We start from the raw sequence: 57,671 nt of genomic DNA, 5'->3' as shown, positions 1-57,671 counted from the left end.
GATATTAGTATTATTCGTTTAATTAACTTTATTAGGTTAGGTAATTATTATCGAGAACACAATTTGGAAGCATCCAATCCACTAATTAATAATGTTTTAATCTACATCAATGAACATTATAAAGAAAATCTTACATTAGCTACTATTGCTGAAAAATTTTATGTAAATTCTAGTTATTTATCTCGCGTTTTTTCTGAAACAATGAATATATCCTTAATAAAATATATTAGGAAAGTCAAAATTTATCGTTTAGCTGTAGAGATACTATCTTCTAATAACCACAAAGACATATGGAAATCATATGGTTATAAATCTTATTCAACTTACTTAAAAAACTTCCAGCGTGTTTTTTCTATTTCTCCCGAGGCGTTCATTGATAATCATAAAGGTACTACTGCTAAAAATATAGGGTTCCCTAGTGAACTTTACAGTTATTTAAAAAATCTAGCTAAACACTTTTCAAATAATTAACTACATATATAACAATAGACTGGAGCAAAATATTGTTCCAGTCTATTGCATTATTAACTTACAGAGATCTTAACCGCTTCAGCTTTTAGTTCATTTTGTTCACAACTGATGTCGCAATAACGTGTCCTGTAAAATGTTTATGACTCTATCTTGTTGTAATAACGACATATTTGAAGCAGAAGGTAAACAAATACCATGTTCAAAAATGTATCCCGCATTATCTTGCTCTAATGAAACAAAATCAAAATTTTTAAATAATGGTTGTAAATGCATAGGTTTCCAAACATGTCTTGCTTCTATATTATGTTTTTCAAACATTTGTAATAGCATTTTAACTGTAACATTGCTTTGTCGTGGATCGATTAACAGAGCTGTTAACCAGCGATTAGAAACGGTTGTTGCGATTTCTTCTTGGAAGGTTATTGCAGAAATACATTGCAATTCTTGTTGATATCGTTGAAATATCCTTCTTCGTTGTGCGACTCTTTCGTCGATGACTTCCATTTGTCCAATACCTATACCAGCACTTATATTACTCAAGCGATAATTGTATCCCAATTCACTATGTTGATAATATAAAACATCCTCTTTAGCTTGCGTGGCTAAATATAAAGCATGTGCTATAGCATGTTCATTATTGGATAACAGCATACCTCCACCACTTGTTGTTATAATTTTATTCCCATTGAAAGATAAAATACTATAATTACCTATGTTCCCACTGTGACAATTACTATATATAGAGCCTAGTGATTCAGCTGCATCTTCAATAATTGGCACATCATAATAGTCGCATATATCTAAAATCTCATTATATTTTGCCGGCTGTCCATATAAATTCACTACGATAACAGCTTTAGGCTTTAAACCTTGACGTTCGTATTGATGAAATGCTTTTTGAAGTGCTTGAGGACACATATTCCAAGTTTCAATTTCCGAATCAATAAATACTGGCTTGGCATTTAAATATAATATAGGATTGCAAGTTGCACAAAATGTTAAAGATGGACAAAATACAAAATCATTCTGTTTTACTCCACATTCAATTAGTGCCAAATGTATCGCTGCTGTACCACTACTCACTGCTACGGCAGCATTCCTTCCAACATAATTGCGCACCTTATGTTCAAATTGATTAACGTTATCACCCAATGGTGCTATCCAATTTTGTGCAAAAGCTTTTTTTATATAATATTGCTCTCTCCCACCCATATGTGGTTGTGACAAGTAAATTCTCTCATCATTCATTTGTTATCACCTCTTTGTCGTGCAGGTGAACCTACAACCGTGAGATTACTTTGTATATCATTGATTACTGTCGAACCTGCTCCAACTGTAACTTTATTTCTAATAATGGTATTAGGTACTACTGTTGCGCTAGCTCCCAAAAGACATTCACTGCCAACATGAACATTTCCAGCTAAGGTAGCATTGGGTCCAATATGCGTAAAACTTTGAATGTTATTGTCATGTTCCACACATGCTTTAGTATTGATAATACATTGTTTAGCAATAAATGTATTTGTTTGTATAACAGCATGAGCCATTACTACGCAGCCAGCTTGTATTATTACGTTAGAGCCAATAATGGCAGTTGGGTGAATAATTGTTGCAAAGTATTGATCATCTAACCCCAGTCGATGGTACACTGCTGCTCTTTGTTGATTATCTCCAATAGCAATTACGAAATAATTATCTTTATAACGATCTATGTGTGCAATTGCATCATAAATTAAACCGTCACTTCGTATATATTCTTTTTGAACATCATCTAAATATCCCTTTATATAATAATTATTCAGAGATTTTATTACATCTGTTACTACACTGGCATGACCGCCATTACCTATAATCATTACTGGTTTCATGATGAAGACCCTTTAAATGGCTTTGTTGTTACATGGTTTTGAGCACAAATGTCTTTACGTAATAAAACTTTAATCACTGTTTTAGCAATAATATAGCAATCTAATTTCATTGATTGATGTTTGACATACCATACATCATATTTAAATTTCCGCTCCCATGATAATGAGTTTCTACCACTAATTTGAGCTAAGCCAGTTATGCCAGGCTTCACAAATAAACGTTGTTTTTGTCTGTCATTATATAGAGCTACATAGTCCATTAATAGTGGTCTAGGACCAACAATGCTAATATCTCCTTTTAACACATTTATCAGTTGTGGCAATTCATCTATGCTTGTACTACGTATAAACCTTCCTATTTTCGTCATTCTTTTTTCATCCGGTAATAAGTTATTGTGCTCATCGTACTTATTAGTCATCGTTCTAAATTTATACAATTTAAAAGGCTGTGCATCTTTTCCTGTCCGTAGTTGACAAAAAATGATTGGTCTCCCCATACTTATTTGAATTAAAATAGCCACTATTATTAACAATGGTAAAGCCATAAATAATACACATAAACTAATCACAATATCGAAGTACCTTTTTAACATGATGTGTCACTACTTTCTATAATCTTAAATATTTCTAATTGTTTTGCTACAACATCTAATTCGTTAAATTTTTTATTAACTCTTTGATAACTTGCATCTTGGAACTGTTTTAATTTATGTGGATTAGTAATTAGCTCATTTATTCTTTGAGCAATCATATCACTCGACTGTGTAGGCACTAAATAACCATGTTGTCCGTCTATTATTTCTTCTCTACAACCTCTAATGTCAGTTGCAATTATTGCATTTTTCATAGCCATAGCTTCTAATATTGAGCGAGGCATCCCTTCTCTATATGATGGTAAACAAAAGATATCACTTAAATATAAATAATGATTTACATTGTGAACTAACCCGGTAAAAATAATATTATTTTCATTACGATATTTTTCTAATTGTCTAATTGTCATTTGATCACGTTCACTTTGATGTAGATCACCAATAATTATCAATTTAAGTCTATGATCATTTATTTGCCTAAAAGCAGACAATAACTCTAATATTCCTTTTTCTTTAACTAGTCTACCTATAAAAGTAATCACTATGTCAGATTGAGTGATTTTTAATTTACTTTGCAACTGGGATACGGCCGCAACATCCATTTTGTGATAATTAAACTCCTCACGTAGGTCGATACCATTACTAATATGCACATAATTGTTCTTATGCTTTTTTGATAAAAATCTAGCCTTTTTCGCAACATAGTAATCTTCTTTACTTTGAACAAACAAATAATCTGTACACCATCTGCCAATCCATTTTTCAATATTAAAATACACTTGAAATTTAAAATTTGTCATACTTTCGTGAAAATAAAAACCATGTGCTGTGTAAATTATACATGGTACTTTAGCTATTTTTGCAGCAATTCTACCTAATACTGCAGCAATTGGCGTATGTACATGTACAACATCAGGCCGCAATTTTTTCATTAGCTGTATTAATTTATAGAGTGATATAAAGTTTGTCACTACATTGATATGACGTGGTAAATAAATATTATGAAAATACATATTATCTTGAAAATAGTTTTGAGGTTTTTGAGGAGTATAGCAAGCACAATGAACATCATATTGTTGCTCAATACATGTAGTATTTAGTTGCTTTAATAATTTAGTATGTGTCACTTCTAATGCTGCAATTTGTAATATTTTCACAATTACAACCTCCACAAGTATTGCGTTTTCAGTATATCTTTAACATCAAATATTGACTTGATATCGCACACAATACCTGTTGGTTTAACGAGCTCTAGATAATTAGCTTTGTTATCTATATATATATCATGTCCTACTGCAAAGATGGCAATATCAGCCGGTGTCATAACTGTTTCAGTTAACAATTCAATGTCACACAACGAAAGTGCCAAGGTTTTATCCGCCACAGGATCATGTATTTGTAATGTCATATTATAAGCTTTTAGTTCTTTAATAATTGTGAACACTTGTGAGTTTCTTAAATCTGGACAATTCTCTTTGAATGTAATACCAAATATATTAACTGTTGCACCATGAACAGGAATATTACGTTGAATCATCAATTTTACTAATTGAGCAACAATATATTTCGCCATATTCGAGTTAATACGTCGCCCCGCTAAAATAACTTCAGGATAATAGCCAATCGTCTGAGCTTTATAGGTTAAATAATAAGGATCTACACCTATACAATGTCCTCCAACGAGACCCGGAGAGAATGGTAAAAAATTCCATTTTGTTTTTGCTGCTTTTAATACTTCGACAGTATCAATATGCATTTCTTTACAAATTACGGCTAATTCATTTATTAATGCAATATTAATATCTCTTTGTGTATTTTCTATCACTTTAGCCGCTTCAGCAACTTTAATTGCTGGTGCAACATAAACACCTGCTGTTACTACTTGTTCATAAAGTTGAGCAAGTTCCTTACCAATGTCAGGATTATTTGACGACACTACTTTTTTAACGGTATCAAAAGTATGTTGTTTATCACCTGGATTAATCCTTTCCGGTGAATACCCTACATAAAAGGATTCATTATATTTTAAATTAGATTGCTGTTCTAATATAGGTATACACACTTCTTCTGTTGCACCTGGATATACCGTCGATTCATATACGATGATCATGCCAGGTTGAAGAATTTCACCAATCATTTTACTAGCATGGATTAATGGGGTTAAATCTGGTGTGTTATGATCATCTATTGGTGTAGGTACAGCTACAATTATTACATCAGCTTGTTTTAAGACATCTTTTTTAGTAGTAAAATGAATCGTTGTATCTAGTAATGCTTGTTCCGCCACTTCACAAGTTTGATCATAATTTTGTTTTAATTGTTTTATTCTGTCTTCATCAATATCAAAACCTATTACCTTAAATTTCTGTGCAAATGCAACAGCAACAGGTAATCCAACATAGCCTAAGCCAACTACTGCTATCGTTTTGTCCACGTTCAACATCCTTTACTAATATTATAATACGATAAATACCAATCAATGAATTTATTTACGCCTTCTGTAATAGTCACTGATGGTTTAAAGTTTATTTGTCGATATAAATCATCTACATTAGCAAACGTCTTCGGCACATCACCTGGTTGAAGATCTTTGAAATTTTTTATACATTTTTTTCCTAACTTAGTTTCAATAGCTTCGATAAATTCGAGTATATTAACAGGTTGATTATTACCAATATTATATATTTTATAGGGCGCAAAAGAATCACTAGGATTTGGATGGTAAGGATCCCAATTAGCATTAGGAGCAGGTTTGTGTCCTAATAAACGGTAAATGGCTTCAACAATATCAAACACATAAGTAAAATCTCGAGCCATTTTCCCATAATTATATACATCCACTTCGCCCTCTTCTAAAATACCGCGCGTAAATTTGAATAATGCCATGTCTGGCCTCCCCCATGGACCATAAACAGTAAAAAAACGGAGTCCTGTTGTCGGAATATTATATAATGCACTATAACTATGAGCCATAAGTTCATTACTTTTTTTAGTGGCCGCGTACAAACTTATCGGATGGTCAACAGGATCTGCAGTACTGAATGGCTGTGCTTTATTAGCACCATATACAGAACTCGATGAAGCATATATTAAATGCTCAACATGAAAATAGCGACAACATTCTAAAATATTCAAATAACCAACAATATTAGAATGAATGTAACTGTGTGGCACTTTAATGCTATGCCTCACACCTGCCTGTGCTGCTAAATGAATTACAACATCAGGTTTTTCTTGTAAAAAAACTTTATTAACAGCTTCATAGTCTGCTATATCAATTTGATAGAAAGGAAAATTTTCTCTCCCAATATTGTCTAGGCGGGCATGTTTTAATGACACATCATAATAATTATTTAAATTGTCAATTCCTGCAATTTGAATATTCGCTTGTAGTAATTTACTAGCGACATGTGAACCAATAAAACCAGCTATGCCTGTTATTAATACTTTCATATCACCAATCCTCCAATTTCTTTTTATGTTTCATAGGTATGCCAGCTCCTAACCAACCAGATTGTAAATTTGTAGTCACAACAGTTCCAGCAGCTATTACTGATCTCTGACCAATAGTTACTTTGTATAATATTCTGACCGCACATCCAATCCATACATCATCTTCAATAACAACCTTACCTGCTATAACTTGGTTATACTTAATAGGTATAGATTGGTCTGACCAAGTATGTGTTGATGTCAATATGGAGGTATTGTGAGCAATAGATACATTATTGCCTATCTTAATACCGCCATATCCATCGATGTAACACATATCGTGAATGCTGACATTGTCGCCTATTGTGATATTTTCAATGTTTTTTAAAGTAACACGTTTACCGATATAAACGTTGTGGCCAATTGCTTTACATAAACTTCCTACAATGCAGTATCGTAATGCAATTTGCCATGTGCAATTCGTATTACTATTAAGTTCATACAATAATAAAGATAAGCGTTTAGGTAAAAGTGTTAAAATTGCTGTCATAACTTTTAATATACGTCGAATCATAGTTATCACCGCTTCCTTAATATGAACGCATAATAGCTAATAAACATCGTAAATAACATCGTTACTTTATCTCTATGTCTTAACGCAGTACCATAATTGTATGTACCTAAAGAGAAGATGATAAATACAATATAGATTGCTATTAAAACAATTAAAATATCCTTATTCCTTTCATACATATATGCTTTAAAAGCCAAATATGTGCCTAATAGTATGAATGCTATGTTAACAACACCAATAATGTCTGAAAAATTTCTAATTTCCCACGGTAGTGGTTTTACTAGAAAATAAATGATTTGCTTAGTTTTAGTCTGTATATTTTTTTCTTCATTTATATGAAGGTAATCCGCTCTAGCTTTAAAAGTTGTTGGTTCCAAGTGCTGCTCATTTTTTAAAGTTGAGGTCAGTTTTGAATCCTCATTATAAGTAATCAACACAATAAAACCTAAAATGATAGCTAACACTAAAAAAACTCTTACTATTGCTGAATGAGCTGATAAAAACATAAAATACACTGCTAATATAAGCAATAATCCTAATAAGCCAATATGAAATAAGGAACCTAAACCAATTGCGATAACGCATATAGTTAAATGCCATTTGTTATTTCGACGATGATATAACAATAATGCATAAATAAACAATAAAATAAAAAAGGTAATATAAATTTCTCTTAAAGTAATAATAGTTGAAGTAATGTGAAGTGGATATAAAATATAAATAATGGTTGAAATATTTGCTACATTGGTATTCTTAAATAAATGTACACAAATATGATATAACAGCATTACAGTAAGATTATGGACGGTTATATTTAATAAACCTGGTATCAAAATATGAGGTGTACCAAAAAGGTAAAACAGCGAAATCATTTGTGAGTAAAACGCTGAATTTTGAAAAATCTCTAAGTTCACGCTATATAAATAGTTTATATAAAAGCGTTGCGCCAATTCTTCAAAACGTAAATCATCATTCCCTGACCCTGGTAATGCATAAAAATATTGATGAATAACTAATAATATGACATACATCAACCACTGGATAAGCAAGATGATAATAAATTTCCTATCATATTCCCGATAGAATAACCACAGAAATATAAGCACGTTGATACAGAGTAGCAACAATATATTGCTGTAATTTAACCACATAAAAATGATTAAACAAGCGATTGAACTAATGATGATCCCTACTTCTTTAACTGTCATATGTTACCCCTCTGTATAATCATGATAGATATTATTAATTTTGTAATACTTACCGTAATCCCAAAGATTAAAAATGCAAGTGTTGCCCCATATATTTTGAAATATGGTATTAACACTATCGATGTAATAGCAACTAAACCTACACTGAGTAGTTGAATAAATGTATTGTAAATATATTTTTGATAAGCGTTGATAAATAAATCAAATAAAATACTAGCATATACAAAAATGCTACCAACAATAACATTCATAAATTCCTTTTGTAGATGTACATATGACGAAGTAAACAGTGTTTGAAGTATAACCGATAAATTATTAGTTCCAACCAAAATTAATATTAATTGAGTGGTAAAGAGTAGTCCCAAAATTGTTAATAATACTTTCCATAAATAAGATGTGTCTGATTTTTTCTCAACAACTTTAGGTAAAAAATAATTATATATAGAAAAAAACAAAGTATTACCAGCTGAATAAATGACAAGTAAACTACTAAATATTCCGACATTTTCTATAGTCGAAACAGACTCTAATATATATTTAGGTATGTTGGTATTTAATGATGATAACGCTAGTGTAATTGATAACGGCAATCCTAATTTCAGTAATTTCAAGCTAACTGACCATGATATAGCTCTAAATAAATGTTTTATATTTAGTCGTATAAACATAATCAATATAATCACACTATATAAAAATACGGCCATTGTTAATGAATGAAAATAAACATAACAGATGATTAGTAAAATAAGTTGAATACAAGTCATTGATATTTTATAAAGGCCAATTTCCCCGTATTTTTGTAGTTTAATTAAATATGCAAAATTAATATCTAATGCAGCTTCAGCCAATTTACTAACTGCAACTACAATCAATAAAAGAAATGACGTATGTGTTAAATTCGTAAAAAAAGCTACGATAGCACTATAAAATAGTAGTGTTACGACTAGGCAATAACATCTCAACATGACCATTGTTTGTTTTTCAAGATAATTATCAGTCACTATTAATGTATTAAAGCCAAAAGACATAAACAAAATTAACGGCGCTATAACAGCGATGCCATATGTGTATACACCTAATTCTATACTCGTTCCTAGCTTTATAATTAATAAAATAATGAGCCATTGACTAACGCCAAACAAAATATTACCTAATAAATAACAAGCAAACGATTTATTCAAAATAATGTTCACTTCGCTTAGCAAAATCTATTATGTTAATTTCACCGCTTCTAATTTTAGCTAAACACGGATAGAGTTTTTCAATAGGATACACTGTAGATTTTCCTATATAAATTTGTTCATAGATTTGAGTCGGGTAAATTTCATCATCTTTTAACAATTCTTCAAACAGTTTTTCACCGGGCCTAATTCCTGAAAATTCAATGTTAATATCATTTTCTGTTTTACCACTTAATCGAATTAAGTTTTTTGCTAGTTCGACGATTTTAACTGGTTTACCCATATCCAACACAAATATTTCTCCACCTTTAGCTAATGCTCCAGCTTGTAATACTAATCTAGCTGCTTCAGGTATTGTCATAAAATAACGCGTCATATCTGGATGAGTTACAGTCACAGGTCCCCCTTCAGCTATCTGCTTTTTAAATAAGGGGATAACTGATCCTCTAGAACCCAAGACATTTCCAAATCTTACTGCTACAAATTGAGTAACATGTTGTTCATCATTGAGACTTTGAATAATCATTTCAGCTATACGCTTACTTGCTCCCATTACATTACAAGGATTTACAGCCTTATCTGTAGAAATCAAGACAAACTTCTGTACAGCATGTCGTTTAGCTAATTCCGCAACATTTTTTGTACCAATTACATTATTTTTAAATGCTTCTTCTGTATTTATTTCCATTAATGGTACATGCTTGTGTGCTGCAGCATGATAAATAGCAAAAGGTTTATATTGTTTAATAATATTGTTGATTTGCTTTCTATCTTGTACATCAACAATTATAGGTATAATTTCAATATTGGTATATTGTTGTTTCATCAGTTCTTGATGTATTAAATATATGCTGTTTTCACCATGTCCTAAAATTAATAATTTTCGAGGTTCAAATTGACAAATTTGTCTACATATTTCAGCACCTATCGAACCACCAGCACCTGTAACAAGCACTGTTTTATCTGTAAGTCCTTGCGCGATCTGGTCCATATTTAACTCCACTGGGGAGCGCCCTAATAAATCCTCTACTTCTACACGTTTTAATTGATTCACTTCAAGTTCGCCTGTTAATACATCATTAATATTAGGCATTTTAAATAAAGAAACACCTTTGATATTACAAATTCGATTTAGCTCCCTCACTTTCTTATTTTCAATTGAAGGTATTGCAATAATTATCTTTTTTATACAATATCGTTTTACAAGATCTGGTATATCCGTAGTATAACCTTGCACTTTCACTCGTTCTGTTAACACTATATTTTGCTTATTATAATCATCATCAACAGCTACTACAGGTTCCATAGCCATACTTGGACTGTTCAACATTTGCCTTATTAATAACGACGCACTTTCTCCCGCACCAACAATTAATGTTGGTTTTTTATAAACCGGTGCACCATTTACCTTCTTGCGATATATTCGCCAAAATAACCGTGACCCACCTATCAAAATAATATGTAACATCCACGTTATAAAATACAAACTATAAAAAGGTTGTGACCATGTAATTACAAAAATAATAATTAAAGTTAATAGTATAGACGTTGAAACAGATCGAACAATAAGTAGTACTTCATTAATACTCGCATATTCCCATGCCCTATGATATAAATCAAAAAAATATGCAGTTAGAAAATGACAAACCAGTAAACAGATAGATGTAATAAATAATTTATGCATAGAATTAATTTCATAAAAAGGAGTTAATATAAAGTCTCCTAAAAAGATTGAGCACGTAACAATAATAGAATCAATCATTATAAGGATGAATAATCGTTGTTTTGCATTGATGTGTGTCATTCAATTCACCTCTCTTATCTAAAATAATTTCAAGAAGCGTTTATCAATTTTTAACGGTTGTTTTTTTAATATAGATTCATCTTTAATGATGCACTGTGAGTTTTTTAGCATTTGAGTTATTTCTGAAGCATAGTGTTTTAATTTTGTATTTTGATACAACTGATTATTTTCAAACGGTCTATAACAATAATGGTGAGCGTCAGAAGCAATAAAATGTGTTAAATTATGATCAATTAATTGCAATGCAAATTTTTGTATCTTTTTTCCTAGTTTTCCTATTACAGAAGTAATAGTTAATTGGCTTAAAGCCCCATTTTTAATTAAATAATACAAAGTATCTGACTGCTTTAAAAACACATTATTTCGTTCTGGATGCGCTATTATTGGTATAAATTGCTGAAGTTGTAATTCAAAAAATAATTGTTGTGAATAGTGAGGAATTTCATTAGACGGAAATTCAATAAGTAAGTACTTAGAATAGTTTAAACCAATAATCTGGTTATTTTTAATATCAGTTAAAATCTTATCTGAAATTCTTATTTCTTGGCCTGGATAAATTGGCAAACATATAGATATGACTTCGGGTATTTGCATCACATTATTTATTGATTCTATTACTGTTTCTATAGGGTTATTATACTTAAGGCTTAAGTGGTGAGGCGTAGCTATAATACCTGTTACGCCTTGTTGTTTTGCCTGTCGTAATAATTTTAATGTACCATCAATTGATTGAGGACCATCGTCTATAGCAGGTAATATATGATTGTGCATATCAATCATCTGAATCAGTTCCATAGTAATAGTAATAACTCGATGATTTTGTCACTTTCATTTTATTTAATATGACACCTAATATTTTAGCTCCTGCAGCGTTTAGCAGTTCTTGTGCTTTTTTCACCTCATCACGATCATTTTTTTCAGTATCAATTACTAATACTGCATTTTTTGTATGTTGTACAAATAATTGAGCATCAGTAACCGTATTAACTGGTGGTGTATCAATAATGATGAAATCATAATCTTTAGATACTATGTCATAAATCTGCTTGAACTTATTAGATGCAATCAATTCTGATGGATTAGGTGGTATAGGTCCTGAAGTCAGAACACTTAAATTGTCAATATGTGTAGCTTTTATAGCATCATTAAACGTCGTTTTATTAATTATTAAATTTGATAAACCAGTCAAATTAGATAATTGAAACACATAGTGTTGCGTAGGCTTTCTCATATCACCATCTATAATTAACGTATTATACCCTGCCTGAGCATAAGAAATACCAATATTTGAAGAAACTGTGGATTTGCCTGACAATGCATGTTCCGAAGTGACAAGTATATTTTTATCACTAGTATTTGCAATGGAAAACATAATATTTGATCTTATTGTTCGAAATTTCTCACTGACAATAGATTTAGGATTGTCATGTACAAACAGTGTTGATTGTTCTTTAGTATTACGTTTAAACATTAGTCTCCTCTTTTCTATTTAAAATATTGAATGCTGCCTAACACTGGTAAGTTCATCTGGTCATAAACATCTTGTTCTGACTTTATTCGTTTATCAGTTATCTCTTTAATGAAAATAATAATGCATAATATTAACAATCCACTAGCCCAACCTATAAATAAATTTAAAGGTACGTTTGGCGCAACCTGATGACCTGTTTTAGTTGCACTAGATAACAACGACACATTATCCACCTTCATGATTTTAGGAATTTCCTTTTTAAAAACATTAGCTACTGTATTTGCAAGTTGTTCTGCTACTTCTTTGTCATTATGAAAAATAGAAATATTTAAAACTTGTGTATTCGCTTGATTTGTTACATTTAAAAAGTTCTTTATTTCATCCGCTTCATACTGTCCTTTTAATTCTTTTGCAACTTTACCTAAAATTCTTGGACTTTTAACAATTTCAGAATAAGTATTGATCAATTGAATATTGCTTTGTATATCTTGAACATTTTGATGTGTATTTTCTTTTTGATTTATCAATAACTGGGTTGTTGCTACATATTTGTCTTCAATTAGAAAAAATGTAACTACTATACTTGCCACTAGAGATAATAAAGGCAAGATAATGATAAAGAGCAAATAATTTTTGAAAATTCTTGATATCTCTGTAATATTAATTGCACGCTTCATAAGTCCTCCTACGTTTTAAACCTGAGTATTATTGTTTTAAAACCACTATCATTTACTTCTTATTAATCACCTTCCTTCTAATTTTGTATGGATGGCTTTATATCTTGAGTAATACAAAAGAAAAATGCCATTTAATATTTAAACATAAATAAATGTATTTATATTTAAATACAACGGCATTGTATCATTATTTTATTGTTTGAAATGCACTTCAGTAATTAAAGTAAAATTAAAAGTAAAAAATGTAAAAATCTAAAGGTTGATTAGTCTTAAAAATAATATTAGTAAGTCATGTTCCTTAGAATACTTCAAAATGATTCCCTAAATTTATAAAAAAAGACAACCGCAAACGCGATTGTCTCTAACCCTATAAGTTACTAATGGAGATAAATGGTGTTTCAACACCTATATTTATTATAGCAATATCTGTTATTTCTGTGATTGTTTATTATTTGTTAGTAAAATATGACTTTAATCTAGTAAAACATAAATCTTTTACTGATTAAATTAGAGCTTTATATCTACTTTATTGCTAACTTTGGTTTATATTTTACTAGTTATGACAAGCATAAACTTCTACCATTTCAATTTGTTAATATCTTAAATATAGTTTTTAGACACACTCTAAATAAATTTTAGTACTAACAATAAGGAGAAAATTATGTCATTTAAGAATAAACATTTATCCCCTCATATTGAAAATCAAACTATTAATCGCATGAGATTCAGTTTACTTATAATTAGACTGATGTTAGCAACTTCTTTTTTAGTCCATGGCACATTAAAATTTGTTGATTTACAAGGAACATATAACTTTTTAGGTTCTTTAGGCTTATCACCAACAATGGCCTTGTTGCTCTCATATGGTGAAGTTATCGGTGGTATAGCTTTACTTATCGGATTTTTACCGCCATATGTAAATATTTTCTATATTGGTGTCATGTTAGGCTCAATTTTCACATTAAAACTTTCACGAGGATACGTTAGTGGTTATGAATTTGAAATTATCCATATCATGATGAACATTGCTTTATTAATAGGTTATCGATGGAAAAAATGGTTCCAATTTTATTAATTTGCATATTTCAAAACTTTACCCCTTCTCGTCTGAAGTCCTTATATATTTTAAATTATTAAAAAGCGTTAAACGTATTATACGTTTAACGCCTTTTGATTATTAATTTGATTTATTTTTTCTTCTTCTTACAACCAGTAATAGTGATCCAAATAAGGCTAATACACCTGTGTAAATATAACTATTAATACCATCGTTTCCTGTTTTTGGTAACTCATTTATAGTATTGTTACTATTATTATTTAGATTTTCTGATGACATTGCTTTGCCGTCTTTACTTAATGCTTTAGGAGCAATTACTTCACTTGTTACTGTTGATGATGTTTCTTTATCATCTTTGCTTGATTCTTCTAGTGTTACTTTATTCACATCTTCAATCGACGCTGTTGGTGTCGTTAATTTATTAGTTTTGCCTGATTCTTCTGACGTCACCTCATTACCATCTTCGCTTAGTATTGTTGGTATCGTTTCTTTACTATCTTCACCTGATACTTCCGGCTTCATTTCTTTATCGTCTTCACTTGCTGCTGTTGGTAATACATCACTATTTACATTTGGTACTTTTATACCTGTTAACTTATCTAATCTTTCTTGTAAGTTGACCTGTTTATCTTGTGGTAAGACATTTACTTTTTCTGAGGCAACTTTTTTCGTTGCTTCAGCTTGTTGAGCTAAGTCTATTAAATCTTGATGTTCTTTTGGATTAATAACACCATCTTCGTTAGCTTTTGCTAATGCTGCTTTTGCCACCTTGTCTGCTTGTTCAGCTTCTTCTACAGCTTGAGTTGCATCGGCTGTTGCTTGATCTAAGTCGTTCGCAACACCATTACTATTTTTGTCATTGATTACTGGAACATTAATTCCTGTTAATGCTTCTAATCTTTGTGGTAAGTCTCCTTTTTGACTTTCAGATAGCGCATTTACTTTCGCTTCCGCAGTAGCTTTGGTTGCTTTTGCTTGTTGAGCTAAGTCCATTAATTTATTGACTTCTTCTTGGCTAATTTTTCCATCTTCGTTAGCTTTTGCTAATGCTTCTTTTGCCGCCTTGTCTGCTTGTTCAGCTTCTTCTACAGCTTGCATTGCTTCGGTTTTCGCTTGGTCTACGTCATCTGCAACACCGTTACTGTCTTGGTCATTCATACTTGGGATATCAATGCCTGTTAGTTTATCTAACCTTTGTGGTAAATTACCTTTTTGATTGTCAGCTAATGCGTTCACTTTCATTTCTGCTTTAGCTTTTGTTTCTTTCGCCTTTTTAGCTAAATCCGTTAATTTCTCAACTTCTTTTTGGCTAATCCTTCCATCCTCATTGGCTATAATTAATGCTTCTTTTACAGCTTTGTCCGTTTTTTCAGCTTCTTCTACAGCTTGAGTTGCATCCGTTTTTTCTTGGTCCATATTGTCATCTTGTCCAGGAATTGCATTATTCGTCACGGTAGGTACTACAATACCTGTTAGTTGAGCTAATACTTCGTTAAATGCTGCTTTCTTTTCTTTTAATTGTTTCGGTGTTTCTGGTAATTCTTCGACTAATACTTCTGCTGTCGCTTTTGTTTCTCTCGCTAGTTTAGCTAAATCTGTTAATTTGTTGACTTCTTCTTGGCTAATTTTCCCATCTGTGTTGGCTTTAACTAGTGCTTCTTTCGCTTTTGCATCAGCTTGTTTCGCAGCTTCTACTGCCTTAGTTACATCAATTAACGTACCGTCCAACTCATCTGCCAAGCCGTTGCTTTCTTGGTCATTTATGTTTGGAATATCAATGCCTGTCAATTTGTCTAATCTTTCTGGTAAGTCTCCTTTTTGACTTTCAGGTAAAACATTAACCTTTTCCTCTGCTGTAGTTTTTGTCTCTTTTGCTTTCTTAGATGCTTCTTCTAACTCCTGATATTCTTTCGGATTAATAGCGCCATCTGCTTTGGCTTTAGTTAGTTTATCTTTCGCAACTTTGTCAGCTCGTTCAGCTTCTTCTACAGCTTTCGTTGCATCGGCTCTGGCTTGGTCCATATTGTCTTGTTGTCCTGGTATTACATTATCCGTTACTGTTGGTACTGTAATTCCTGTTAATTGAGCCAATACTTCATTAAATTCTGCTTTCTTTTCTCTTAATTGCTTTGGTGTTTCAGGTAATTCTTCGACTAATACTTCTGCATTTGCTTTTGTTTCTTTTGCTTGATTAGCTAATTCTGTCAATTTGTTGACTTCTTCTTGGCTAATTTTCCCATCCTCTTTAGCTTTTGCTAACGCTTCTTTGGCAGCTTTGTCTACTTGTTTTGCCTTTTCTACTGCCATAGCTACATCAGCTAACGTACCATCTAACTCATCTGCCAAGCCGTTGCTGTCTTGATCATTGACATTTGGTACTTTAATACCTGTTAATTTATCTAATCTTTCTTGTAAATTGTCTTGTTTATCTTTAGGCAATTTATTTACTTTTTCTGATGCTGCCTTTTTCTTTGTTTCTGCTTGATTAGCTTCTTCAGTTAGCTCTTGATGTTCTTTTGGATTAATAGCTCCGTCTTCTACGGCTTTAGCCAACTTTTCCTTCGCCACTTTATCCGCTTTTTCGGCTTCCTCAACAGCTTTCATTGCTTCATCATTCGCTTGATCTAAGTCATCAACAACACCATTACTATCTTGGTCATTTATGTTTGGAACATCAATGCCTGTTAGTACTTCTAATCTTTGTGGTAATTCTCCCTTTTGATTTTCAGGCAATGTTTTTACCTTTGCGTCAGCTGTAGCTTTTGTTTCTTTTGCTTTCTTAGATGCTTCTTCTAACTCCTGATGTTCATTCGGATTAATGACTCCATCTTCATTGGCTTTAGTTAATTTATCCTTCGCAACTTTGTCAGCTCGTTCAGCTTCTACTACTGCTTTCGTTGCTTCATCTTTTGCTTGATCTAAATCATCCGCAACACCATTGCTATCTTTGTCGTTGATTCCTGGAATATCAATGCCGGTTAACTTACTTAACCTTTGTGGTAAGTCTCCTTTTTGACTTTCAGATAAAGCATTTACCTTTGCCTCTGCTGCTGCTTTTGTCTCTTTTGCTTGTTTAGATGCTGCTTCTAATTCTTGATGTTCGTTTGGATTAATAACTCCATCTTTATTGGCATTAGCTAACTTTTCTTTTGCCTCTTTGTCAGCTCGTTCAGCTTCTTCCACAGCTTTTGTTGCTTCATCTTTTGCTTGATCTAAGTCATCAGCCACACCATTACTATCTTTGTCGTTGATATTTGGGACATCAATGCCTGTTAATTTATCTAACCTTTGTGGTAAATCAACCTTTTGATTTTCGGGTAATGCTTTTACTTTATCCTCTGCTGCAACTTTAGTTTCTTTTGCTTTCTTAGATGCTGCTTCTAACTCTTGATGTTCTTTCGGATTAATAACACCATCTTCGTTAGCTTTAGTAAACGCTTCTTTGGCAACCTTGTCTGCTTGTTCAGCTTCTTCTATTGCTTTCGTTGCTTCATCTTTTGCTTTATCTATGTTATCCGCAACACCATTGCTATCTTTGTCGTTGATTCCTGGAATATCAATGCCTGTTAATTTATCTAACCTTTGCGGTAAATCTCCCTTTTGATTTTCAGATAAAGCATTTACTTTCGCCTCTGCTTCTTTTTTCTTTGTATCTGCTTGATTAGACGCAGCTTCTAATTCTTTATGTTCGTTGGGATTAATAACACCATCTTCGTTAGCTTTTGTTAACGCTTCTTTGGCAACCTTGTCTGCTTGTTCAGCTGCTTCTACAGCTTTTGTTGCTTCAGCGTTTGCTTTATCTATGTTATCCGCAATACCGTTACTGTCTTGGTCATTTATATCTGGGACAGCAATGCCTGTTAATACTTCTAATCTTTGTGGTAAGTCTCCTTTTTGACTTTCAGGCAATGCTTTTACCTTTGCCTCTGCTGCAACTTTAGTTTCTTTTGCTTTCTTAGACGCTGCTTCTAATTCTCGATGTTCTTTCGGATTAATAACATCATCTTCATTGGCTTTAGTTAATTTATCTTTCGCTGCTTTGTCTGATTGTTCAGCTGCTTCTATTGCTTTTGTTGCTTCAGCTTTTGATTTATCTAGGTCATCAGCCACACCATTACTATCTTTGTCGTTGATTTCTGGAACAACAATGCCTGTTAATACTTCTAATCTTTGTGGTAAGTCCCCTTTTTGGTTTTCAGATAAAGCATTTACTTTCGCCTCTGCTTCTTTTTTCTTTGTTTCTGCTTGATTAGACGCTGCTTCTAATTCCTGATGTTCTTTTGGATTGATAACGCCATCTTTATTGGCATTAGCTAACTTTTCTTTTGCCTCTTTGTCTGCTCGTTCTGCTTCTTCCACAGCTTTCGTTGCTTCGGATTTTGCTTGATCTAAATCATCTGAGATACCATTACTGTCTTGATCATTAATACTTGGGACTACAATACCTGTTAATTTATCTAACCTTTGTGGCAAATCTCCCTTTTGATTTTCAGATAAAGCATTTACTTTCGCTTCTGCTGCTTTTTTCTTTGTATCTGCTTGATTAGACGCTTCTTCTAATTCTTTATGTTCGTTGAGATTAATAACACCATCTTCGTTAGCTTTTGTTGATTTATCTTTCGCAGCTTGTTCTGCTTGTTCAGCTTCCACTACTGCTTTTGTTGCTTCATCTTTCGCTTGATTATCTACCGGTGGTTGCACTTGCCCCTTAGCTTCTTGTTCTTTGATTTTTTTAATATCACTGTTAACTTTTTGAGCAATAGGCTTCATATTGACAGTTTTTAATTCCAAATTAACTCCGTGCACCGGATTTGGATAGTTTGTGTCACTAATTAATTGAACACCAATTTGATCTTTTGCACTATCAATTTCAGTTGCTGATTTTAGTACTAATTTAAAAGTTGCGGAAGCTCCAGCTTTATTCTTTGGTTCTGTTGTAAAACTATAATAACCTAATTTATCACGATTTAAAGTTTTCGTTGCTTCAGCAAGTCCTTTATGTGGTATATAATCAACTAGAACTTTTTCAATTTTTGAGTTTAGTGAATCATTTACTTTTAATGAAAGTGTTTCAAATCTTTTAACCCCTGACCCAAGTTCTTTAGTCAAATCAAAACTTACAACATATTTTCCACCTCTTTTTTCAGTGCTAACATATCGTAAATCATTGGCTGTAATTTTTTTCACATTGTTGTTTGATATCTCTGTGTAAAAATTCCCTTGTCGGTTATTTATTAAATTTTTCATACTTTCCAATACTTTATTAACGTCATTAACTTGATTTTTAGCAACTTTTCGACCAATCAACTTATTATCAATACTATTTCTAAATAAATTATTCCACGTTTTTTCATTCTTTGGTAAATTTAATTTTCTTGCGATATTACGTAAATAAAATTCTCGTTCTTTTTCTGTAAGATGCTGTTTATGTTTTTCTATTATTTCAATCGCATCTCTTCTAGTAGAATTTGTTGTTATATCATTAAACCCACGCATCGAAGAAAAGTACCTTGCTTGATATGAACTACTTACTGAGCGTGGTGAAAATGTATGACTAGCTGCACGGTTTTGTAAAGGTACTACTGGTATATCCGTGTTACTTGGTGGTAGTTCAGGCAATTGTCTTTTACTTCTTTTTAGAGGTGTTGATTTAATATTGAGCTTTACTTTTTGATTAGGTGCTTCACTTATTTTTTGTGCTTCCTTCACTTCTTGTGTTACTTCTTCGATTGAATTATCGTTGTTTAGTTGTTGTTTTACTTCAGGTGTAAACTCTTGCTCATTTTTTTCACCTGACTTTTGCGTTGCTTTATTTTGTGAAGATACTTCTTTTTTGCCTTTTAACTCATCTATGTTTTGCAGTTCGTTTACTTTTTGCGTTTGCTCATTATCTGATTTTTGCACTTCTTTTTCTTCTAAAGGTGCTTTCCCTTCGTCAGTTGCTTCATCTAAGTTTTGAATTTGGTTGACCTGTGTATTTACTTCTTGCTCAAGTGCTTCATCTGCATTTTGTTCGTTACTTTTTTGTCTAGTTACTTCTTTTTTGTTTTTTGACTCATCTGTACTTTGAACTTTATTTTCTTCTGATGTTACTTCTTGCGCTTCTACTTCATCTAGCTTTTGCGTTTTTTCTTCTTGTGAACTTATTTCTTCAACGTCTGATGGTTCATCAGTTTTTTGAGAAGTATTCACTTCTGCTGGTAGTTCTTGTTCTTGTACTTCATCTGTATTTGTTACGTCATTACCTTGTGAAAGTTCTTCATTTTCTTTTGTTGTTGTTTCATTAGATTTAGGTTCTAACTCTTGTGCTTCTGCAGTACTTGGATTTAAAAATAATAATGTTCCAATTAATATTGATGCTGCGCCAACACTATATTTTCTAATAGAGTATTTCTGAACCTTTTTGTTATTATTCATTAAATAACCTCTTCTCCTTTTATATAAATATGGATTTTAAATGTATATTCATAAAGTCTCCAATAATGAAAATTTTCTTAATAACTATCTTTCTAATCACAAATTGGAAAACTTTATTATTCAAAATATTATTTCAATACAGATCATTATTAAATAGCATTTCGAATATTAGTAAAAAACATAACTTCACAAGTAAAATCTACTTAAATATTGAGAAATTTAACAATTAAAGAAAATGAAAACTAACTTGCAAATAACCTACTTTTAATTAAATGTATAAAAGGTTCAAAATTTGTACTCAATAGTTAATTGACGTAAAAAGGGAGTGGGACAGAAATCTGATTTTGAAAAAATGATTTCGTCGTCCCACCCCGGCAAGGATGACTAGCGTTGAACAAGCTTGGTTTGAAGCGCATTTTCAATGCAGTCAGCTACTGCCAATATGAAAAGAGACTAGGACGAATCAATATTGTCCCAGCCTCAATGATTTTATAAAATTGTATTTATTAATGTAAAAAAATGAAATGTTAAAATATTATAAAATTAAAAACCGCAGATAAATATCTGCGGAGAACTAAATGTTGGTATAACAAACATAGGACTATGGACTATGAGATAAGTCCTGCCCTTAAAATAACATCCATCATTTACTATATCTATGTATTCAATAGTTAAAGTAAAAATTGTATTTCCAGAAGTAAAAATTCGCTATATTTCCCGTTAAAGTGATAGATTTTATAATTTTACTAAACGTTAAATTTCCTATTTCATAGTCTTTAGATGTGCTTTAATTAAAACTTAAAATGTATAATTAAAATTAAAAACCTCCCTTATTAAAATAAGAGAGGTAAAGTAAATTATGCAATACTAAATAAACTTTAAATTATTATAATAGAAAACATAAGGTATAGGCATGAACTACCTATACCAGTATATTAAATTAGATTACAGGATTTTGTAAATGCTTTTAATTATAACAGTAAATATTATATAAATGAAAGTAAAATATTGAGTCTACAGTAATTAGTAGTATATATAAATTTGATAATTGGTACAATTTTTACTAAACGCATCGATTTTTTACTATGATTGATAAACTAGATAAATAACGCTTATTTCTTGATATAATTTAATTAGTCGCTACCAAACGACTAAAATCTTACTTACAACTATAGCAAAAGTAGTACTGCTTTACTTAGCAAGTACTACTTTTTTAATGATTAAAAATCTAATCAAACCACTACTTCCATCATAATATTTTACTTATATTAAGTTAATATTTACTATCCTATAAAAGGTAATACACAATTATATTCATACTGTTATAATGAATTTAGAGTTGCTGCAATGGTAACTTTTATGTACAAGTATAAAGCCAAACAAAGTTTAGCATTGGGCCATATGAATTGGACCGATGCTTTTTTTGATATTAAGGTTAATTTATGACATGAAGGTTTTCTTTTCAAAATAAACTTGCTTTTACATGCCACTTAGATGAACAGTATTCATAAATAAAGAGAGACAACTTCTCTCTTTATTTATGTTTGCGTATATAATATGTAAAGGTTAATTATTAATACTAGCATCGTGAAATATACCATTTTATATTTCATTAAACTTTCATGTATAATATTTAAAACCATAGCGATATGAAAAATTATTAAAAAAATACTACAATCATTAAATTTATTATATTTTATATAGATCAAAAATAATACAGAACTTAAAATTATAATTACACCAAATGTAATTCCTATTACTTTTAATGCTTTTTCAGAAACTTCTTTATTTTTCATTGTTAAAATAAATACTAATGCAAATATTACTAATATCAAAGACGATCCAAACCATGCTTTAGTTACTTCTAGTTTCATAATTACAAAATGGTTTATGGCTAATGAAATATATATTAATAGATATATTATGAACACTAGCGCGTTAATAAAGATTAAGTTATTTTTACCTTTCATTATAAAAATATCCTTCCAATTAATTTAATTTTCTCTATTAAATTAATTGTACATATTAAGCTCTGTATTTCATTTGCGTATGTCATCAAAATCTTTACTATTTTAAATTATGCTATATATAACCATTCATCGAACTCATAATACTAGTTACTTCTCTAAAAGATTCTTCAAAAGCTTTATCCATATTCTTTCTAACCCGCAACATTGTTTCTTCAAGTATCATTACCAACACCCCTTCAAAGTGAATTAATTAAATTCAATTCGATTATATACCACAACAATTGCTGTATCACTTTAAGACTAAAAAAAGTTATTTATTATAAAATTAATTGCGTTATATTAAAATCATATAAATAATTTAATATATTGTTATATAAGGGGTGAGACAATAATGAAATTAGCAGTGTATTCCATAAACATAATTAATTATATATTCATTTCAGCAATGTTTCTATTATCTATTACACCACCCAATTGATATGGAGCTGACAAATTAGATGTCTTTATATCAAATAGTAGTGCGTTATTAATATTTTCTATACTTATGTTTTTTATTTCTAAAAACACTAAGACAATATGGAAAATTAGCATTTTTCTTAATTTAATCAACTTATTTATATTAACTCCACTCATAATGTTCGTGTTATTTTTTGGTATACCATTTACTTAATTACTTAGGAGGTACTAATGAAAAAATTGTTATAACTTTAATGTTAGCTGCTTTATTATTTTCTCAAATATCATTTGAAGGATTAGCTGAAACACAACAATATAAGTGATGAAGAAATTAGAGAATTAGCACAGATTAGCCATTTTCAATTCATATCTATTGTTTCTCAATCGCTATTGTTCCATCAATCATTATTTTTGAAACTCCGCCTAATTTCAATACATTTTCCTTTTTAATATAAACTCTACCATTTCTGTTTATACATTCTCCTTGAGAATTTGAAAATTCTTTTTCCTCTAATAAACCGTATAAATCATTCATTACAGCAACACAACCATTACCACTACCACAAACTGGATCTTCGTCCACACCTTCTTTCGGAGCAAATGAACGAACTTCAAAAGTCGTATCTTTATCTTCTTTGTTTTTACCGAAAATCGTTACACCAGTGGTACCTTCATAAATATATTGTTCCATCAATTTAAAATTAGGTTCAATATTTTTAACAATACTCGCATTTTTTAATTCCAAAGTTAGCCATTCAGCACCGATATTAATATTTTTAGAATGAACTACATCACTTTTTTTGATACCTAAACTATCTATTATTCCATCAAACTGTCGGTCTTGTAACTCACTAATTTTAGGCTCAGGCAAACTAAAATATGTTTTATCTTCCGTAAAATCTATTTTCACCAAACCTACTCCACATTCTTGTACGAGATAATTTTTATTTTTAGGCACTAAACCATTTTGTAAAATAGCAAAAGATGAACCTATAGTTGGGTGACCAGCAAAAGGTAACTCATTGTTGGGAGTAAAAATTCTCAATTTGTAATCTGCATTTTCATCTTCAGGTTTACAAACAAAAGTTGTTTCAGATAAATTAGTCCAACTTGCTATATCTTTCATTTGTTCTGACGTTAAATCATCAGCATCAAAAATTACTGCAACAGGATTACCTTTAAATGCTTCATTTGGAAATACATCAACTTGCTTAAAATTTAAATACTTCATAACCAAACCTCCAAAATTAAATTGAGACTAAAAAAATACATTTACTTATACTTCAATTACTTTCTTTATGTTAATTCTTATAATAATTTATTTAAATGATAACATGAAGAATAAGATAACTAACTATTAATTTCCACAGTAGTATTTAACTTATTGAACATTCATCTAATAAACCTATTAATAATATAATATTCTCGCAGTAACAGGCTTGGTTAATTGTATTACTATCAAAACAAGAAGAAACTCATTTAACAACATACAAAACAAAGGAGCAATATATGGATAATTGGATTAACTTTATTATAATGTCATTACTTATTCTTATAGCGCCTGGACCAAGTTTTTTTGCTGTTATAAAAAATAGCGCTCACGGTGGAATTAAAAGTGGTATTTTTACAACATTTGGTATAGCTAACGCTCATTTAATTTATGCTACTTTGGCAACTCTAGGTATTATATTTATATTCGTAAGTTCCCAAACCGTATTTTTTATAATTAAAATATTAGGTGCAGCGTATATTATTTTTCTTGGCCTTAAAAACATATTAAATGCCCATAAATTTGAATATAATACTATGGAAGTCACGAAAACAACAAATGCGAATTTATTCAAATCATATCAACAAGGATTTATAACTATGATTCTAAATCCAAAAGCAATTCTATTTTATATAAGTATTCTACCTCAATTTATAAATCATCAAAGTAACCAAAATGTACAAGTCGCATTACTTTCAACATTATTTATTATAACTGTAATTACATGATTCAGTTTTTGCACTTTTGTTTTCAATTATATCAAAGCAGTTTTTGAAAAACCTAAATTTAAAATGATATTTAATTATATTGTCGGGACAACACTAATCGCTTATCAATCAAAATATTAACTACAAAGCATTAAAATTGTGATCTTAGTAATTTTATTCTAATTATCTTTTTAACAATGAACTTCATAAAACTTCAACCATCTCGAAATTTATCGAAGAGTCGGCTAATAATATCATATTATGCCGACTTTTGTTCACAAGTTTACTGTAAATGTCCTTGTCTATGACTAATAAATTGTTTCCTTCCATACTATTAAATAAAGCAGCATATCAACATTTTGCTAAATAAGATATAGCGAGGAATATCGAATAAACGGAGAGTGAGGGATTGGCAAATTCATATTATTATTAAATTACATGGCTTTTATTGTCCATATTTTGCCCGCTTTAAAATTTTCTACATTAATCACTCTACTTAATTTCAATTATATCCTTCAAATTAAACTCACTTAATCCATTTCCAAAAAGTATGCGACATTGCAAATGACGTGAAAATAACACGCAAATAAAAAGACCACCTATAGCAAAGGTAGCCTATCTGTACTTATTAAAAAATCTAAATATTGTTCTATTTATAATACTTTATAAACCTCACTATATATAATATATAGGCTATAAATATAAATATATTCATTAATATTACCTGATTACTATTAATATTACCAAACTTGATACTAATCATTGTCCAAAGTGCTATTACTAAAAATAATAATAAACATACCCATATGTTAAAAACTATTTTCATAGTATCACTCCTTAAATATTAGCAGAAAGTTGCTCCTCCAGTTAATCCACCACCTACTGCCCCACCGACTGCTCCAACTACTCCTCCACCTACTGTACCTACTATTGGTAAAGTTACAGTTCCGACTCCAGCACCAGCTAATCCTAACGTAGTACCTCCTGTAACAGCTCCTCCTGCTATACCAGATATACATTTTCCAATGCCTCTATCTTGGTACATATTTTGAGCATATACACCTAAATCACCATTATCTTCAAAATATACTAGAGAAATGTTATTACCATTTCTATCTTTTGCAATTGATGGTAATTTTTCAATATCACCCGTGTTTTCATTTCTTAAAGATGCTATACCGTTTTTATCAATGTCATAAGTAACATTTTGATTCAAATCAATTCTAGCCGTATGGTCATTTACCTTAACGATTTTGCCTGAACTATTTCCTGTGCTGTATGTCTCATTTCTTTCAGCAGCATAAGAGTAATTATCAACTAAATTAGGACTAACTGTTACTCCAGTACTAATTGCTAATGCAATAAACCCTTTTATAAATCTTCGTTTGTAATTTAATGTTTTTGCCATTTTACTCACTTCTGATAGGTATTTGAGATATAAAAACAACTCTATAAATTTATTAAAATAAGTAGTTTAAAAACTTAATGAATTAAGCATCTCTCCAGCATTTTGGGAAACGTTTACAAAAATAATACAAGCTTATATTGTTAAAATCTATAGAAATTTATAATAAGTAAAAATATTACATATATATGTAATAGCCACTTTAAAACAAAACCCTACTTCTATTAGTAGTCAATATCTTTTTAATACTAGTGTGACGTTAAATACAAATAAAGCAGTCACAACCACTTTTAAAGAATTCTTATTGGAAAACAATACGGGGAACTAAACATTACATGCCTTACGACACACGCGTCTATGCAATTGGGTAAAGGTTTCTCTATACAATATGTTAGCAAAAGATTAGGTCATGCAGACATAACGACTACCCTATCCATATACAGTCATTTATTAGAAGAAAGTCAAAAACAAGAAGAAAATAAAACACTGGAAGTCTTACGTAGCATGTGATTCAAAGGTTTCATGTCAACAAACCTTAAATTTTGACATGAGAGTGACATTTTTTATAAAAACTAACCATAAACAAAAACACCGAAACCCTATTGTATCAAGGATTACGGTGCTTCATAAAAGCTCAAAATATGTATTGAACGGAGAGTGAGGGAGTTTATAAACCCCACAAACCCAGTGTTTAAGTCATTTCGTTGGCGTACCGTTGGCGTAAAAAACCACCTTACAAAAAGGTGGTTTATCTTTAAATCGTGATTCTAATTCTTTCAGATTTATTGCCAATGGCCACATCAATTATTGTTTCATTGTGTAATTTTCTTGGATTATGAACATCTAAATAAGCTTTGCCATCCATTGTGATTAAATATGCTTTTGTTTCAGTGAAACCTACACTATCTTCATTATAAATAGATGCTACTAATTCTTGCTTAGAATGGCCATATATATGTTCCGCTTCAATTGGAATTCTTACATATTCACCAACGTTTTCTGATTCATTTGTATTTGGTTTCGCAAAATCAAAGAAACTTTTAACTGTAGAATTTAAATCTATTGAAATTAATTCTGAAGCATTTTTATAGATTAAATACGTATTTCCGTTAATAATTGCTGTACGCTTAAAGTCATCTGTACATGCAATTGCTCGTTGTGAAAAGTAATCTAAATAAGAAAATCTTGTTGCAAGATCATATGGCTGTTGTAAATCAATGTCATCTTGTATAAAATCATTTAATTTTAAACCAAATGTTAATTTAGCTGAAACTTCATACCCGCTTAAAGACGTATCAAAAACAAATTCGCTATTTTTAATATCTGTTAATTCCCAAGTTGTTCTAGTTGTGCGACCTTTAAGTGCTGGTAAATACATATTATCTTCTTTATCTTTGTCATGGTATACCGTTAATTCTTTAGGCAATTGTTTTTTTACATCTTTAGGTAAATTTAATTTAGGTGTTTTTGGTTTACCTTTGATTTTCACATTACTCGTTTCATCATTTGTAATAGTTGCTTCACTTGTAAAAATAATTTCATCTTTATCAAATGATATTTCTTTGATATAACTTCTTGCTGTAACGTCTGATTTAACTTCAGAATATGAAATAGCTAACTGTGGAGAATTTAATTCCAATATCTTATCTAATATTTGGCTTCTTGTGTCTAACCTTGAAATAACTTCATCAGTTACATATTTATCTTTCCATGCTTTAGCATTTTTAAATTCAACTTCTTTAGTTTCATCTTTTTTACTGTGGAAATTTTTTCTAATCGTTCCTAATACTCGTGAATTATACCAATGTGTAATCATCGTTGTTCTATCATCTTCATTTAAGTTTTTAGTAAAGAATTCGGCTAAATTATTTAATTGTTTCCATTTATGTTCTAAATCTTTACCAAAGTTTGCAGATACATTTTGCTCTCTCCAATGATAAATCGGGTAATCTGCTAATATACCAATTTTAGGGTTCTTACTATATACAAGACAAGAATACATAACATCTTCCCACCACATCTTGCTGCCTTCAGAGAAAAATAAGTTATTTTCTATTAAGAAATCTTTTCTATACAATTTAGGTACTGTCATAGGACCCATAGAATTAACGCCATCATTTTGTACATCTATTCTATTTTCTTTATATTCTTTCCAACCCCATGACCAACCTTTAGTTCTAATAACTTTAGGATTGACGACATCTAAATTATTTTCTTCAGCAAATGCGTACATACGCTCTAATGCTTGTGGGAAAATTGAATCATCATCATCACTAAAAAATATGTATTTTGATTTTGCTATTTTTATCCCTTTGTTTCGTGGTCTACTTGACCAACCAGATGGTGTAATTCTATGAACAAAGAAATTATCATGTTTATCTGCCTGTTCTTTCAACCTTTTATATGCTGTGAAATCACTTGAACCATCATCTATAAATATTACATCAAAATCTTCTTTATCCATTGTTTGTTGTTCTAATGAACTTATTAAACGCTCCAATACTTCTTTTTTGTTATTGAAACTAGGTATAACTACGCTTATTTTTTTCACAATAAAACCTCCCCTTACATTAATATAAATATTATCATATTTTCTCACACAAATACACATTCATTTTCGATATATTTTTTCAAAAAACAACCCACCTATTCATTTAGGTGGGCTTTTGCGTATTCGTATAGTTTTTCTGCGGTACCTAATTTTAAATTATCAATATCGCGTTTGCCTGTTCTCAATGTGGACATAACCGTTTGACTCAATCCAGTATCTTTATATATCTGGTAACCTGTTATATCACTGTTAATTAGCTTTATGATCGTTTTCTTGTATTCTGACAAGTTCATCACCTTCGTATCTATAGCCTAATGATTTCATGTGTTTAATTCTTGCAAATTTAATAAATTCGGGTATCAGTAGAATAAATATAACTGCGATTGCTGTTAGGATATAATACATCACTTGAAACCCCCTTTTATAAGATATATAATAAACATGTAAGGAGGAGGCGCAATGCCTCCGGTTAAATTAATCTTTGTTGTTTGGCTTTTGACTTAAATAGTCGATGTGCCATAATCTAAGTTGTTTTAGGACTCCTGGGATAATTAGTACAATTGCGACTTGTACTGGTTGACCTAGGAGTATTTTTATAACCTCATGCAACGGCTCTCACCTCCTTACATGTAGGCTGTAAGGTGTATCTCAACCTTACATATATAATTATACTACACAATACGTAAGTAAACAACTGTTTTCTTTATTTTTACATAAAAAAATAGGGCAAGCACCTGGTACGTGCCTACCCTTGTATATTATGTGGTTAATTTAATTGTAACATATATTATGAGATTGTTCCCCATAATTGCCCCACCGAATGACGTGGAGGAGGCGTGCCATCCCATTTTCTGATTGGGAGATAGTAAAGCGTGTTTTTCCATTCGTATTCAATCCATACGTGGTTATCTTGTAATAAAACGCTAGTATAATCACACCAGCCACCAGGTTGGAAATCATAAGCATATGGACAACTTCTGAATGGTCCAGTTGTTCTAACCATGATTGGCTGGTTACCGTTAGTGAAACGTGATTTTTCTTCCATATACCATGTGCCGTAGCTATTCTTACGCCATGCACCTGCTACTGTTGACTTAGTATTACTACTTGCAGATGTACCTTTAACAACAGTTGCAGTTGGTACTTTATTTTCTTGGTAAGCCCTAATCTGTTTGATGAAATAATCTTTTAACTTCAATCTTGTTGCCTCACTTGGTCTGCCTTGTTTAACTGGGTCAAAGCCAGCGTGCAGTTTATAACTGCGATGCGGACAGGAAGTGTAAGAATACTCATCGTGTAACTTTATTGTATTTCTGTTAGCACGTAAGCCCCATTTATTCAATTTGTCAGCTATAAACTGAAATACTGTTTGTTCGTGTTTTAAAAATTGCTTGTCGCTAGCACTCATTGACTGACACACTTCGATACCGTATGCGTTTGTATTACCATTAACATTAGCAGTGTGCCATGCAACTCTATCTTCTGAAATAGCTTCCCACACATAACCTTCTGTAGCATAAGCGTGTGCAATACCATTCGCTAACCTATCATATCCAGCATTAACTAAAGAATTTTCATACTGTTTACCTGTAGAACTACCAGCATCGTTATGGATTACAACGCATTTAGGTTTATAGCCACGTTTGTTCATTGTGTAGTTAATACGTTGAGTTGAAACAGTGATTTTTGGTTTCTTTTTAGTAGGTGCTTTTTTAGTGGTAGTTGATTTAGTAGCAGATTGTGTAGAAACCTTTTTAGTTTCTTCTGATTTATAATATGGTCTGATAAACCACATTGGGAAATCATAGCCATGAACAATCTTTTGCGCTACTTCTGTTTTTGCCATCCCACCACCAAACCAGTTCTGATCTAGTGATTGAAATTTCATGTAGTTACCATCGTAATTACCATTAGTGACGATAGCAACATGCCCATGCCCACCACCGTAATTTTTGTTAAAGATTACAATGTCACCTGGTTTAGCTTTAAATGAAGGTGTGTTGTTATACACTTTAGCTTCGCCATTAAAATTATTCACATTGGGTATATCAGCTGCGCTTGCACCTTTAAGACCATGACCGAATAATTTGTTATAGTAGACGTTAGCTAAATCAAAGCATTGCCAACCGTACCAACCATCAAAATCCCAACCTTTGCCTTGTAAGGTTTTAATATATGCAATAGCTTCTTTTTCTGTTAGTTTAGCGACCATCTTCATCACTCACTTTCAACATTTCGTCATCATGATACTTACTTTGTCCACGCATTAAAGTTTCGTCGCCTTCGTAATCTGCAACATCGAATTCCACTTCGTCTGTGTCGTCAGTGAACGGTTGCGATGTGTCGTACTCTTCAGGTGTTAATGTGTTTGTGTCTTTCTGGTATTCAACCGGATTAACGTTCTCATCACGTGGTTTTGTATAAGTCTTAGTTATGCCACTGTCTTTCACACCTTTGCTAGTAGGGTCTACGACAACACCTAAACCAACTAGCAATGTAATTACTGCACCAACTAATCCACTTACTTGTTCAATTTGTGCAGACAAGTCAATGCCAAATGCTTCCGTTATTTGCTTAATGAATAAAAAAATAGCACCCACAATTGCTGTGAGTGTTGCTTTGTTTTTAAGTCTTAATATAAAATTCATAGTTTACCTCCATAATAAAAAGCCACCCAAAATTGAGTGACTTAATGATTTATATATATATATATATATGTGTGTAGTAACTAGAAAAAGTACTGTGCTACACCAAAAGCTGCAGCTAAAACTGTACCTACAGTAGTAATGATTGCTATAGTGATTTGCACACTACCTGCCTTTTTTTCTTCCGATGTTTTTATAATTTTATGAATATCTTTTTCATGTGTATCTGTTTGATCCTCAACTTTAGTAACTCGTTTATCGAATTTAATTAAGTTATCATTAATATTTTCTAAACTGTCAATCATCTTACCTTGTTGCATTATTGTTTGTTCACCACGTTGACGATCTAAATCTAATTTTTTATCTAAATTATGAAATAAGTCTTTTAACTCGCCATCTCTTTCATCGATGTATTGGTACATTTTACGTTCCCTGTGATTAAACGTTTCGTGTGTAATATATCTACTTTCTTCTGGCATATATCTCTGCACCACCAACAAAGGCTAACACACCAGTCCACACTGTCAGTATTAAGAAATTAAAAGGTGTTAACCAATTTAGATTGTTATACATGCCAGCGCTTGTCATAATGAAATAAAATACCGAAGATGTTCCACCACCGATAAATGTGAACATGTGGTATTTAGTTGAGTGATCCATTGTAGTCACAAATAAGGCACTAGCAGTGTAAACAATACCAGTTATCATTATTATTAACCCCCATAACCATATAGGCATAATTTGGTGTAATGCTGCATAAAATGGAGAGTCACTTAATACAGTTTCTTGACTGGTAAACCAAAGGACACCACGACCAGTTATGGTTGCACCTAATAATATTGACTGAAGTATTAAAATGATTTCTTTAGTTTCTAACTTATCTACACTCAATATTTTCTTCATTCATTCACCCACTTTCTATATAATTAAAACCCCAAGCCTAAGCTTGAGGTTCCAGGTATTTCTCACCTGTAATTAGTGCGTATTCTTCTTTGTCGATTACTTCCATGTCAGTAAACCATTTGATGTCGTCGTTAGTATAACAACCCCAACCATACATAGTTTTAATATCTTCAAATTTAGGAAATAGTAGTTTCATCATCATTTCCTCCTTTTAAATTTTCTACCTCTTGTGTCAATTGGACAATCTGTTGCGAAAGATTAGCGTTTTGTTGTGTTAATTGTGTAACCATTTTATTACCTTGTACAATTTGTACTTGCATAGATGAAAACATGTGGCGTAACGCTTCATCTGATGTTGGGAATTCAACTGGTGGTACTTGTGGTAATTCTGTCTTTTCTTCTTCGTAATTTGCGTTCAATTTAACTTCTTCATCTTTATATAAAAAGTATCTAGGTTTGAAAGATTCTCGAAACGAATCTGGAACTTGATTATCTTCAATAGTTAAAGTTTTATAACCTTCTCGTTCAATACCTCCGCTCACTGCATAAGCGATAATCTCATTATTCTGGTTGAGCAATATCTGCATATTTACGCACCCCAATTATTTTATTTATTGTAAATCTGTTAGCGTCTGCTCCAGAACCATTTCCAGAGTTAACGCCATGATACGTGTCAGAAGTGATTTTTAATTGTGTTCTGTTCACTTTTTGAATAACACACTCAAACACTGTAGCGTATGCGCCATCCGTACCTATAACGTTAGTTCTATCTATAACAATATCGTTTGATTCTGAGGGGTCTCCCGTTTCTGCGAAATAACCGCCATCGAATTTTCCATAAATATATAGGAATATGAAATTATCTAACGTTTCTGTTAATGGGATTGTAGAACCGACACCATTAGCTGAACCTTCGAATAATGTTTTGTGTAAGTTAAATACTTTCTCATCTGTATAAACCTTAGCGTTGCTTTCTGCTGTGTTGGCTTTAGCTTGTGCACCTGTGATTGTTTCCATCTTATTATAGTCCGGACTAATGATTTCCCATTCGTTCCATTGGTTATAAAATCTCATTAGAAATTCTTGCGATGAATTATAAGGTCTAAACGTTATATGTTTAACCGAGTTATCGTTTCTTTCGTCTACCCTTGTGAAACCTGCTGCCGAGGTTTGACCCATTCCGCTTATTGGTGTTTCTGCCGTGTAATAATTACCGGGTGGTAATGCTCGGTACGCTTCTAAATTTTTCTGTATGTTTTTGTATGCATAAGTCCCGTCATCATTAGAAAATTTATACTTTTGCCAGTTTTGAGCTTCACCCTGTGTAACAACATCGGAACCGATAACCTTTTGTTCGAACTCTGTCATTTTGTTATCGATATAATTTTTATCTTCGACAAACTGTGTAGTGTAATTATCTCCTGTAGTTGTCATTGTATTTAATTTTTCAGTATGATTGCTGTTATACTCCGATAGCTTATCCTCTGATAATGTGTTAAGTTGATTAACACCATCTGTTGCTGCTTGATTAACCATAGATACGTAATCTTGCATGTTCGCAAAATCTTCATTTAACTTCGCCATTGTGTCTGAAACTTCATCACGTAATTGTGCAAATAGTTTTATCTCTTTCAATTTTTCAGAAGCAGGGATTGTGCTTAATAAATCCTCTGCTACTTCAAAACTAAATTTACGTTGCACCACTACTTCTTCACGGTCTTTAGTAGCTACATATACTTGACCTGTTACGCTCTGTGCCACGGTCATAAATTCTGTAGGTATTGTATAACTCACAATGCCATTGAGTTCATCAATTATTTCAAATCCGCCATCTATTACCTCTGTACTATCCACAATGTAATTTGCACCAGATTCGAGCTTAATAAAAACTTCCACATTTTCTTTACTTAAAGATAACGGGAAGTCATTTCGTGTGATTTTAAATTGTAATACCGCTGTACCTTTATCTTGATTCCAAAATTGAACATTTAAATTTGATAAACTTTGATAATTTGCAGTTGTTTCTAAATTTACATTAGCTATTTTATCCATTGCCATAAATCTAACCCCCTATATTGTTTTACCGTCCATTAGTGTCCATGGTGAAGTACGTTCGTACTTAGTATTTGAGAAATATGCAATATACAATTGTACGGTCGAGGTTGTTGTTACACGTGTCAACGTCACTCTAAACACATATGGGCTAATGTTTTCCACTAATGCCGTCATACCTACACCAGTGATTGGTAAGTCTAGTAATTCCTTACTTCTGGTTGCTGTGATATACCAAGTTTTGTCACTGATGATACCCAATTGATTTACGTTGGTAATATGATCTGGTACATATTCAAATGGTCCACCCATAGAACGTGAGCCAATGTGATTCCAATTTGTTGCGTCATTAGAGTCAGAGAATTTATTTATAGAAACAATTCTTGTAAACTGCATAATATCTCGTACAAATGTACTTCTTGTTAACGTTTGTTTCACTTGTCCGGCTTGGTTAGGCGCTGAAACTGTTAACCAATATCCCGCATCTCTCATTTCTTTTGGTAACGGGAAGTCAGTTAACTTTTGAATATCTGCAGTATAAAGGTAATATTCACCTGCTTCGATAATGTCGGATAATTTAGTAAAGTTATGCACAGGTAATGTTTTAGTACGTCCACCAGATTCCATTATTGATTGTGGCACTGCTTGTGCTGTTAGTTTGTCATAAACATCGCGCATAAAAATACCGTGAATCTCGTGTGAACGATAATTCCCGGCACCTAATGTTACACCTATTAATAATGCTTTTTTACCTGTCGGCTCGTCATAATATAACTGCATACCCTCTGCTTCTTGGAAGTTGCCAGGGTAGAGATTTCCACTCTTACCAATATCTGCTTCTTTCTGGTATTTTTGTTTACCTGTTTCTAAGTCGAATACAGTTAAAAAATTAGGATTCTCTACTTTTGAGTCTCCAGTGTACCAATACAATTCACCTTCACCAAAGTCTACACCTTGCATAGGTTGAGAACCATCGCCACCACCTGTTAAGTGTCTAGGTAAGTCGAATTTGTATAGTACGTTGTCAACTCTTGCATCTACATCTTCTAATCGTCTTACTTCAATATAATTTGATGCATTTCTAGCGTCCCATTCGCTCGATGGGTATTGAATACGATATAAAATCAAATTCTCTTGTTGATTAATGACTGGTGTGATATAAGGAAGTTCTGGATGACCTGTAAACACTTCTTCCATGTCATAATCACCATAGGTAATCGTTACATCTGGTCTAAAACTAAAACGCACAATTTTTCCAAATCCTTCATCGTCATTAATATATGAATAGATCCAAAATTTGTCATCTTCCCAGCGATAACCATTATGTGTACCATGTCCACCACCTTCAACATACATCTGTGCCATGAATTGACCATTTGATTTTAATTTAGAAATCTTATAACCGTTTGAATATACTTGTGTCATGTAAATTAGACTTGTTTTGTTATCAATATAAAAACTTTGCATTACTGAGTTGGTCCAGGGCGATAGGTTAGTTAAATATTGCCAGTTTTGCTTAGGTATATCAAACGCAAATTCTTGTGATAATACTTGTTGTTTCGCTTCTTCAACTGAACGTAGTACATTTTCTTTATCTAATTCAAAAGCGGTTGTATCTGATTGTAGACGGTCAAACAATGTAGGATGTGACACACCTTTATTATCTAACCTTGCATCTTTAACTTCTTGTAAGCTGTTTTTACCTTTACTTAAAACTAAATTGTTGTAACGATTGTTTAAAACATTTAATCCACGTTCTACTGTCTTAAATCGTTTATCTGTGATTTGTTGCGAACCGTGTGCATTTAGTTCGTCTGTTTTGTGATAAACAAATTGATTGTAAAATTCATTGCTAAAATTTTCAGTACGCAAAAAATTTGTGTGTAATTGCTGTCTGAAATCATAACCTAAAGTGGTTGTTAAACTTTTTTGTAGTTTGAGCATTTATCATTTCTCCCATCTTTAAAGCATTAATGTTATGTCTATTGGTACCCACTGTGTACTTGTGATTGTAGTAGTGGAATATTGAAGCCTAATCTCTCCTGTAGTCAGTACTGTCCACCTGTTAAAATTGGCAAATCCGTTTGTAGCATGCATAGATTGTGCGTAATCAATAGCAACAGCAACCGAACTGATCATTGTACTTGGCAATGTTCCTATCGTTTGTCCTGCAGTAACATTTTTTACTGCACCTCGTACGCTCAAGAATTTCACACCATTGTTAATTGTGACCATTCTAGCTTTAGGAGTTTGCGTTGTTGAATATGCTTGTACATTTGTAGCAAGAGGAATGTTTATCCAACCCGTATCACTCACTGTAGGCATATTAGCAATTGCATTTTGTAAGTTACTAATTTGAGACTGCAGCGTACTTACATCTGTTTGTACGTTACTCACATCTTCTTTTACTGTTCCTATGTCAAAGTCTGAAATATCGTCAGGTATACCTTCCACACAAGTGGCATGAGTAAATGGGAAGTACACCTCACCTTTAGCATCTAGTAATTGCCTTGCATTAATTTCAGCCATCTGTTAACACACTCCCCATAACATCACTGTAAAAGTCTTGTTGTACATTCTTGTTCACATTCCAATTTCCGTTGGCTATCATGCTATTCGCACGTTTGATTCTTAAGTTAATTTGGTTCTGAATAGATATAATATCTTGTTTAGAGTTGCTAAATTCCACCTCATTAGGTTTTTGTGCTTGAGGATGATATTTAGTGAATTTAACCACTTTCAACTCTGTGTTAAAGCCCAGTGGACGATGAATAAACCGAACTAAACTGTTTTCTTTTATGTCGTCCTCAATGATGTAACGTTTGTCATCTGCTTCACCTAAATAGTTTGTAGACAATTCCACAGTTGGTTCATCATTCATTGCTTCTTTAATTTGTTCTTCTACTTGAGCTACTGTAGTAGCAGAATCAGAATATATTGTAGGTGCTTGTATGTGGCCAAATGCTTCATAATTAGGGCTTTTGTAAGTTGTAGTAGCGTAATAAACATCCGAACCTTTTAACACTGCTGTAAGGTTTAATATTGTCGTTTTTTCAGTACCTATCATCATTTGAGCTGGTTTTTTCTTATAATCTACGCCAGATTGAGCCCCTCTAAATACTGCTTTGAAGGTATGCTCACCTTTATCAAGATTCTTTGCTATTACTAGCGAATCTGTTTTAGACGTTTTACTATATGTGTTAAAGGAATCTAATTTTGCACCATCTAAATAAATATCTACTTTACCACCTTTGGAGCCTCTTTTACGTGTCCAAGTAAGCGTTTCGTTACCCCACTTACAAGTGAATGTTTTACTATAGCTAGCGCCAACCTCTGATGTGTTCCACATGCTTTCTTTAGTAAAGTTACCAGAATACTTTAAGTCTTTAGGTTTAATAGGCGTATAATTCTTAGTTTCTTTTTTAGTTTTTTTCTTGCCATAACCTAAACCTATTGTTTTTAGATCCGTTGTAACCACAGTGGCTGTTAACTCATCAGAATTACCTTTATAAATAATTGGTGTGTTAGCTCTTTGATAAAATGTTTCGGGTTGATAGAAATAAATCATTTTGTTATCTGCAAAATATATATAGTTAAAATATTCAGCGCCCGCTACAATATGTTCCATCCCGTTTTTATTACCTAACTCTTCCACGGGTGCACGATTGTTTGAATCTCCAATAATCTCATAAGTGAACCCTAATGGATTGTTTTTAAACCCAAATTCAATATATTGTTGCATTGTATAGTTAGGTGTTGTTTCTTCTGTCACTTCAGTGTTAAGTTCTTCATCTTCCACATCTTTATCGATATAGTGATTTTGAAACTCCATGAATATATGCTTAGCTATAATTTCATTTGCAATAACTTGACTATCGTATTTGATAGCACTTGATTTAATAACAAAATATTGCCCTTCATATATGATGTAATTTTCATTAGTCAACATATCGAAAATATCTTCACGCCCTACTGTTTTATACGCTGTAAATGTAACTGATCTTTCGTTATTAATTTCATATTCATACTTAAATGAATCAGGGTCATAGTCAGTAAGTATTTCTGCAAAGTTACCAGCTTTATTTTCTATAACAAGTTCTTTTTTCAAAAATACTCACCTACCTATAAATAAAATCAAATTCAAATTCTGCTGAAACGTTCGAAACACCCACACCATCGATTTCTATGTTGTTGAATCCTGGTAATAATTCAATCCATTCATGGTTAGTGTTAGCACCTACTCTTTCATCACCTATAACTGGATGTACACCAATGAAAGTTAACGTTTGATAGCTTTGTAAACTACCGTAATAAATAACAGTCTGACCCGTCATGTGATTGGTCATCTTAAATCCATTAGGAGCATCAGCTTTAATTCTTATAATCAACTTATGTGTTAGAGGGTCGATAGTGTCGAAACTACCATTCCATATTTCAAATCGTTTTGAATTATGTTTGTATTTGATTTCTTTGTCTGAAATCAAACCACCTTCAAATTGCCAATTGTCCGATAAAAAATTAACATCTAAAGTGTTTTTTAAAGATTCGCTATAGCCTTTATATACATTAAAAGAAACCTCGAATTTACCGTTTCTGTCGTACACATCTTCTATGGTGTGACTTTCGCAGTACACAGCGTATTTTTTACCTGGCATATCTGAATGCGTAATATAAAAAGGCTCCCTTCTAAAAAGGAGCCCTCTCATTCTTTGCTTAAATAAGTGGTAATCTTCAGTGTCCACACCTTCATATACAAAGTTTAAAATCAATTTAAAAGGACCAAAGGTATTAGATCCAACTAATACTCCATCACGCCCTTTTACCTCTAATGTGTTTGTTTGAACAGCAACATCTTCTTCTTCATAATCTAAAAAAGTGAGGTTGGGGAGGTCTGTCAGTACTTGTTCAAAATTATCATTGAACATTTTTACTGTTTTATCCAATTTATAATCTACCTCCTAAATTGAAAGTTTTCATTCTTGATTGTTGTCCTAATCGATAGTTTGTATCTTCTGCTATTTTTTCACCGTTTAAAGTCATGTTTTTATTAGCCGTTGTTTGGTTGTAACCTTCATTGTTCCTGCTGGACTGTAGTAAATCTTGCATTGTGTAAAGCATATCTTTTAATATACTGTTTTGCTCTTGTATATCTACATTAGCTTGTGATAACCGTTGTAATTCCATTTGCTCACGTGTAGCCATTTGCTGTTTATCTCTAAGCTGGTCAGCATATCTTGAAATACCGTCATACACAGCTGATTGAGTACGATTGAATATATCGCTCTCTATTACTGATTTAATCGCTGCAATAGATACGTCATTAGGAATGATTTGCTCACCACCACGTAAATTCATAATCTCTCCGCCTTTTTCAAAGACTTGAGCTAATCCACGTGGGGCGTTGTTTGTGCCAGTAGCATAACCTCTACGACTACCAGTTGGTCCCCAACCTGTAGAACCTCTAGCCATTCTGCGTTTCCATGCTGCTAAGTCACTTGACCAGTTCGAGTTATTGAAGAACGCCATAAGTTGGTGATAACCATTTTTGATATTCTTTTTACCTTTAGTAGCATACCCTCTAAATGTTGTTGGAGTATATTGCAATAATCCTTGTGCTTCATTTCCTCCAGAGTTAACGTCTTTTATCTGTTGAGTAACGCCTGCACGTCCACCAGATTCAGTTTGAATAAGTTTAAGAATATCATTTAATTTTGACCCAGATAATTTTACACCTGTGGCTTTGGCAGCTTGTTTAACTTTAGATTTCCATTTACCATTTCCGCCACCACCATCGTTTTGCTTTAACCACTTAATTGGGTCGATTGGTTGGCCATTTTTCTGCACCTCAAAGTGTAAGTGAGGTCCTGACGAACGACCAGAGTTACCAGATACTCCTAAGTAATCACCAGGTTTAACATTCTTACTACCACCGAAAGCGTGTTTACTCATATGACCATAAATAACTTTGAGGTTACCTTTCACAATATCAACCATATTACCAAAGCCACCGTTCCACCCTTTACGAGCTGTGGCTTTACCGTTTAAAACACTGTAAAGTTTGTCATATATATAGTTAAGGTCTACACCCATATGTGGGCCAGCGAAAGGATAACCTGGCGCTCTACCATTCGGACTGAATGGGAAGTTGATTCCTTTGGATAAGTCGATATAACCACCGTCTCCACCTTGTTCTTCCATCCATGATGTGAATGTATCTATAGCAGCTTTTTTAAGCTTGCCGAACATACCTTTCATCATGTCATAAGGTAAACTAGCAGCTTTAGATATGCCGAAACCATCTAAGTTAAGGCCAACACCTTCTAGTACTTTATTAAGTAGTTTGCCTGGTTTTTCTATCCAATCCATGACATCGCCAATCTTGTCTGCCATCCATTTTTTACCTTTTGCTGCAGTTTCAAGAGTTTTATTAACGACTGCCTTACCACCATCAACTACTTTACCGGAAACGACTTTTGCACCGTCTTTAGTTTTATCCCAAGCGTCACCAAATATGTTATCGCCTTTTTTCTGTTTCTTAGGTTTTTTCTTACCTAAAGTGCCACTAGCAAATCTAGGTAATGTACCTCTTGAAAATGCAGGATTGCTGTTACTTAACATAGCGTGTGTTTGAGCACCATTATACACAGTAGATCCTTGCGGTAAAAATGTAGTTGTATCTCTATTAGGTGTGAGTGCCATCTTACCGTTAGGATAACGAATAGCTTCGTGTCTGAATCCACCAGGACCATTACCACGTCCTCTATCCCCAACTGTGGCGAAAGTATCACGTGCTATCTTGCCATTTTTAACAACATTCGTAGTTGTGTTTGTGTGTTCAGTACCCGTGTGGAGTTTGATTTTAGGTAGTTTATCCATACCTAATTTGTCGCCGACCCAGTTAACACCATCGATAAGTTTATTTAGACCTTTTTTAACTGAATCAACCATTCCGTTAATGAAGCCTTTAATTTTATCAATGATACTTGATAAGCCGTCTTTCATCTTATTAAAAGTACCTCTAACCGAATCCCACAAACTAGAAGCAATGCCAGTAACTTTACTCTTAATCGTTTCCCATTTGTCTATGATGCCATTTTTAACTTTTTTGAATATGTTTGAGACTCCGCTTTTTAGGTCGTTAAAAGTATTTTTGACTCCAGTCCATAAACTTTTAGCAAAAGATACGACTTTATTTTTAATCGTGTTCCAAACGCTTATGGCAAATCCTTTAACTTTATTGAAAATGGAGGTAACACTATTTTTTAAAGAGTTAAAATTATTTCTAACACCATTCCATAGTGACTTAGCAAAACTTACGACTCTATTTCTAATTGTTGTCCAAACGCTAATAGCAAAGTTCTTCACTTTGTTAAAGATTGATACTACACTATTTTTAAGCCATGTGAATGCATTCTTAACGCCATTCCACAATGATTTAGCCCTAGCTATTACAGTGTTCTTAATCGTAGTCCACACTTTGATTGCAAAGTTTTTGACTGCATTAAATATTGAAACAACGCTATTTTTCAACCAGTTAAACGCAGCTTTAACACCCGTCCAAAGTGTTTTTGCACGACTAACAACTACATTTTTTATTGTGGTCCATACTTTAATAGCAAAATTCTTAACAGCATTAAATATTGTTATAACTCCATTTTTAAGCCAATTAAATGCTGTTTTCACACCAATCCATAGACCTTTGGCTAAATTAACAACTGTGTTCTTAATTGAAGTCCATATTCTAATAGCGATTGCTTTAGCAGCATTAAATACTGTAGATACTACTGTTCTAACTGTGTTAATATACCATTTAACACCAGCAACCAACGCTTTAACTACGTTTACAACGCCTGTTTTTAATGCGTTCCAAATCCAAAGGGCTGCGGTTTTGATACCATTCCATATTGCAGATAACACTATTTTCAGCGCTTTTATTGGGTTTTGTACTGCAAACTTAATGCCGTTCCACGTTGCTACTGCAGCTGTTTTTAATGTGTTCCACACCCATATAGATGCCGTTTTAATTCCGTTCCATATACCAATAATATAAGGTTTAAGGAACCCAAAAACTGATATAGCAGTGTTTTTAATAGCGTTCCATGCATTGATTACTACATTTCTAAACGTTGAGTTTGTTTTCCAAAGATGTATTATGCCAGCAACTAATAAACCAATAGCTGTAATAACCCAACCAATAGGACCAGTCATGAATCTTATAGCTAAACCTAGCCCTCTTGTTGCTAATGCTGCAGCTTTCGATACGAGAGTCCATGTTTTCGTTGCTACGGTAACTAATTTCGTTTTTATTGCTGCGATTGCGCCAGCATTACCAAACAGTTTCGTTGCACCTGTTGCACCTAGCAAAGCACCTCTAAGTAATAATATTGGTTTTGCAGCTAGAAGTGCTACACCACCGAATGCAGTTAGTAGCCCTAATATCTTTCCTATCATAGGATGTGCGTTCGTCATTGTGGCAGTCCATTTGAAGAAAGCAGCACTTATGCTTAATACTGCAGCACCAACTGGCGCCATTCCTTTAGCTAATCCCCATAATGTGCCGGTAATATTTTTAATTAATGACCATACTTTAGGACCATTCGTTTCTAAATATTGCACAAATTGTCGGAAACCATCAGACTTTTTCAATCCTGCAGACCATTCAGCAAAACCTTTTGTTACACTTTGTATACCTAATAAAACATTATGAGAATGACCACTAAATGCTTGGAATAAACTAATTATGCCACTAAATATATTTCCGAATATACTCCCTACAATAGGTAAGTTAACTTTGGTATACTCTACAAAACCGTTTATTGCTTTAGTTCCTTGAACTGAATTAGCCCAATTGTCAAAACTTTTAGCCATGTTTGCAAATCCTTGAGAAGCCCAACTATAAAGTGGACTCAACTTATTGAACATTGCTGTAGATCCATTCACAAAACTTTGTGTTGCATTAAGCAAGTTTTGGAATATCTTAGGACCTTGTGTATTCAAAATATCAAATGCGCGTTTAGCATTGCCTGAAGTTTTAGCCCAATTCAACATTTTTCCACTAGCTGTTTCTATTTGACTAGCTGTTTTAGTTAAGAAAGGATTTAGTGTAGTTAAAGCATGCCTAGCAGTATTAATACCATTTGTCATCGTGTTGAATATTGACGATTGATTTTGTGCAATTAAACCTTCCCAAGAAGATTTAAGACCACTTAAAGCAGTTTGGTATGCAGAAACTTCTTTAGTTACTCGTAATTGGCCATCTTCTAACATTTTAAGTGCGTACGTCGCTTGACCTGCAAATGCTTTAACTGCTACACCAGCAATCCCGAATGCGCCACCCATACCGATAGCGCCACCAGCTGCTGCAGTCAACATGCCTCCTAAACCAGCACCTAAACTAACTACTGAACCTAATATAGGTACAAGAGCAGAGAAATGTGTAGTCATTACACCACCAACAACACCTTGTGTTAATTCTCCTAAACTACGTAGTGTAGTAGCGATACGGTCCATTTCTCCACGAGCGCCAACCCATGCATTAGTAGCAGTACCCATAAGCCTTTGTTGTCTTTGATACTCTTTTAATTCGTCCGTAGTTTCATCAATACGACCTTGTAATATTTGAAAGGCAATTGCTTCCTTAATTAAGTCATTTCTCAATCCAATTGCTTCTCTACTATTGCCTTGTTGTGCTCGTTCTAATTCTCTTAGATTGCCTTTCAACAAATCTGTATGTGCCTTTTGTTTTTGCATAGTGTGACTTAATTCTGCTAAACGACTTTTATAACCCTGTACACTTTTTTCTGATTGCTTAAAACGCATTTCAGTAAGTTTAGCCTCATTACGTAATTGACCCAAACTATTTTTAACTTGGTCAGTAGAGCGACCTAATAGTTTTTGTTGTGCTTGAGTTTGTTTTAATTCATTTTCATAACCGTTTAACTGATTTTCAGCTTGCTGTACTGCACGACTCGCATTCTGTAACTTTATTTTTTGCTCATCAGTTACATTGTTACTTTGCTTCATTTGTCGTTGCATCTCGTTTAGGGTATTATTACGCTGAGCCAATAACCCCTCTTGTAACTTGATTGCGCGACCTAAATCAGTTTCTTGTTGTGCTAAAGATTCTGCGCTAACTTCATTCTGCTTCATTTCTTTACGTTGGTTGCGTAGAGATTTGTTTATAGCTTTAAGGTTACGCTCAATCGTGGTCTTGGAAGCTTTGAGGGGGTCAACATCCATCGATACCTCTGCACTCAAATTAAAATCCGCCATTCTCTCACCTCCCGTTTTATAGCATTGCCATCATTTCTTCAGGACTTAACGCACCAGATTTAGCAACTTTAGATGCTTTCTTCTTACGTTTCTTAGTCGCAAATATCTTATTGAAATCTTCCATAACAATCTGGTCCACTTCATGTGGCTTATACTGTGCATCCTCGATAAAATGACGGTAAATTTCGTATATATCTTCTACGACTTCGCCGGCTGTTTTGCCTTCGTTGTAGTCGCTTTTTTTGTTTGCTTTCCCGTGTCGTTGTTAGCGAAAATTTTGCTATAAGTGTCAGCGAGAGAGTTTTCAACTTCTAAACCGTCAAACACTTCATCAATCGTAAATTGATTGTCAAAAACTTTAACAAGTAATGCTGCAAATTCGTCATACATTTCAAATGTATCTTCTGATTCTTCCTCTTTTGCTCTTTCGTCTAATTCTTCTGATTTCTTCAAGAAATCTTTGTATTCTTCAGTTTGTTCAAGGTCATCTAGTTCTTGGAAATATTTTTCTTGTTCTTCGTCTGTTTCAGCTTCGCCTAATTTTTCTTCAACTTTTTCAATTTTGTTTAAAATACTTCTGTGTTTTCGGTATAAGTTTTGCATTTCACCAACCACACCAAAGCCTGCTTGTAATTCTTTCTCAAATTCTGCTTGTGCTTTCATAGCACCTAAATTCAATTTATCTTTAGAAAACATTTTGTTCTTACCATCAATTTTTAAAGTTACTTTAGCCATATATAAGCTCCTTATAAATTATTTTTGTATACAAAAATAGGCGACCGGTTAAAGTCGCCTTAAATCAAATTATGCTACTGGTTCTTCTGTAGATCCGCCGCCATCTGGTACAGTCGTCACTGTTCCATGAATAGCGTCATAGAATGCTTGTTCGTCAAATTCTGGATCTGCACTGTGAATACGAGCGAATACTAATTTATCCTCTTCACGTTGCATGAATGAACCTTCCATTTCGATTTGGTCTTGTTGTTCTGGTGAATCTTCCATAGTAGAAGCACTTGTACCAGGAATGTTGAAATTACCTCGAGTTAATCCGTAATAAATATATGAACCATCATTACAACGATACTTCCAAGTTGCCGAAACGTAAGGAGGTACAAGGTCTGATTTGTACATTTCAATACCTTTTTCATTAGGTACTCCAAGTAGTTCATTACGTTCTTCCTTAGTTAGTTCCATTAAGTTAGCTGTTAATGTTGCACCTGTGATACCACTAAATAATGCTAGTTTTTTAACACCATCTGCGTATACTGGTTCATTACCTTGTTCTAATTCTAGTTCGATTTCTTGTAATCCTGGTACATCTGTAATTGGACCAGCTGTTTCTACACCGTTACCAACTTGTTTACGAATTTTAAATCCTTCACATGTAATTGCTACTTTTTTATCTGCCATAGTTTATTACTCCTTTTTAGTTAAAATAATGTTGAAGCTAAGCATTTGGTTATAAAGGTTAAAATCTTCATCCTTGCTTAACTCCCTTTCAAAACAAATGCCATTGATACTTTCGATAATTTCAACCACACGTTCATTTATTGAATGAACATCACTGATTGACTTACCAAAGGTTTCAACGGCAAATAAATAACGATAATGACCACTGCCACCATCGTTTTCTAGTGCATTGCCATTCATGATTTCTGTTAAGCGCATGAATGGTGCTTCTTCTGTTTTCTGATATGATTCGGGTATTTCAAATGTGTATATTAAAGGCTGTTTAGCGCTTGTTTTACGGGCTTCATTCATCATAGATACCAATTGTTCATCTTTACGCAAAACATCCCACATACGCACGATAGGGTGCTTAGTCAACGTCAAATACCTTTTCCATAGCTTGACGGTATATAGCTAGTATTGGCCCTTTTGCTTGTTCGTGAGATTTACGTAAAAAGTGTTGTGGTGGTTGTCCAACTGTACCTCTAACTTTTGTACCAACATCTGGAAAGTGGATATACCAACCAGATTCTTTACGTGATTTACCCATTTGATAACCAACTTCTTTTTTAGGATAAGATTCGTCACGTTGGAAATTAGAAATTTTGGTAACATCTCTCGCATGGTCTGAATGTGTTTGTTTATCAGATACCGGCGTATTCATTTTGAGAATACCCTCATAAGTTTTGGATGCATTAGTAACAGCCCTTTTAGCTTGTTTCTCGCTTTCCCATATCAACTTATTGAGTTTGTCTGAAATATCTTTATCGGAATCTCTACGTTTTGTCATTCAACCACCTCACATTTCAACTGTTGGCGTTCCATGTCTTGAAAGTCCGTTTCAATAGCTACAATTTTGTATTGCTTGCCTTTAAATTCCACAAATAACCCCGAATGTATATCTGCTTTTTGTCGATAACGTATGATAAATACTATCGTTTCACGTCTTGTGTCTAGGTCCTCATTTCTAAATTCTTTAATAGTAGTTTTTGACACTTCACAAAACGGAGTAGCGATAGTAGTAGGTACTTCCTCGTATCCACCTTCATCGTTTATCATATTTTCAACCGAATAAATTTTTATTCTGTGCTTGAGTTTGCCGATTTCCATTTTGCATACTCACCCCTTAACGCTTGTATTAACGCAAGTGATGATTGAGGTGTTTCGACTTTCTCAAATTGCGTTGTAGTAGAACGATTTTCGTAGTGATGTGCAACATGATTGATAACAGCCAAATTAAAAAGGCTTATTACTTCATCGTTGGATGTGTAAAAGCCTTCATCATCTGTTATCGCACCTTTTACTTGTCGCCTTGCAGCAGGTAAATAAAGATACTGTATTTCGTTGTCATCAAAGTCATGATCTACACGTATTGCGTTTTTGATGTTTTCTAACGTAAGTTCATACACACGTATCACCTACTTTTTATCTGTACGTTCTAAAAAAGGACCGTCAAACCCATTTGCTTTTAAAGTACTTTCAACTTCATCAGCACGTTTGACAGTCATTTCTACCTCGTCATTTTTCTTTAATTTTTTGTCTAACTCTAAATCTTTATAAGGTTTAACAACTTTATATTTAGCCATCTATATCCCTCCTATTATGCTGTTGGTTCTGAACCTGTACCTAAGTCGCCAGCCGTACCAGTGTAAGTAATAAAACGACCCGCTTCTTCTACACCTTTTTTAACGTCGAAACGCATGTAAGCTGCTAAGATTTGACCATAGATTTCATTTTCTACCCATTTAACAGATGCTTGTTTGCGGTCTGCAAAGAATACTGCATAGTTTAAATCACCGATAAATGCTTTCTTATCACCTTTAACACCAAATAGTTCATCTTTAATAATGAATACTGGACGACCAAATAAAACTGTTCCAGTTGGGCTTGTAATATCTTGTTTTAATAGGTATTGACCGTTTTTATCTTTCAATGTATCTAAGGCTTGATAGAATGATTGAGATACAACTAATGAAAGATTGTACGCAGGGTCGATCTCTACGTTGATAATTTGTTTAATATCATCTAAGTTTGCAGTGTCAACCGGTGCAAATGTTTTCATTACATCCGCAATGTATTTGTTAGTTGTGTTTACTGCTTGTCGTGCATTATTTCTAGCGATAATGTTTGCTAAGTTAGCTTCTGAATCATCAAGTGCTTCTTGTGACACTGGAATTTGACCACGATAAGTTTTAACTTTGTAATCAATGTCAGTGAATTTAGGAGAAGCAAGCTCTGGGTTCTTAGCTAATTCTTCCACACTTACCATTGTTTCTTGTGCTGGATTTAAAATTGGATGTGATCCAGACGCAGTTGTTACTGGTTGTACGTTAACGAATTTCTTCAAGTCAACGAACGTTTCTGGTAATTCTTCTGGTTGATATTTAATATCTTCCGGAATGATTGGTTGTGCTTCTACTGATGTAACGTTGTCACGTTGCGCACCTTTTGTTTTAACATAATTTAAAAAGGCCTGTGTTTCCTCTGAATATTTATTTTCTTTGTTTTCTAAAATTTGTCTCGCCATAGAACGTTTGCCCCCTAATTTCTTTTTCTTTTCTTCTTCTAATTCTTCTGGTGTTTTTTCTTCAACCGGTGTTTCCGGCTTTTCTTCCGGTTGTTCTTTCTCATCTGCTTTAGGTTCTTTGTCTTGTTCCGGTTGCTCATCTACTTTTTTATCTTCAGTAGGTGGTTCTGCATCCGGCTTTTCATTCTTTTCTTCCGTTTCAGTTTTGTCTTTCGGCGCTTCTGAATCTCCACTAATTTTTTCTTCAGCAGACACAGAGTCCACAATTTCTTTTTGCTCGTTGTAAGCATTTTTAGCTTGTTGGATTTCTTCTTGTAATTTACGAGCAGTTTCAACATCGCCGTTATTAACAGCTTTTTGCGCTTGGTCAATTAAGTCATTAATCGACTTCGCTTGTTCTTGAAGTGTTGCCATATAGGTATTCCTCCCTTGTTTTTGTTAAAAATTGGCATAAAAAATAGCCTACGTATCAATACGTAAACCTTCCAATTCAAGCTCAATTTTCATTTTTTCCAGTTGTTTAAATTTGTCTAATCCTTTAGCTCTTTGGCCAACTGCAACCGTTGTTTCTTGGTATGCTGGTATTGTTACAATACTCACTTCAATCAGTTCATCAATTTTATTGATAGTTTGTACATATTCGCCATCTACTTTTGACCATGTTCTTGCAGTATCATCATTGGGTGGTAATGTAAAAAAGAAACTACACTGGTTCACATTGCCCGCTTTGATATTTTCGTATATATCTTTAGCGTATGATGTGTTAGGTAAGTAACATTTGAAGTACAACCCTTTACTGTCTATTGAAAGTTCTAATGTTTTAGCTTGTGTACGCCCTACAACTTGGTTGAAATCATGATTGATTAAGCATTTAACATCCGATATATCTACTTCGCTTAGTGCATTCGGATTTATAATTTCTTTAAACCCTCCTAAGTCGTCACTCAATGTATCGAAGATAATCGCATAACCTTCCACAACCATTTCTTGTTGTCCAGTATCAATTTGACTGTTCGCCATTCGGTTCACCCCCTTTTTGTAGGGATTCAATATTTTTCTGAACCTTACTATTTTGATACGCTTGTAAGTCTTTTAATAGAATTGTATTCAAGTCAGCTAACGGTTCATCACCACCTTCAACTGGATCTAATCCAAACTCTGCACGCGCTTCGTTTAACATCATAATTTTTTTCTGGAACAATTGCGTAACACGTTCCAACTTAATTTGTGGATCACTGTCAATTAAGCGTGATACGTCGTAATCAAGCGATACTTCATACGGTGCTTGGACAAATAGTTTTTCCTCTATTTCTGCGTTCATCATTGAGAATATCGGATATAAGGTGTTTCTGTAGTACTCAATACCAGAATCTTTAAGTGATGTATTTACTGTTTCAATACCTAATTTAGACATCGGTAATCCAAATGCTTTAGCAACTTGTTGCGTACTAAACTTATAACTATTTAAGAAATTCAGTACCTCTGTAGGTACTTCTAAGCGTTTAAAGTCCATTGTGTCGTCAAGCATGACTAAACCGTTATTATTTTTTAGCTGGCTATTTTCGAAATTTTGTTTGATTAAACCTAATTCTTCATCAGAATAGCGTCCATCTTCATACTTCAATACTGCAGTGGATGTACCACCATTTTTAAAGAAGTCATCTAAGAAACGTTTACTACCCATTGATATTCCTATCTCATTAGCTAACGAGAATAGAGGGCTGTAACCATTAAATCCATCTAAACTAAACATTCTGAAATGAAGTACATCTTCAGTATCAAATTGAACGTGGCCATCTAATTCATCAATGTAATGATATTTAATTTGGTCGTCTTGTTGTTGAATAGATACTGCACTATTTTGCATGTGATATAACTCAACGGGGTCTCCGTTTTCATCACGGACAATTTCTACATAGGAATTACCGTTTAACAACATATTGGCCACAAGAATGTACTTAAAATGCCATGCATCTAAATGTGCATTAGGTCTTTTGTTTAACAGTTTTAAAATCTTCTTGTCTGCATCTAAATAACTATCTTTATCATTAAACTTAATCGTTGTACTGGCTATATCTTTAGAAATAATATCAATAGCTGTGAAAATATCACTGTTTTTTAATGAAGATATACCCGACCATGTTATACCAGCCATGCCACCCGTTTCAGTTAGCATTCTTAATGTTGATTTATCCACAGTTACATCATTGCTACGTTTAAAACCTCTAAAATTAAATACTCCCATTATCTATTTCCACCTCCCTTCTGGAAAGGGTCATCAATTGTTATCGCTAATCCAGTTAGCATTAATCCACCGATAATAAATCCTAAGGGTTCCCACGCTAAATAAGCACCATAAGCGATTGATACAACGCCTATAAGTGCAAATAGGATAACTAATATATCTTTGGTTAATTTCACGCATACACCCCCTTAAATGAACATTGGTAATGCTCGTTTTTTCTCCCATTCATGCTCACTTGCTATTACATAAGCAAATATAGTTGCCATTAGTGGGTCAATCTTTTCTCTGTTAAGTTTTTTCTCAATCATAATTGCATCATTAACGTTTTTAGCGATAGCATTTTTAACTGCCATATCTAACAATGGGTTTTTATGATGTTTAATTTCTTCGTTAATTACTTTTAGTCTAAAATCTATATTAGGATTAGATAATGTTTGTTGTCCTTGCCTAATTTCAATTAACTCATAACGCCAATTCCTTTGCTCAATACCGGGCAAATAAGAATGTATAGCGTATGGATCATAACAAACTGCTTGTATATCAAGATTGTATTTAGCGATATAACTTTCAATAAAATCAAGCACTTGTGTCGGATTAATAATCCCACTCTGTAAGTCAGTGATTGTACAATATCCCTGTTCAGACATATATTGATAATCAATCATATCTCGTTCTATTTTCGATTGGAGGCCACCTTTTGTACCTACGAAAGAATGAGAGGTTACATAGTATTGTTTGTTCTTTTCATCTAAGTGAATGAATGAAACAGCTGTTAAATCTTCTGCTCTTGATAAATCAAGGCCAATGTATGTTTTAGTGTCATGTATATCAAATTCAGTTTCATTCTTTTTCCAGTCTGCAAATTCAAGGTATGCTTCTTCACTTGCAGCACGCCACATGTTGAAGTTTTTTATTAATATTCCGTTTAATCCGCTTCCACTATCTAATGCAGCAGTAACTTCTGGTTGAATATTTTTAGCTAATACTTTTCTTAATGCTGGTATTTCAAATAATGGATTGGATTTAATCCATGTATCTTGGTCATGTATTTCTTCTTCGCTGTCTTGTTCAGCACAATAAACAAAATAATTCTCGTTGGAAGTTACTCCATCTAATATTTTGTCTATATAGATATATTCTTCATACATCGGACCAGTCATATTTTTACCAGCAGTGGAAATGATTATAAGTGTAGGGTTATCAAGTAATACTTGCCCACGTCTTAATGTTTCATACATATTTTTATTCTTAGCTTCATGGTATTCATCTATGATTGCGTAACTAAATTGATAACCTTCTAAGTTGGAAGCATCATTTGAAACAGCTTTTATTTTGCTTCGGTCAACCGTGTTTAATACTTCTTTCTTACTTTCAGTTATTTTGCTCATACTCTTAATTTTAGGAGATATAGCACGCAATGATTGTATTTGTGCCATTGTCATATCATAAGCAATGGTTGCTTGCTCACGACTGTTAGCAGATAAGCCAACTAACCTTTCATTAACTGGGTCATCACCCATGAGTAGTTCGTAGAGAGAAAGACCTGAAATGAGCAATGTTTTTCCATTTTTTCTTGAGAGTGAGAGATATGCTTTCGTATACCTTCTGTAATTTTCATCATCAATCCATCCGTATAACGAACCAGCAATAAACTTTTGAAATTTAGCAAGTTTCATTTGTTTACCAGTTTTTGGGTCGGGAAGCATCTCTAGAAATTGTATTACGTGATTTGCTTTATTTACATCGAATTGATAACCAAGATTAGGATTTTCTAAATCATCTAAATGCCTTTGACATGCTTTTATATTTTTATCGCTCGCTAACATTTCACCATTAACCACTTTTGTTGCGTAGTCGGTTACATGGTCCTTAATTTTTGGCATTTAGCATATCCTCAAAAGGGTCCGCATTTTCTTTGGACTCTTTAGGTTCAAGTATTTTTAATCTTGATTCCACAGTTAAACCTAATTTAGGAGCGATAGAGTTCATTGCGGTTATGCTGTCACGCTGTATTGTGTAATAACTTGATAATTTAGATCCTCTTTCAGTTACAACCACCATTTCTTTTTCTAATTGCTTAGTAGCGTTGACGTAATTACTGTACGTTTGGCAATACATAGACAGTAATGCTAGGTCTAATGCAGCCACTGGCAACTCTCTTATGAGCGGTAATATCCTATTCCACTCTTTTTTAGCGGTTTTGTCTAACCACTCTGGCGCTGTGTCCTTCAATTCAGTTAGTTGACCAAGCGCTTCTTCTGTAGCTTTCTTGGTTTCTTGTGTATTTTTGGTTAATCTACTTTTTTGTTGCGATAATAACTTTCTTTGCGCCACTTTAATCAACTCCTTTCATGAATAAACTTTAATTAAATAGCGTCAGAATAGTATTTAGCCCCACATATTTGAATTTCATTTTCAACAATTGCTACAGCGAAGGGGTCGAGCGATAAATTAAAAAAATTATTTAAGTGGCGGTCAAATCGACCCTCGCCTTTTTCTGTTGCTATACTTCCGGTCTGCGTCTCGGCTTATGATCTATCCGGTTATGACATGCCGTACATACAGTAATCAGATTATCCATATCTAATCTTCGTTTCCAATCATCTTTCAACTCAACAATATGATGGACCATAAGACGTTTATCATTCACAATACCTTGCTTTAAACACTCTTGGCACAAATACTTGTCACGCAATAGCACTCTCTTACGTTTAGAGCGCCACTGTGACGATTGATAGAACTCTGTATACTTACTATCCTTACCATATCGAACGCTTGCATTGTACCTCTTACTGTTCCGTTTGCGTTGCTCTAGCAATTGGTCTTGAGTCATCGTCTTATTACCTAAACGAATCTTTGGTTCTATGAAAGACAAATAAATCAACTTCTTTCATTTAATATTTATAATTAAAATAATTAATTTAGTTTGATAAATAAAAAAAGAAAAGACAAAAAGAAATATAAATATTATTTGTCGAAAAACAAAATCAATTCTTCTTGTCTTAACTTTATCTTTCTAATCAACTTAATATATAATTGTTTGTTTAGATCAATCTCTTAAACTGATTAAACCTTTTAAGTTTGTTGATTAGATTTGATATTGTTAATCACATTCATATAAGTTAATAAGTAAATGTAATTGATCTTATGTTGTGATGAACAATAAAAAGAGAACACACAAGTTAATGTATGTTCTCAATATAATATAGTATTAATAGGTACTGGAACGATTGTTATTTACAAGTACCTTATGATATAAATTAGTTACAGACCATTGTGATATTCTTTATCACGCTTAGAGAAGTAGGTAGGTATAAAGCCACCATTCTTTCTACGTAGTTCCTGTTTGTGTTTCTTCATTTCTACGGTAGCCGTTAATAATTGCCTAACGTTCTGTTCGATATACTTAGTCGGTATTCTTACAACTTCCCAACCATTATCGTTTTCATTAAGGTTGTTAAGTATAACCCCATCACGCTTAGTATCTTTAACCTTTTGAAAATCATGAAGTTTACCGTCAATCTCTAATACAACTTTTAAGCTAGGTATAAGGAAATCTACTTTATGGTTACCTATTGCATATTCTTTTTTAAAGCGAATACGATTTCTAAGTAATTCCATAGCTGTTACCATTTCAGCAGAAGATAAAAATTTATTAGGTTCTTCCAATGCTTTTTCTAACACTGCTTCACTTTCATCAAAGTAATCCCCTAAGTTAGCTTTTTGTTTTTCTAACATTCTTAACGCACGTTCGTGCATCACTTTAATTTTTAGTTCAACATATTTTTCTAAGTTTGATTCCTTTTCATTTTCATACTTGTCAAAGCAATCATCATGAAAGTACCTTTTTTCAAAATACGTTTCCCCAAACCCTCTTTCTTGATAACCTTTAGTTCCACAATACCAACACGTTTTCAGTTTGCCATTTGATTGACTATTCACTTTTACCACTTCTCCCGTCTGTGACTATTAATAGGCTTTGCCTATAATACCATCTTAAATTTTTTTCGCCCGCACATCTACAAAACGGAAAGTGCGGTTAGAAGTTTATCCACCCAATACGCTTAGCCGTCTCTTGCATCACCTTATTACGTATCCTTATTACTGCATACCGGCTTATTATCTTATCGTCACTGCGTTGTTTAGTTAGCTCATGGGCTATATCTTCCCACTCATAAACCAACTCGTCTTTATCCCAATATCTATAATCAATCACTGCCTTCTGTTCTGGTGTAGCATTACGGTACACATCTTCTATAGCCGCAATAGATTCACTTAGATTACGATAGGTCTTATCTTTATGCAGCTTGACTATCTCATTCTCTACTGGACTACTAACGATATTAGATTTGCCTCCACCTATGTTAGTATCTTGTGGTTGATAAAGGACTTCATATCTTCTATAGGCTAGCTGGCCCTTCATTTCATCATATTTAATCCACAACTGTTCTAGTTTAGGTAAATCTTCTTTGCCTAGATTCATACACTACCTCCAGTTATTTAATGCGTTTATTCCATTCATCTTTAATCTTTCGAATCTCCTCATCAGTCAATTCTCTATGTGGTATCTGTCTTTCAAATATAATATGTGTTAAATATGCCACTTCATATTCCAGTGCGTCTATCTTGGTATCTTTGATTGAATTATATATAAGCGAAATAAGAGCTATACAAGCTAATAATATTGACGTGATTACCCACATATGCATTACCTCCATTTATCTATTTCATAATCACATGGTCCATCTATATCATCGTTAGCCTGTAGTTTAATCAGTATTTCATTCGTCACGTACTTGCTTAGTTCGTATAATGCTAGTAGCAATACAATATATAATGTGCGTTTAATATGTTTCATTTACTCACAGCCTTTTCTATAAGTAGTAGATTTTGATAACGCCTTACTAATAGGACCGTTATTAAAACTAGATGGTATTACTTCTAATAATCCTTTAGGTTTCTTTGCCATTTTCTCAGCCTCTTCCTTACTCTCTGCCTCAACCACTTGATACGTTTGATTAGGTTTAGCTGCAGTCACATGTGGATGTACATGACCTATACTATCTTTGAACGTTGTTACTAAATACTGCGTCATTTCCTCAACAACTCCTTAACCTTAGTGAGTATATCTTTAGTATCCTGTTGACCCGTATCCGCCTCTGTCTGATTCTTGCTCAAAACTTTCCACCTCTGTTATTTCTGGTAACGCTACACGTTGCACAACTAACTGTGCTAGTTTCTTACCTTTATCTACTGAAATTGGTCGCTTGCCAATATTATCCACAATAATACCTATACTCTTATGATATGAGTTGTCTATTGTGCCAAGTTGTACTCTCAATTTAGTCTTAGCAGTCACACCACTTCTAGGTCTAACCTGCGCTTCATATCCTTCATCTAAATGAATAGCAATACCTGTATCAATGATTGCTGTTTCTCCCGGATCTAGTGCCTTAGCTTCACATGTGAATAAATCTAATCCGCTGTCAGTGGCGTTTGCTCTATATGGTTCAATTGCGTCTTCATGTGTACGTTTAAATATTAGTTTGTTCATTATTTTCCTCCTTATACAACCAATCTTTTTCCAAATCGTCCATAACTAGACCCAAACCAATAAGTTGCGTATCATTTTTATCAATCTCTAGCATATCCTTACGCCAATCTTTTAAGTTATCCCACATTATGCGGTGGTTAGTTAGTTTGTGCGTAAGGCGTGTCAGGCGTTTGTTTTCGTGTTCCAATCGTTCAACCTTTGCTTTATACCAAGTTAGGTCGTCGATTAGTGTGTCGCGTTCTGTTTTGTATTGGTCACGTTGTTTTAGTGCTTTGTTTAATTCATGTAATAAAATTTGATTTTCATTGAACTCTTTATATAAATTTAATTGTGTTTCTAATTTTTTATTTAACCTCACTCGCCATCACTCCTTGATCTTTCTTTTTAATTCTCTATTCTCTACTTTAATGTCTACAAAAAATTCTCTTGTTTCTTTTAACTGCTGTTTTAGTTTTTCATTTTCCACCTCTAGCTTGTAACGTTCTTTTAGCGTCCTATCCCAATTACGTTTATACATATCTCGTTCTTGCTCTAATTTATGAATAATATGTTTATTAATTTTACTTTCTAATATCACTCGCCATCACTCCTCAATCTAAATTAATTCATTTAACATTTCATATCTGCGAAATAACTCATCATGCTGGCTTTCAAGGTGATTATAATCTTCTTGCAAGGAAGCCAAAGATTTATCTAAATAATCCCACTCATGTTTTAAATTCTCATTTTCTGTTTTGTATTGGTCGCGTTCTGATTTGAATTGTTGAGCTTTTTTATTTGCGTGAGTTAAATTTTCACTTAAACTTTCGTGTGCCTTTTTGTACATTTCAATTTCAGATAATGCCATTTCATAATTAATCACTCGCCATCACTCCTTTACATAGTTGCCCACATTAACCACATGCTTATTGA

General features: G+C 33.0%; 57 protein-coding genes (1 of these 57 running past the window's edge). 3 read left to right on the top strand and 54 right to left on the bottom strand.

Going from position 1 to position 57,671, the window contains the following annotated elements; all coding sequences use genetic code 11:
- Positions 1–471, top strand: the 3' portion of a protein-coding gene (locus tag CD036_RS00475) for an AraC family transcriptional regulator (RefSeq protein WP_232045981.1). It extends 423 nt beyond the left edge of the window; only the last 471 of its 894 coding nucleotides appear in the window; its start codon lies beyond the left edge, outside the window; the stop codon is at positions 469–471.
- Positions 472–570: 99 nt separating this feature from the next.
- Here the strand turns inward: CD036_RS00475 and CD036_RS00470 are convergent, their stop codons facing one another.
- The 13 genes from CD036_RS00470 to CD036_RS00410 are packed head-to-tail and all read right to left on the bottom strand — an operon-like array spanning position 571 to position 13,279.
- The gene (locus CD036_RS00470; RefSeq protein ID WP_103387791.1) at positions 571–1,719 is read right to left on the bottom strand and encodes a DegT/DnrJ/EryC1/StrS family aminotransferase; all 1,149 of its coding nucleotides are present in this window, start codon (positions 1,717–1,719) and stop codon (positions 571–573) included.
- The gene (locus CD036_RS00465; RefSeq protein ID WP_021459074.1) at positions 1,716–2,339 is read right to left on the bottom strand and encodes an acetyltransferase; all 624 of its coding nucleotides are present in this window, start codon (positions 2,337–2,339) and stop codon (positions 1,716–1,718) included. The genes CD036_RS00470 and CD036_RS00465 overlap by 4 nt, the downstream gene beginning before the upstream one ends.
- Positions 2,336–2,932 carry a sugar transferase gene (locus tag CD036_RS00460; RefSeq protein WP_002509454.1) on the bottom strand — a complete coding sequence of 199 codons (597 nt, stop codon included), beginning with the start codon at positions 2,930–2,932 and terminating at the stop codon, positions 2,336–2,338. The genes CD036_RS00465 and CD036_RS00460 overlap by 4 nt, the downstream gene beginning before the upstream one ends.
- Positions 2,926–4,089: a glycosyltransferase family 4 protein gene (locus CD036_RS00455; protein WP_103387790.1), complete on the bottom strand. Its 1,164-nt coding sequence runs from the start codon at positions 4,087–4,089 to the stop codon at positions 2,926–2,928. Before CD036_RS00455 ends, CD036_RS00460 begins: the two co-directional genes overlap by 7 nt.
- 2 nt (positions 4,090–4,091) lie before the next feature.
- Positions 4,092–5,366 (bottom strand): nucleotide sugar dehydrogenase, encoded by a 1,275-nt coding sequence (locus CD036_RS00450; protein ID WP_002509452.1) that lies wholly within the window; start codon positions 5,364–5,366, stop codon positions 4,092–4,094.
- 2 nt (positions 5,367–5,368) lie between these two features.
- Positions 5,369–6,385 carry an NAD-dependent epimerase gene (locus CD036_RS00445; RefSeq protein ID WP_103387789.1) on the bottom strand — a complete coding sequence of 339 codons (1,017 nt, stop codon included), beginning with the start codon at positions 6,383–6,385 and terminating at the stop codon, positions 5,369–5,371.
- Position 6,386: 1 nt separating this feature from the next.
- Positions 6,387–6,938: an acyltransferase gene (locus tag CD036_RS00440; RefSeq protein WP_002509450.1), complete on the bottom strand. Its 552-nt coding sequence runs from the start codon at positions 6,936–6,938 to the stop codon at positions 6,387–6,389.
- 5 nt (positions 6,939–6,943) lie between these two features.
- The gene (locus CD036_RS00435) at positions 6,944–8,146 is read right to left on the bottom strand and encodes a phospholipid carrier-dependent glycosyltransferase (protein ID WP_082435625.1); all 1,203 of its coding nucleotides are present in this window, start codon (positions 8,144–8,146) and stop codon (positions 6,944–6,946) included.
- Positions 8,143–9,327: a lipopolysaccharide biosynthesis protein gene (locus CD036_RS00430; protein WP_103387788.1), complete on the bottom strand. Its 1,185-nt coding sequence runs from the start codon at positions 9,325–9,327 to the stop codon at positions 8,143–8,145. The genes CD036_RS00435 and CD036_RS00430 overlap by 4 nt, the downstream gene beginning before the upstream one ends.
- A complete protein-coding gene (locus CD036_RS00425) occupies positions 9,320–11,131 on the bottom strand; it encodes a polysaccharide biosynthesis protein (protein WP_103387787.1) in 1,812 nt (603 codons plus the stop codon). Before CD036_RS00425 ends, CD036_RS00430 begins: the two co-directional genes overlap by 8 nt.
- 18 nt (positions 11,132–11,149) lie before the next feature.
- The gene (locus CD036_RS00420) at positions 11,150–11,911 is read right to left on the bottom strand and encodes a tyrosine-protein phosphatase (protein WP_103387786.1); all 762 of its coding nucleotides are present in this window, start codon (positions 11,909–11,911) and stop codon (positions 11,150–11,152) included.
- The gene (locus CD036_RS00415) at positions 11,904–12,602 is read right to left on the bottom strand and encodes a polysaccharide biosynthesis tyrosine autokinase (RefSeq protein ID WP_103387785.1); all 699 of its coding nucleotides are present in this window, start codon (positions 12,600–12,602) and stop codon (positions 11,904–11,906) included. The genes CD036_RS00420 and CD036_RS00415 overlap by 8 nt, the downstream gene beginning before the upstream one ends.
- A 14-nt stretch (positions 12,603–12,616) precedes the next feature.
- Positions 12,617–13,279 (bottom strand): YveK family protein, encoded by a 663-nt coding sequence (locus CD036_RS00410; RefSeq protein WP_002509444.1) that lies wholly within the window; start codon positions 13,277–13,279, stop codon positions 12,617–12,619.
- A 718-nt stretch (positions 13,280–13,997) separates the two neighbouring features.
- Here CD036_RS00410 and CD036_RS00405 point away from each other — a divergent pair.
- Positions 13,998–14,354 (top strand): DoxX family protein, encoded by a 357-nt coding sequence (locus CD036_RS00405; RefSeq protein WP_103388008.1) that lies wholly within the window; start codon positions 13,998–14,000, stop codon positions 14,352–14,354.
- A 102-nt stretch (positions 14,355–14,456) separates the two neighbouring features.
- Here CD036_RS00405 and CD036_RS00400 read toward each other — a convergent pair whose 3' ends face one another.
- The 3 genes from CD036_RS00400 to CD036_RS00385 all read right to left on the bottom strand — a co-directional run bounded on the left by CD036_RS00400 (position 14,457) and on the right by CD036_RS00385 (position 24,410).
- On the bottom strand, positions 14,457–20,753 hold the full coding sequence (locus tag CD036_RS00400) for a GA-like domain-containing protein (RefSeq protein ID WP_103388007.1): 6,297 nt from the start codon (positions 20,751–20,753) through the stop codon (positions 14,457–14,459).
- A 1,538-nt stretch (positions 20,754–22,291) separates the two neighbouring features.
- A complete protein-coding gene (locus CD036_RS00395) occupies positions 22,292–22,723 on the bottom strand; it encodes a hypothetical protein (RefSeq protein ID WP_103387784.1) in 432 nt (143 codons plus the stop codon).
- An 826-nt stretch (positions 22,724–23,549) separates the two neighbouring features.
- Complete coding sequence (locus CD036_RS00385; RefSeq protein ID WP_002510539.1) at positions 23,550–24,410, bottom strand: PhzF family phenazine biosynthesis protein; 861 nt, start codon at positions 24,408–24,410, stop codon at positions 23,550–23,552.
- Between the two features lie 278 nt (positions 24,411–24,688).
- Between CD036_RS00385 and CD036_RS00380 the strand changes: the two genes are divergently transcribed.
- Positions 24,689–25,177, top strand: a complete 489-nt coding sequence (locus tag CD036_RS00380) for a LysE family translocator (protein ID WP_244913818.1) — start codon at positions 24,689–24,691, stop codon at positions 25,175–25,177.
- Positions 25,178–26,000: 823 nt separating this feature from the next.
- On the opposite strand, the gene CD036_RS00375 is transcribed toward CD036_RS00380, so the two are convergent.
- From CD036_RS00375 to CD036_RS00200, 38 genes are all read right to left on the bottom strand, one after another.
- Positions 26,001–26,564, bottom strand: coding sequence for a hypothetical protein (locus CD036_RS00375; protein ID WP_103387782.1), 564 nt, complete (start codon positions 26,562–26,564; stop codon positions 26,001–26,003).
- Positions 26,565–27,315: 751 nt separating this feature from the next.
- The gene (locus CD036_RS00370) at positions 27,316–29,112 is read right to left on the bottom strand and encodes a glycosyltransferase family 2 protein (RefSeq protein ID WP_103387781.1); all 1,797 of its coding nucleotides are present in this window, start codon (positions 29,110–29,112) and stop codon (positions 27,316–27,318) included.
- 249 nt (positions 29,113–29,361) lie between these two features.
- Positions 29,362–29,520: a hypothetical protein gene (locus CD036_RS13075; protein ID WP_172606405.1), complete on the bottom strand. Its 159-nt coding sequence runs from the start codon at positions 29,518–29,520 to the stop codon at positions 29,362–29,364.
- Positions 29,521–29,899: 379 nt separating this feature from the next.
- Positions 29,900–31,324, bottom strand: coding sequence for an SH3 domain-containing protein (locus tag CD036_RS00360; RefSeq protein ID WP_103387779.1), 1,425 nt, complete (start codon positions 31,322–31,324; stop codon positions 29,900–29,902).
- Complete coding sequence (locus CD036_RS00355; protein WP_103387778.1) at positions 31,314–31,760, bottom strand: phage holin; 447 nt, start codon at positions 31,758–31,760, stop codon at positions 31,314–31,316. The genes CD036_RS00360 and CD036_RS00355 overlap by 11 nt, the downstream gene beginning before the upstream one ends.
- An 80-nt stretch (positions 31,761–31,840) precedes the next feature.
- Positions 31,841–32,236 (bottom strand): hypothetical protein, encoded by a 396-nt coding sequence (locus tag CD036_RS00350; protein ID WP_103387777.1) that lies wholly within the window; start codon positions 32,234–32,236, stop codon positions 31,841–31,843.
- Positions 32,220–32,660: a hypothetical protein gene (locus tag CD036_RS00345; RefSeq protein ID WP_103387776.1), complete on the bottom strand. Its 441-nt coding sequence runs from the start codon at positions 32,658–32,660 to the stop codon at positions 32,220–32,222. Before CD036_RS00345 ends, CD036_RS00350 begins: the two co-directional genes overlap by 17 nt.
- A 37-nt stretch (positions 32,661–32,697) precedes the next feature.
- Complete coding sequence (locus CD036_RS00340) at positions 32,698–32,859, bottom strand: XkdX family protein (RefSeq protein ID WP_103387775.1); 162 nt, start codon at positions 32,857–32,859, stop codon at positions 32,698–32,700.
- A complete protein-coding gene (locus CD036_RS00335) occupies positions 32,837–33,247 on the bottom strand; it encodes a DUF2977 domain-containing protein (RefSeq protein ID WP_103387774.1) in 411 nt (136 codons plus the stop codon). Before CD036_RS00335 ends, CD036_RS00340 begins: the two co-directional genes overlap by 23 nt.
- Complete coding sequence (locus CD036_RS00330) at positions 33,222–34,718, bottom strand: BppU family phage baseplate upper protein (protein WP_103387773.1); 1,497 nt, start codon at positions 34,716–34,718, stop codon at positions 33,222–33,224. The genes CD036_RS00335 and CD036_RS00330 overlap by 26 nt, the downstream gene beginning before the upstream one ends.
- A 12-nt stretch (positions 34,719–34,730) precedes the next feature.
- On the bottom strand, positions 34,731–36,656 hold the full coding sequence (locus CD036_RS00325) for a phage baseplate protein (protein ID WP_103387772.1): 1,926 nt from the start codon (positions 36,654–36,656) through the stop codon (positions 34,731–34,733).
- Between the two features lie 18 nt (positions 36,657–36,674).
- Positions 36,675–37,241, bottom strand: coding sequence for a hypothetical protein (locus CD036_RS00320; protein WP_103387771.1), 567 nt, complete (start codon positions 37,239–37,241; stop codon positions 36,675–36,677).
- Positions 37,234–38,820 carry a phage tail protein gene (locus tag CD036_RS00315; protein ID WP_103387770.1) on the bottom strand — a complete coding sequence of 529 codons (1,587 nt, stop codon included), beginning with the start codon at positions 38,818–38,820 and terminating at the stop codon, positions 37,234–37,236. The genes CD036_RS00320 and CD036_RS00315 overlap by 8 nt, the downstream gene beginning before the upstream one ends.
- Before the next feature lie 10 nt (positions 38,821–38,830).
- Positions 38,831–39,655: a phage tail domain-containing protein gene (locus CD036_RS00310; RefSeq protein WP_103387769.1), complete on the bottom strand. Its 825-nt coding sequence runs from the start codon at positions 39,653–39,655 to the stop codon at positions 38,831–38,833.
- Between the two features lies 1 nt (position 39,656).
- The gene (locus tag CD036_RS00305) at positions 39,657–44,984 is read right to left on the bottom strand and encodes a peptidoglycan DD-metalloendopeptidase family protein (RefSeq protein ID WP_244913817.1); all 5,328 of its coding nucleotides are present in this window, start codon (positions 44,982–44,984) and stop codon (positions 39,657–39,659) included.
- 198 nt (positions 44,985–45,182) lie between these two features.
- Entirely contained in the window at positions 45,183–45,719 is a 537-nt protein-coding gene (gene gpG, locus CD036_RS00300) for a phage tail assembly chaperone G (RefSeq protein WP_103387768.1), read from the bottom strand.
- Positions 45,720–45,788: 69 nt separating this feature from the next.
- The gene (locus CD036_RS00295; RefSeq protein WP_103387767.1) at positions 45,789–46,394 is read right to left on the bottom strand and encodes a major tail protein; all 606 of its coding nucleotides are present in this window, start codon (positions 46,392–46,394) and stop codon (positions 45,789–45,791) included.
- 6 nt (positions 46,395–46,400) lie between these two features.
- A complete protein-coding gene (locus CD036_RS00290) occupies positions 46,401–46,811 on the bottom strand; it encodes a hypothetical protein (RefSeq protein WP_103387766.1) in 411 nt (136 codons plus the stop codon).
- On the bottom strand, positions 46,804–47,223 hold the full coding sequence (locus CD036_RS00285; RefSeq protein WP_103387765.1) for an HK97-gp10 family putative phage morphogenesis protein: 420 nt from the start codon (positions 47,221–47,223) through the stop codon (positions 46,804–46,806). Before CD036_RS00285 ends, CD036_RS00290 begins: the two co-directional genes overlap by 8 nt.
- Entirely contained in the window at positions 47,220–47,492 is a 273-nt protein-coding gene (locus CD036_RS00280; RefSeq protein WP_172606415.1) for a phage head closure protein, read from the bottom strand. The genes CD036_RS00285 and CD036_RS00280 overlap by 4 nt, the downstream gene beginning before the upstream one ends.
- 20 nt (positions 47,493–47,512) lie before the next feature.
- Positions 47,513–47,842: a head-tail connector protein gene (locus tag CD036_RS00275; RefSeq protein ID WP_103387763.1), complete on the bottom strand. Its 330-nt coding sequence runs from the start codon at positions 47,840–47,842 to the stop codon at positions 47,513–47,515.
- Positions 47,843–47,851: 9 nt separating this feature from the next.
- On the bottom strand, positions 47,852–48,019 hold the full coding sequence (locus CD036_RS13070; RefSeq protein WP_172606414.1) for a hypothetical protein: 168 nt from the start codon (positions 48,017–48,019) through the stop codon (positions 47,852–47,854).
- A gap of 14 nt (positions 48,020–48,033) precedes the next feature.
- Complete coding sequence (locus tag CD036_RS00270; protein WP_103387762.1) at positions 48,034–49,374, bottom strand: phage major capsid protein; 1,341 nt, start codon at positions 49,372–49,374, stop codon at positions 48,034–48,036.
- Positions 49,375–49,422: 48 nt separating this feature from the next.
- The gene (locus CD036_RS00265; protein ID WP_103387761.1) at positions 49,423–49,980 is read right to left on the bottom strand and encodes an HK97 family phage prohead protease; all 558 of its coding nucleotides are present in this window, start codon (positions 49,978–49,980) and stop codon (positions 49,423–49,425) included.
- Positions 49,961–51,205, bottom strand: coding sequence for a phage portal protein (locus CD036_RS00260; RefSeq protein WP_244913816.1), 1,245 nt, complete (start codon positions 51,203–51,205; stop codon positions 49,961–49,963). The genes CD036_RS00265 and CD036_RS00260 overlap by 20 nt, the downstream gene beginning before the upstream one ends.
- On the bottom strand, positions 51,205–51,381 hold the full coding sequence (locus tag CD036_RS13065; protein WP_157951724.1) for a hypothetical protein: 177 nt from the start codon (positions 51,379–51,381) through the stop codon (positions 51,205–51,207). Before CD036_RS13065 ends, CD036_RS00260 begins: the two co-directional genes overlap by 1 nt.
- A 12-nt stretch (positions 51,382–51,393) precedes the next feature.
- A complete protein-coding gene (locus CD036_RS00255; RefSeq protein ID WP_103387760.1) occupies positions 51,394–53,088 on the bottom strand; it encodes a terminase large subunit in 1,695 nt (564 codons plus the stop codon).
- A complete protein-coding gene (locus tag CD036_RS00250) occupies positions 53,075–53,539 on the bottom strand; it encodes a phage terminase small subunit P27 family (protein ID WP_103387759.1) in 465 nt (154 codons plus the stop codon). The genes CD036_RS00255 and CD036_RS00250 overlap by 14 nt, the downstream gene beginning before the upstream one ends.
- A gap of 169 nt (positions 53,540–53,708) precedes the next feature.
- Entirely contained in the window at positions 53,709–54,038 is a 330-nt protein-coding gene (locus CD036_RS00245) for an HNH endonuclease (protein WP_103388004.1), read from the bottom strand.
- A 431-nt stretch (positions 54,039–54,469) separates the two neighbouring features.
- On the bottom strand, positions 54,470–55,147 hold the full coding sequence (locus CD036_RS00240) for a DUF559 domain-containing protein (RefSeq protein WP_103387758.1): 678 nt from the start codon (positions 55,145–55,147) through the stop codon (positions 54,470–54,472).
- Positions 55,148–55,244: 97 nt separating this feature from the next.
- The gene (locus tag CD036_RS00235; RefSeq protein ID WP_103387757.1) at positions 55,245–55,688 is read right to left on the bottom strand and encodes a DUF722 domain-containing protein; all 444 of its coding nucleotides are present in this window, start codon (positions 55,686–55,688) and stop codon (positions 55,245–55,247) included.
- Positions 55,689–55,701: 13 nt separating this feature from the next.
- On the bottom strand, positions 55,702–55,908 hold the full coding sequence (locus tag CD036_RS00230; protein WP_103387756.1) for a DUF1514 family protein: 207 nt from the start codon (positions 55,906–55,908) through the stop codon (positions 55,702–55,704).
- A gap of 5 nt (positions 55,909–55,913) precedes the next feature.
- Positions 55,914–56,063, bottom strand: coding sequence for a transcriptional activator RinB (gene rinB, locus CD036_RS00225; RefSeq protein WP_103387755.1), 150 nt, complete (start codon positions 56,061–56,063; stop codon positions 55,914–55,916).
- The gene (locus CD036_RS13005; protein ID WP_115291389.1) at positions 56,064–56,300 is read right to left on the bottom strand and encodes a DUF1381 domain-containing protein; all 237 of its coding nucleotides are present in this window, start codon (positions 56,298–56,300) and stop codon (positions 56,064–56,066) included.
- Positions 56,301–56,336: 36 nt separating this feature from the next.
- Positions 56,337–56,762 carry a dUTP diphosphatase gene (gene dut / locus CD036_RS00215; protein ID WP_371861091.1) on the bottom strand — a complete coding sequence of 142 codons (426 nt, stop codon included), beginning with the start codon at positions 56,760–56,762 and terminating at the stop codon, positions 56,337–56,339.
- Positions 56,740–57,117 (bottom strand): hypothetical protein, encoded by a 378-nt coding sequence (locus CD036_RS00210; protein WP_103387753.1) that lies wholly within the window; start codon positions 57,115–57,117, stop codon positions 56,740–56,742. The genes dut and CD036_RS00210 overlap by 23 nt, the downstream gene beginning before the upstream one ends.
- A 6-nt stretch (positions 57,118–57,123) precedes the next feature.
- Positions 57,124–57,336 carry a hypothetical protein gene (locus tag CD036_RS00205; RefSeq protein WP_103387752.1) on the bottom strand — a complete coding sequence of 71 codons (213 nt, stop codon included), beginning with the start codon at positions 57,334–57,336 and terminating at the stop codon, positions 57,124–57,126.
- Between the two features lie 18 nt (positions 57,337–57,354).
- Positions 57,355–57,621, bottom strand: coding sequence for a hypothetical protein (locus CD036_RS00200; RefSeq protein WP_103387751.1), 267 nt, complete (start codon positions 57,619–57,621; stop codon positions 57,355–57,357).
- Positions 57,622–57,671 lie beyond the last annotated feature (50 nt).

The organism is Staphylococcus arlettae, assembly GCF_002902345.1.
In the GTDB taxonomy this organism is placed as follows: domain Bacteria; phylum Bacillota; class Bacilli; order Staphylococcales; family Staphylococcaceae; genus Staphylococcus; species Staphylococcus arlettae.
The sequence above is the reverse complement of the archived record's forward strand: the minus strand, read 5'-3'. Positions and strand labels throughout refer to the sequence as shown.

Excerpts from the sequence above, each read along its gene's own strand:
- CD036_RS00470 (WP_103387791.1), bottom strand. The coding sequence starts at position 1,719 with ATGAATGATGAGAGAATTTACTTGTCACAACCACATATGGGTGGGAGA.
- CD036_RS00465 (WP_021459074.1), bottom strand. The coding sequence starts at position 2,339 with ATGAAACCAGTAATGATTATAGGTAATGGCGGTCATGCCAGTGTAGTA.
- CD036_RS00460 (WP_002509454.1), bottom strand. The coding sequence starts at position 2,932 with ATGTTAAAAAGGTACTTCGATATTGTGATTAGTTTATGTGTATTATTT.
- CD036_RS00445 (WP_103387789.1), bottom strand. The coding sequence starts at position 6,385 with ATGAAAGTATTAATAACAGGCATAGCTGGTTTTATTGGTTCACATGTC.
- CD036_RS00440 (WP_002509450.1), bottom strand. The coding sequence starts at position 6,938 with ATGATTCGACGTATATTAAAAGTTATGACAGCAATTTTAACACTTTTA.
- CD036_RS00435 (WP_082435625.1), bottom strand. The coding sequence starts at position 8,146 with ATGACAGTTAAAGAAGTAGGGATCATCATTAGTTCAATCGCTTGTTTA.
- CD036_RS00425 (WP_103387787.1), bottom strand. The coding sequence starts at position 11,131 with ATGACACACATCAATGCAAAACAACGATTATTCATCCTTATAATGATT.
- CD036_RS00420 (WP_103387786.1), bottom strand. The coding sequence starts at position 11,911 with ATGATTGATATGCACAATCATATATTACCTGCTATAGACGATGGTCCT.
- CD036_RS00415 (WP_103387785.1), bottom strand. The coding sequence starts at position 12,602 with ATGTTTAAACGTAATACTAAAGAACAATCAACACTGTTTGTACATGAC.
- CD036_RS00410 (WP_002509444.1), bottom strand. The coding sequence starts at position 13,279 with ATGAAGCGTGCAATTAATATTACAGAGATATCAAGAATTTTCAAAAAT.
- CD036_RS00405 (WP_103388008.1), top strand. The coding sequence starts at position 13,998 with ATGAGATTCAGTTTACTTATAATTAGACTGATGTTAGCAACTTCTTTT.
- CD036_RS00400 (WP_103388007.1), bottom strand. The coding sequence starts at position 20,753 with ATGAATAATAACAAAAAGGTTCAGAAATACTCTATTAGAAAATATAGT.
- CD036_RS00395 (WP_103387784.1), bottom strand. The coding sequence starts at position 22,723 with ATGAAAGGTAAAAATAACTTAATCTTTATTAACGCGCTAGTGTTCATA.
- CD036_RS00385 (WP_002510539.1), bottom strand. The coding sequence starts at position 24,410 with ATGAAGTATTTAAATTTTAAGCAAGTTGATGTATTTCCAAATGAAGCA.
- CD036_RS00380 (WP_244913818.1), top strand. The coding sequence starts at position 24,689 with ATGGATAATTGGATTAACTTTATTATAATGTCATTACTTATTCTTATA.
- CD036_RS00375 (WP_103387782.1), bottom strand. The coding sequence starts at position 26,564 with ATGGCAAAAACATTAAATTACAAACGAAGATTTATAAAAGGGTTTATT.
- CD036_RS00360 (WP_103387779.1), bottom strand. The coding sequence starts at position 31,324 with ATGGTCGCTAAACTAACAGAAAAAGAAGCTATTGCATATATTAAAACC.
- CD036_RS00355 (WP_103387778.1), bottom strand. The coding sequence starts at position 31,760 with ATGAATTTTATATTAAGACTTAAAAACAAAGCAACACTCACAGCAATT.
- CD036_RS00350 (WP_103387777.1), bottom strand. The coding sequence starts at position 32,236 with ATGCCAGAAGAAAGTAGATATATTACACACGAAACGTTTAATCACAGG.
- CD036_RS00345 (WP_103387776.1), bottom strand. The coding sequence starts at position 32,660 with ATGAAGAAAATATTGAGTGTAGATAAGTTAGAAACTAAAGAAATCATT.
- CD036_RS00340 (WP_103387775.1), bottom strand. The coding sequence starts at position 32,859 with ATGATGAAACTACTATTTCCTAAATTTGAAGATATTAAAACTATGTAT.
- CD036_RS00335 (WP_103387774.1), bottom strand. The coding sequence starts at position 33,247 with ATGCAGATATTGCTCAACCAGAATAATGAGATTATCGCTTATGCAGTG.
- CD036_RS00330 (WP_103387773.1), bottom strand. The coding sequence starts at position 34,718 with ATGGCAATGGATAAAATAGCTAATGTAAATTTAGAAACAACTGCAAAT.
- CD036_RS00325 (WP_103387772.1), bottom strand. The coding sequence starts at position 36,656 with ATGCTCAAACTACAAAAAAGTTTAACAACCACTTTAGGTTATGATTTC.
- CD036_RS00320 (WP_103387771.1), bottom strand. The coding sequence starts at position 37,241 with ATGGCTGAAATTAATGCAAGGCAATTACTAGATGCTAAAGGTGAGGTG.
- CD036_RS00305 (WP_244913817.1), bottom strand. The coding sequence starts at position 44,984 with ATGGCGGATTTTAATTTGAGTGCAGAGGTATCGATGGATGTTGACCCC.
- gpG (WP_103387768.1), bottom strand. The coding sequence starts at position 45,719 with ATGGCTAAAGTAACTTTAAAAATTGATGGTAAGAACAAAATGTTTTCT.
- CD036_RS00295 (WP_103387767.1), bottom strand. The coding sequence starts at position 46,394 with ATGGCAGATAAAAAAGTAGCAATTACATGTGAAGGATTTAAAATTCGT.
- CD036_RS00285 (WP_103387765.1), bottom strand. The coding sequence starts at position 47,223 with ATGACAAAACGTAGAGATTCCGATAAAGATATTTCAGACAAACTCAAT.
- CD036_RS00280 (WP_172606415.1), bottom strand. The coding sequence starts at position 47,492 with ATGATAAACGATGAAGGTGGATACGAGGAAGTACCTACTACTATCGCT.
- CD036_RS13070 (WP_172606414.1), bottom strand. The coding sequence starts at position 48,019 with ATGGCTAAATATAAAGTTGTTAAACCTTATAAAGATTTAGAGTTAGAC.
- CD036_RS00270 (WP_103387762.1), bottom strand. The coding sequence starts at position 49,374 with ATGGCAACACTTCAAGAACAAGCGAAGTCGATTAATGACTTAATTGAC.
- CD036_RS00265 (WP_103387761.1), bottom strand. The coding sequence starts at position 49,980 with ATGGCGAACAGTCAAATTGATACTGGACAACAAGAAATGGTTGTGGAA.
- CD036_RS00260 (WP_244913816.1), bottom strand. The coding sequence starts at position 51,205 with ATGGGAGTATTTAATTTTAGAGGTTTTAAACGTAGCAATGATGTAACT.
- CD036_RS00255 (WP_103387760.1), bottom strand. The coding sequence starts at position 53,088 with ATGCCAAAAATTAAGGACCATGTAACCGACTACGCAACAAAAGTGGTT.
- CD036_RS00245 (WP_103388004.1), bottom strand. The coding sequence starts at position 54,038 with ATGACTCAAGACCAATTGCTAGAGCAACGCAAACGGAACAGTAAGAGG.
- CD036_RS00235 (WP_103387757.1), bottom strand. The coding sequence starts at position 55,688 with ATGAATCTAGGCAAAGAAGATTTACCTAAACTAGAACAGTTGTGGATT.
- CD036_RS00230 (WP_103387756.1), bottom strand. The coding sequence starts at position 55,908 with ATGTGGGTAATCACGTCAATATTATTAGCTTGTATAGCTCTTATTTCG.
- rinB (WP_103387755.1), bottom strand. The coding sequence starts at position 56,063 with ATGAAACATATTAAACGCACATTATATATTGTATTGCTACTAGCATTA.
- CD036_RS13005 (WP_115291389.1), bottom strand. The coding sequence starts at position 56,300 with ATGACGCAGTATTTAGTAACAACGTTCAAAGATAGTATAGGTCATGTA.